The following is a 54,382-nucleotide window of genomic DNA, read 5'->3' on the forward strand; positions in this document are numbered from 1 at the left end:
GATGGCTTGAAACGGGCACGGCGCCGCGGCGCGTTGCGCGCTTCTGACGGTGCCGTCGCTGACAACGCGACAGGCGCCTTTTTCGTTGTAGTGTTCATGCGGCCGTTGCCCGTTCTTCATTGTCTGGAGTAGCGGGCTGGATGCCGCGTTTTTCATGACCTATTCGCTCAATACGCTTCAATCTTCTTCTCCTGGTGCCGACGCGCAGCCCGTGCGCCTGAAGGCGATGCGCTTCGCCCACGAAATCACGCTGATCGCGGGGTTTGTGGTGCTGCTGTTCTGGCTGCTCGCCATGTTGAGCTTCACCCCCTCCGATGCGGCCTGGTCGACGTCCGGCACGGGCGGTGACGTCAAGAACTGGGGAGGCCGACTCGGCGCGTGGATAGCCGATGGCAGCTACTTCCTGGCCGGCTATTCAGTTTGGTGGTGCCTTGCGGCGGGCCTGCGTGTCTGGCTGTCATCGTTGGCCGGCTGGCTGCGCGGAGGCGAAGTGTCGCCCGCCGAGGAGCCCGTGCGCGGTCGCTTCAACCGCAGCCGTATCGCGTTCTGGGCGGGGCTGGTGCTGCTTCTATGCGCCAGCGCCATGCTCGAATGGTCGCGTTTGTACCGCCTCGAATTCCGTTTGCCTGGTCATGGCGGCGGCATCCTCGGCTATCTCGTGGGGCCGGGGAGCGTCAAGTGGATGGGCTTTACCGGCTCGGCGCTGATCGCCATTGCCTGCGGCGTGATCGGCTCTGCGCTGGTGTTCCGATTTTCGTGGAGCCTGATCGCAGAACGTATCGGCTCGCGGGTGTATTCGCTGTTCGAATCGCGGCGCGAAAAGCGCGAGATTGCGGCCGACATTGCATTAGGCAAGAAGGCCGTCCGGGAGCGCGCGGAGGCAGAAGAGTATCTGGCCTCGCGCGATGGCGATGGCGATGGCGACGACGGCGAGATGGCTGACGACGAGATACGCATCGATCCGCCGCCAAGACGCCGCCCCCCTTCGCCGCCGGTGCAGATCGAACCGGCCATGAGCGATGTGCCCAAGAGCACCCGCGTCGTCAAAGAGCGTCAGAAGCCGCTCTTCAAGGAATTGCCCGACAGCAAGTTGCCGCAAGTCGATTTGCTCGATGCAGCGTTGGTGAGGCAGGAGACGGTTTCGCCCGACACGCTCGAAATGACCTCTCGCATGATCGAGAAGAAGTTGAAGGACTTCGGCGTCGAAGTGCGCGTGGTGCTGGCCTCGCCCGGCCCTGTGATCACGCGCTACGAGATCGAACCGGCGACCGGCGTCAAGGGTTCGCAGATCGTCGGCCTGGCCAAAGACCTGGCGCGTTCGTTGTCGCTGGTGTCGATCCGGGTGGTCGAAACCATTCCCGGCAAGAACTTCATGGCGCTCGAGTTGCCGAACGCCAAGCGGCAGTCGATCAAGCTCAGCGAAATCCTGGGCTCGCAGATCTATCACGAGGGCAAGTCGATGCTCACGATGGGGCTCGGCAAGGACATCATCGGCAACCCGGTCGTCGCCGACCTTGCCAAGATGCCGCACGTGCTGGTGGCTGGCACGACCGGCTCGGGCAAGTCGGTCGGCATCAACGCGATGATCTTGTCGTTGCTCTACAAGGCCGAGGCGCGCGACGTTCGGCTCTTGATGATCGATCCCAAGATGCTCGAAATGTCGGTCTACGAGGGTATCCCGCACCTGCTGGCGCCGGTGGTCACCGACATGCGGCAGGCCGCGCACGGCCTCACCTGGTGCGTGGCCGAAATGGAGCGCCGCTACAAGCTGATGAGCAAGCTTGGCGTGCGCAACCTGGCCGGGTACAACGTCAAGATCGACGAGGCCAAGGCCCGCGAAGAGTTCATCTACAACCCGTTCAGCCTGACGCCGGACGATCCGGAGCCATTGCGCCGCGAGCCGCACATCGTGGTCGTCATCGACGAGCTGGCCGACCTGATGATGGTGGTCGGCAAGAAGATCGAGGAACTGATCGCGCGACTCGCGCAAAAGGCGCGCGCAGCAGGCATCCATTTGATTCTGGCGACGCAGCGTCCCAGCGTCGACGTCATTACCGGACTGATCAAGGCCAACATTCCGACCCGGATTTCGTTTCAGGTGTCGAGCAAGATCGACTCGCGCACCATCCTCGACCAGATGGGCGCCGAAGCGCTGCTCGGAATGGGCGACATGCTCTATATGGCCAGCGGCACCGGACTGCCGGTTCGCGTGCATGGCGCCTACGTCAGCGATGAGGAAGTCCATCGCGTGGTCGCGTACCTCAAGTCGCAAGGCGAGCCCGACTACATCGAAGGCGTACTCGAAGGCGGTTCGGTCGACGGCGAAGACCTGTCTATGAGCGGCGATGCCAGCGCCGAAAAGGACCCGATGTACGACCAGGCGGTCGAGGTCGTGCTCAAAAACCGCAAGGCCAGCATTTCGCTGGTGCAGCGCCACCTGAAGATCGGCTACAACCGCGCGGCGCGGCTGGTCGAAGACATGGAAAAGGCCGGTCTGGTCAGCTCGATGAGCACCAATGGCCAGCGCGAAATTCTGGTGCCGGCGCGCGCCGAGTGAACCTAACGGACGATTGATGAAAAAGCTCTTTGCGACACTGTTGATAGCAACTGCCACATTCGGTGCATGTGGCAGCGCATGGGCCGGCGGCATGGAAAGCCTTGAGTCATTTGTGAAGACCGTGAAAAGCGGCCGCGCCGATTTCACGCAGACCGTGACTGCGCCGCCGCGCGACGGCCAGCTAGGGCGCGTCAAGACGTCGACCGGCACCTTCGAGTTCCAGCGGCCTGGCAAATTCAAGTTCGACTACAAGAAGCCGTTTGCGCAGACCATCGTCGCCGACGGCAAGACGCTGTCGCTGTTCGATGTCGATCTCAACCAGGTCACGCAGCGCCCACAGGCGCAGGCCCTTGGGTCGACGCCCGCCGCACTGATTGCGGCCGCTCCCGACTTGCGCGCACTGCAGACCGACTTCGCGCTCGAAGGCGCGCCGGAGCGCGATGGCCTGCAGTGGGTCAAGGCAACCCCGAAGAGCAAGGACGGCCAGCTCCAGAGCGTGCAGATCGGGTTTCAGGGTGACGCGTTGGCGTCGCTCGAAATCCTCGACAGCTTCGGCCAGCGATCGGTATTGAAGTTCAGCAAGGTCGAGGTCAATCCGACGCTGCCGGCAGGCACCTTCGAATTCAAGACGCCTGCGGGCGCCGATGTTTTGAAGCAATAGCCTCCGCGGTCGCGGTCGGCCTCATCGCTGTCCGCTTTCGACCTTCTCGGCATAGCGCTCCCGTTCTTGTAGCGCGGCATCGCAAAATGTTCCCATGGCCGTCAAATCCCAAGCCACTGCAGCGACATCACACCAACCACTGGCCGAGCGCCTGAGACCGAAGACGCTGGGCGAGGTCATCGGCCAGCAGCACCTGCTCGGACCGGGCATGGCACTGCGCATCGCGTTCGAGTCGGGCCAGCCGCACTCCTGCATCCTCTGGGGACCGCCCGGCACCGGCAAGACGACCATCGCCCGTTTGATGGCGGATTCGTTCGATGCGCAGTTCTTGAGCATCAGCGCGGTGCTCGGCGGTGTAAAGGACATTCGCGATGCGGTCGATCGCGCCACGGTCGCGCGGGATGGCCTGGAACAACGGCGCACCATCGTGTTCGTGGACGAAGTGCATCGCTTCAACAAGAGCCAGCAGGACGCCTTCTTGCCGCACGTCGAGTCAGGCCTGTTCACCTTCATCGGCGCGACGACCGAGAACCCTTCCTTCGAGGTGAACTCGGCGCTGCTTTCGCGGGCTGCGGTGTACGTGCTGCAACCGCTGGGTGAGGACGACCTGAAACAGATCGTCACGCGCGCCCAGCAGATCAACGCGGTGCCGGCCATCGAAGGCGCTGCGATCGACCGGCTCGTTGCCTATGCAGACGGTGATGCGCGCCGCCTGCTCAACACGCTCGAGACGCTGGCCGTTGCCGCTGGTGCCGAAAAGATCGAGCAAATTACCGACGACTGGTTGCTGCGCGTGCTGGGCGAGCGCATGCGGCGCTACGACAAGGGCGGCGAACAGTTCTACGACACCATCAGCGCGCTGCACAAATCGGTCCGAGGTAGCGACCCCGATGCCTCGCTCTACTGGTTCATGCGAATGCTCGATGGCGGCGCCGACCCGCGCTACATGGCGCGCCGCCTGGTGCGCATGGCCAGCGAAGACATCGGCCTGGCCGACCCGCGGGCACTGCGGCTCGCGCTGGACGCAGCCGAAGTCTACGAGCGCCTTGGCACGCCGGAAGGCGAGCTCGCGCTGGCCGAATGCGTGATCTACCTGGCGATGGCGCCCAAGTCGAACGCGGTCTACAAGGCGTACAACGAGATCAAGGCCTTCATCAAGAACGACGGGACGAGGCCGGTGCCGATGCATCTGCGCAATGCACCGACCAAGCTCATGAAGGAGCTCGACTACGGCAAAGGCTATCGCTATGCGCATGACGAGGCCGACGGCTTTGCTGCCGGTGAGAGCTATCTGCCCGACGGTATGGCACCGCCGCCGTTTTATCGCCCTGTCGAACGCGGGCTGGAGATCCGTATTGCCGAGAAGCTGCGCGAGCTCCGCAAGAAAAACGGCGACGCAAAAGACTGACTGGCAGCCGACCAAATGAATGGTCTTTGCAACAGCGATCGACTGCAGACATCAGGCCCGACATCACCGCATGCGCAATCTGCAAAAGGCTGTGGTGAGCGCACGCCACAGCGGGAAAACCCGTGCCCCGAATGCACCAAAGTAGCGTGCATGCGTGCCTACAATCCCGCCCACCTTGCCGCCAACCGATCGGGTCTGGCGGGAATTTTGCTAGGTAGCTGAACGGCGCCAATCCGGTGCGTAGGGACTCGTTATGGAAATATTGCTGCAGCAGATCATCAACGGTCTGGTTCTCGGCAGCATGTATGCCTTGATAGCCTTGGGCTACACCATGGTGTACGGCATCATCAACCTCATCAACTTTGCGCACGGCGAAGTGCTGATGGTCGGCGCGCTCACCAGTTGGAGCGTGATCCGCTTCATGCAGGAGTCGATGCCCGGCATGCCAGGCTGGCTCATGCTCATCATCGCGCTGATCTGCGCCTGCGTCGTCGCGGCCACGCTTAATTTCGTGATCGAGAAGCTGGCTTACCGGCGACTGCGAAACAGCCCCAAGCTGGCTCCGCTCATCACGGCTATCGGCATGTCGATCCTGCTGCAGACGCTGGCGATGATCATCTGGAAGCCGACCAACAAGCCTTATGCGACCTTGTTGCCCTCGGATTCCATCAATGTGGCCGGCGCGTCGATCTCGCCCACGCAAATCATGATCCTGGTCGTTACCGCTATTTCATTGGCCGTGCTGACCTGGTTGGTCAACTACACCAAACTCGGCCGCGCGATGCGTGCCACCGCCGAGAACCCGCGCGTCGCGTCGCTCATGGGCATCCGCCCTGACGTGGTGATTTCAGCGACATTCGTCATCGGTGCGGTGCTCGCAGCCATCGCTGGCGTGATGCAAGCTTCCAACTACGGCATCGCCAACCACTCGATGGGTTTCTTGCCCGGCCTCAAGGCCTTCACTGCGGCGGTGTTCGGCGGCATCGGCAACCTGCCGGGCGCCGTGGTCGGCGGGTTGGTGCTGGGACTGGTCGAAGTGATCGGGGCCGGTTACCTGGGCACGCTCACAGGCGATGTGCTGGGCAGCCAGCATGCCGACATCTTCGCGTTCGTGATCCTCATCATCACACTGACCGTGCGACCATCCGGCTTGCTGGGCGAGCGCGTGGCAGACCGAGCTTAAGGAGTGAACACCATGCAAAAGAAAAAAAGCATTGTTCTCTTCATCCTCGCGGCCATTGCCCTCATCGTGCTGCCGCATATCCTGCAGCAGTTCGGCAATGCCTGGGTGCGCATCGCCGACACCGCTTTGCTCTATTGCCTGTTGGCGCTGGGCTTGAACATCGTGGTCGGTTACGCCGGTCTGCTCGACCTGGGCTATGTGGCCTTCTATGCGATCGGCGCGTACATGTACGCGTTGCTCAATTCCTCGCAGTTGACCGATAACTTCCCGGCCATCGCCGCGATGTTTCCGGGTGGGCTGCACACGCCGCTGCTGGTGGTGATTCCGCTGGCGCTGGGTCTCGCGGGGGTTTTTGGTGTGCTGCTCGGCGCACCCACGCTCAAACTGCGCGGCGACTATCTGGCCATCGTGACGCTGGGCTTCGGTGAAATCATTCGTGTGTTCATGAACACGCTGGACCACCCGGCCAACATCACCAACGGCGCAAAAGGCATCGACGGGATCGATTCGGTGCATTTTTTCGGGCTCAATCTGGGCAAGCCTTTGACCATCGGCGGCTATACGATGTCTTCGGTCACGCTGTATTACTACCTGTTTCTGGTCTTCGTGCTGGTCACGCTCGTCATCTCGCACCGCCTGCAGAACTCGCGAGTCGGGCGTGGCTGGATGGCGATTCGGGAGGACGAAATCGCCGCCAAGGCGATGGGCATCAACACACGCAACATGAAGCTGCTGGCCTTCGGCATGGGCGCCAGCTTTGGCGGCGTGTCGGGTGCCATGTTCGCGTCGTTCCAAAGCGCCATCACGCCGGAGTCTTTCAATTTGAACGAGTCGGTGATGATCGTCGCGATGGTCGTGCTGGGTGGCATCGGCCATTTGCCGGGCGTGATCCTCGGCGCGGTATTGCTGGCGACGCTGCCCGAGGTGCTGCGCTACGTGGCGGGTCCGCTCCAGGCGCTGACCGACGGCCGACTCGATGCATCCATCCTGCGCCAGCTCTTTATCGCGCTTGCCATGATCATCATCATGCTGGTACGGCCGCGTGGCTTGTGGCCATCGCCAGACCACGGCAAGTCGCTCGCGTCGGCCAAGGGCAGCCCGGTGCCGATCGATGGATCGATCCAGCAGCACGGCTCGGGCCTCGAGGCACCATCCGATGAAGTGCCCGGCGGTGCCGCGCGTCCGATGTCGATCAATCCTTGAACGAGCCAGCACATGACTGAAACCATTCTCGAGGTGCGCGGCATCTCCAAACGTTTCGGCGGCTTGCAGGCGCTGTCGGACGTGGGCATCACCATCAAGCAGGGCCAGGTTTACGGCCTGATCGGCCCCAACGGCGCCGGCAAGACGACCTTCTTCAACGTGATCACCGGGCTCTACACGCCGGACAGCGGCAGCTTCGAATTGGGCGGCAAGCCGTACCAACCCACGGCGGTGCATGAGGTGGCGCAAGCCGGCATCGCCCGCACTTTTCAGAACATCCGCCTTTTTGCTGAAATGACGGCCCTCGAGAACGTGATGGTCGGGCGCCATGTGCGCACCCACTCGGGCGTGTTCGGCGCGATCTTTCGCACGAGCAGTTTCAAGACGGAGGAAGCGGCGATTGCCAAACGCGCGATGGAACTGCTCGAGTACGTCGGTGTTGGCAAGTACGCGGACTTTAAGGCGCGCACCCTGAGCTATGGCGACCAGCGCCGGCTCGAAATCGCGCGTGCTCTAGCGACAGACCCGAAACTCATCGCGCTCGACGAACCGGCTGCCGGCATGAACGCGACCGAGAAGCTGCAGTTGCGCGAACTCATCGACCGCATTCGCAAGGACAACCGCACGGTGCTCATCATCGAACACGACGTGAAGCTCATCATGGGTTTGTGCGACCGCGTGACGGTGCTCGACTACGGCAAACAAATCGCCGAAGGCGTGCCCGCCGACGTACAGAAAAACGAAAAGGTGATCGAGGCTTACCTCGGCACCGGAGGACATTGACATGGCCCAGACACTACTCAAGGTCAGCGGCCTGAAAGTCGCGTACGGCGGCATTCAGGCCGTCAAGGGCATCGACTTCGAAGTGCTAGAGGGCGAGCTCGTTTCGTTGATCGGCTCCAACGGCGCCGGCAAGACGACAACGATGAAGGCCATCACCGGCACCTTGCCGCACCTCGGCGGCACCATCGAATTCCTGGGCAAGAACATCAAGGGCCGCGGCGCCTGGGATCTCGTCAAGGAGGGCCTGGTCATGGTGCCCGAGGGCCGTGGCGTGTTCACGCGCATGACGATCACCGAGAACCTGCAGATCGGCGCTTACATTCGCACGGACAAGGTCGAGATCGGCAACGACATCGATCGCGTTTTCACGACGTTCCCCCGCCTGAAAGAGCGCGCGACGCAACTGGCCGGCACCATGTCGGGTGGCGAGCAGCAGATGCTTGCCATGGGACGTGCCTTGATGGCGCGCCCCAAAGTGTTGTTGCTCGACGAGCCGACGATGGGCCTGTCGCCGATCATGTGCGACAAGATCTTCGAGGTCGTGCAAACGGTGGCGTCGCAGGGCGTGACCATCTTGCTGGTCGAGCAGAACGCAAACCGCGCGCTGCAGCTCGCCGACCGTGGCTATGTGATGGAGTCGGGGCTGATCTCCATGTTCGGCGATGCCAAGGTGATGCTGAGCGATCCGAAAGTCCGCGCCGCCTATCTTGGGGAATAGTCGGCGAGTAACCGCTCAGTCCACCTTTGCGCCCGTGGCCTTGACGACTTTCTCGTACTTGGCCATCTCACTTTTCATGAACGCGCCGAACTGATCCGGCGTCGTCGGCACGGGTTCGGCCAGCAGCGATGCAAAACGCGTCTTTGTTTCCGGCGCATTGAGCGCATCGACAAAGGCCTTGTTCAGCTTGGCGATCACGTCGGGCGGCGTACCGGCCGGCGCCACCAAGCCCCACCACGTATCGACCGAAAAGCCCCTGAGCGTTTCGGCCACCGGCGGCACCTCGGGCAGCGACGGGCTGCGTTGCAACGTCGTCACGGCGATCGCCTTCAGCTTGCCGGACCGGATGTTCGGCGCTGCGGTCGCAAGGTTGTCGAAGTTGAAATCGACCTGGCCCGAGACCAGCGCCAGCTGGGCCGGGCTGCCGCCGTTGTAAGGGATGTGTACCGCGAAGATGCCGGCCTCCTTCTTGAACAACTCGCCCGCCAGATGGCCGGCGCTGCCGTTGCCGCCGCTCCCGTAGTTGAGTTTGGCGGGGTTGGCCTTGGCGTAGCGAATCAGGTCGGCCACCGTGTTGATTTTCAGGCGCTCCGCGGCCGCCGCGTTCATCACCAGCACATTGGGCACGCGGACCATCTGCGTGAGGGGTGCGAAGTCGGTCGCCGCGTTGAACGGCATCTTGCTGTAAAGCCACGGGTTGACAGCGTTGGTTGCCGTCGCCGCGATGCCGATCGTCAGGCCGTCCGGTGGCGCTTTGGCGACGATGTCGGCACCGATGTTGCCGCCCGCACCGGGCTTGTTGTCGATGATGACCGGCCCGAGCACGTCTTTGACGCGCTCGGCCAGGATGCGCGCGGTGACGTCAATCGGGCCGCCGGCTGCGTAAGGCACGACGAGACGAATCGGACGGCTGTTCGATTGCGCCTGCGCTGGCGCTTGGACCACGGCAGCGCTGAGCGCCAGCAAGACAAGAAAGGTGCGTTTGTTCATGGCCATGGCGTCAGGGAATTGCCTTGTCCGCCTCTGTCGTGAAGGCGTCTGCGAAGAACTCCTCTTCGGGCAGTCCACCCAGCGCCATGTAATCGCGCTTGGCCGAGTCCACCACGATGGGCGCGCCACAGGCGTACACCTGATAGCCCGAAAGGTCTGCGAAGTCCTCGAGCACGGCCTGATGCACGAAGCCGGTTCGACCGGTCCAGTTGTCATCGGGCACGGCGTTGGAGATGACAGGCACGTAGCGCAGGTTGGGCATTCCGGCGAGCTGTGCCCGCACCCATTCATCCATGTACAAATCCTCGGGCCGGCGGCCGCCCCAGTACAAGATCGCAGCGCGGTCGATGGCCTTGAACTTCATATGCTCCAGCAGTGCCTTGATCGGTGCAAAACCTGTACCCGAGGCGAGCAGCACGATCGGCTTTTCCGAGTCTTCGCGCAAAAAGAAGCTGCCGTACGGGCCTTCGATGCGAAGAATCTCTTTCTCTTTCATCGCGCCGAACACGTGGTCGGTGAACTTGCCGCCGGGCAAGTGCCGAATGTGCAGTTCGATGCCGGTACCCGGCTCACCCAACGTATGCGGCGCGTTGGCCATCGAATAGCTCCGCCGTGCGCCGTCGCGCAGGATGAACTCGACGTACTGGCCGGCATGAAACTGCAGCGGCTCGCCGGCTGGCAACTGCAGGCGCAGCATCACGACGTCGTGCGATTTCTTGACCAGCGCCGCCACGCGCGCCGGCATCTTGCGGATCGGGAAAGCGCCGGCCTCGGTCACCTGGCGCGACTCGAGAACGACGTCGCTCTGCGGGCGCGCGCAGCAGGTCAGCACGTAGCCGGCAAGTTCTTCTTCGGCGCTCAGCGCCTTGCTTTGATGCGTCCCGAGCGTGACTTCGCCGGACAGTTTCTTGCACTTGCACGAGCCGCAGGCGCCGTCCTTGCAGCCGTAGGGCAGGCCGATGCCCTGGCGGATGCCTGCCGCGAGGATGGTTTCGTCGGGTTGCACGACAAAGCTTCTGCCGCTCGGCTCGATGCTGATGGAAAAGCCCGCTTCGTGCGGCGCGGCGCTGGTCATGGGTATTCTTCGGTCAATCTCTGGAAGGGACACGGATTTTGCCTTCAATCAACAGTCCCATTGGCGCGCGGCCTGCGCGCTTTCGGCGAGCAAGGGTACTCATCGTCGGCTGCGGCGATGTCGGGATGCGCGCCGCACTCGCCTTGCGCGGCCGTGTGCAGCTGGTCGCGCTGACTTCTTCGCCCGACAGGGTGCCCGCATTGCGCGCAGCCGGGATCACGCCGCTGGTCGCCGATCTCGATGTGCCGAGCTCGCTGGGGCGTCTTGCCGGCATCGCGACGCGCGTGCTGCATCTGGCGCCACCGGCCAACGTCGAGGGCACGGGATGGTGGCGTGACGCTCGCACCGTCGCGCTCGCGCGAGCACTGCGCCTGCGCTCGTTGCCCGACGCACTCGTCTACGGCTCGACCAGCGGCGTCTACGGCGATTGCGGTGGTGCGCTGGTAAATGAGACGCGCGCGGCAAGCCCACACACGCCCCGCGCGCACCGTCGTGTCGATGCCGAGCGTTCGGTGCGATGGCTCGGCCGCGCCGGCGTGGCAGTGCGTATCCTGCGCATCCCCGGCATCTACGCGCCCGACCGCGAAGGCGGCACGCCGCGCGAGCGTCTCCGCAAAGGCACGCCTGTGTTGCGCAGTGAAGACGACGTCTATACCAATCACATCCATGCCGACGACCTGGCGCGGGCCTGCGTGGTGGCGCTGTGGCGTGGCGGCACGCAGCGCGTGTTCAATGCCAGTGACGACAGTGACATCAAGATGGGTGACTACGTCGACCTGGCGGCCGATCTCTACGGCTTGCCCCGGCCCAGACGCATCGCACGCGAGCAGGCGGGAGCCGAGTTGCCGCTGTCGTTGCTCAGCTTCATGGGCGAATCGCGCCGGCTCGACAACACGCGCATGAAGCGCGAGTTGCGTGTGCGGCTGCTGTATCCGACTGTGGCGACCGGCTTGCAGCCGCTAAAAACTCAGTCATTGCCTTAGCCGTTACCTCTGGAGTTACCGGCCATCAGGCCGGACTCGGCGTTGTCGCAGTTAGTGGCTGCCGCCCAGATACGCGGCCTTCACTGCGGGGTCGTCGCGCAACTTGGCGGCCGGACCATGCACCGAGATGCGGCCGTTCTCCAGCACGTAGCCGTAGTCGGCCACCTTGAGCGCAGCGGCCGCGAACTGTTCGACCAGCAGCATCGTCACGCCCTCGCTTTTCAGCCGCGCGATGATGCGGAACACCTCTTCGACCAGGATCGGCGCGAGACCCATCGAAGGCTCGTCGAGCAACACGACTTCAGGGTTCAGCATGATCGCGCGCGCCATCGCCAGCATCTGCTGCTCGCCGCCCGACAAGGTGCCCGAAAGTTGCATACGCCGTTCTTTCAGCCGCGGAAACAGCTCCAGCGCACGCTCCAGGTCGGCGCTGACGTCGCCCTTGGGCCGGCTGCCAGTCAGCCGTGGAAAGGCGCCGAGGATGAGGTTGTCGGTCACCGTCATCGTCGCGAAGACGCGGCGGCCTTCGGGTGAATGGGCGAGGCCCAGCTTGGCGATGTGATACGACTCGAGCCCGTCGATACGCTTGCCGTTCAGCGTGATCTCGCCGCCGGTCGGCGAGATCATTCCGGACACAGCGCGCATCGTCGTCGTCTTGCCGGCGCCATTCGAGCCGATCAGCGTGACGACCTTGCCTTTGGGCACTTCGATCGAGATGCCTTGCAGCACCTGTACCTTGCCGTAGCCGGCGAAGAGATTCTGGATAGTGAGCATGTTGTTCTCTCGCCGCCTCAGGCGGGTTGCGCTTCGTCGGAGGCTTGCCCGCCGAGGTAAGCCTCGATGACTTTTTCGTCGGCTTGCACCGCGGCGGGTTCGCCCTCGGCGATTTTCTGACCGAAGTCGAGCACCGACACGGTGTCGCACATGCTCATGACCACGTCCATGTGGTGCTCGATCAGGATCACGGTCACGCCGTGGTCGCGGATCTTTCGGATGATCGTGATGAGTTCCTTGATGTCCGGTGCCGTCAGGCCTGCGGCCGGCTCGTCGAGCAGCAGCAGTTGCGGGTCGAGCGCCAGCGCGCGTGCGATCTCCAGCAGCCGCTGCTTGCCATAGGGCAGGTTGCGCGCCTCTTCCTGCGACAGCTCTTCGAGCCCGACGAAGCGCAGCAAGCCGAGCGCCCGTTCGATCGATGCCACGCTCTCGCGCCGGTAACGCGGTGTGTGAATCGATACGTCGATCAGGTTGCTCTCGAATGTGTGGTGAAGGCCGACCTGCACGTTCTGCTGTGCCGTCATTTCGCCGAACAATTGCACGTTCTGAAAGGTCCGTGCGATGCCCGACAAGGCGATGTCCGACGAGGTGCGGCCGACCAGCGAGCGGCCGGCGAAAGAAATGGCGCCCGCGGTCGGCACGTAGATGCCCGTGAGCACGTTCATCATCGTGCTCTTGCCCGAACCGTTGGGGCCGATCAGGCCGTGGATGGTGCCGCGCTTGATGCTCAAGTCGACGTTGTTGAGTGCCTTGAGGCCACCGAACTGCATCAGCACGCCGGTCGCGTTCAGCACTTCGGCGCTGCCGGTGCCGCCAGCCGCCTGCGACACCGCGTCGACCGGTGTGAACTGCACGTCGCCGGTGATATCCGAGCGCGCTTTGGGGCGCTTCAGATTGAGGGCGGTGCGCACGAAGCCGACGATGCCGTCTTGCAGGTAATACACAACGAAGAGGGTAATGATCCCGAAGATCGACAGACGCCAGTCGGTCATGGTCTGCAACCAGAACGACAGGGCCGCCAGCGCGATGGTGCCGACCACCGGAATGGCCATCTGCGCGGGCGTCGACTTGCCGCGCCGTACCGCTACGACAGCGACCGCCAGCACCATGACCGCCAGTCCGACCGACACGTATCGGAACATCGCGATATCGTCCAGCAACTTGGGCAGCAGAACGATGATGGCGGCGCCCACCAGCGAGCCGATGCGGCTCTTGCGCCCACCCATGATCACGGCCAGCAGGAACAGCACGGTGAGTTCGAAGTTGTACGAGTTGGGCGAGATGTATTGCTCGGAGTACGCGTAGAGCGACCCGGCCAGTCCCGCGAAACCGGCGCTGATGACGAACGCATAAACCTTGTAGCGGTACACCGAAACACCCATGCAATCCGACGCGACAGGGCTGCCGCGCAACGCTTCGAAGGCGCGGCCCAGGTGCGAGCGCAGGATGCGATGCACCACGATCAGCGCCAGCACCATGAGCACCGCCACCAGCCAGTAGTACTCGCGTTCGTCGAGCCGATGGCCGAAGAGCGTTGGCTTGTTCAGCTTGATGCCCATCGGGCCTTCGGTCAGAAAGCTCATCTCGTTGATGAGAATCTGGATGATGGTGCCGAAGGCCAGCGTGACCATCGCGAGGTAAGGCCCGGACACGCGGAGCGCGGGCAATGCGAGCAAGGCGCCGAAGCCGGCAGTGAAAAGCACGGCGGCTGGGATGGTGATCCAGATCGGCGCGGTGAGCTTCATGACCAGCACGCCGGCAGTGTAGGCACCGAGGCCGAAGAGGCCTGCGTGGCCGAGAGAAACCTGGCCCGTGTAGCCGACCACGATGTCCAGCCCGAACAGCACGATCGCATAGATCATGATGGTTTCGAGCAGGTGGATGTAGTACGGATTGTCGATACCGATCGGGAATAGCAGCAGCGCGGCGATGCCCGCGATGTACAGAAGGAGGTGTTGCTTTTTCATGGGGATGTCGGTTGAGCTCGCTCAGACCTTCTTGATGGCGGTCTTGCCGAACAGACCCGCCGGGCGCACGGCCAGCACGATCAACAACAGCACCAGGCCGGGCACATCCTTGTAACCGGTGCTCAGATAAAAGCCGGTCGTGGTCTCGGCGATGCCCAGGATGATCCCGCCCACCACGATCCCCATGCCACTGGTCAGCCCACCAATGATGGCGACCGCAAAAGCCTTGAGCCCGAGCACCGCGCCCATGGTGGCGCCGGTGAGCGTCAAGGGTGCGATCAGCACGCCGGCAAAGGCTGCCGTCATCGACGACAGCGCATAAGAAAAGGTGATGACGAGCCCGGTGTTGATGCCCATCAACTTCGCCGCGTCGCGGTCGTTGAAGGTCGCGACCACCGCTTTGCCGTAGATCGTCTTGCGGTTGAAGAACTCGACCGCCAGCATCATGAGCAGCGCGCCGCCGACCACCAGAATTTCCATTGGCAGAACGTTGGCGCCGAGGAAGTGCAGAGGCGATTCGGGCAATGGTGAAGGGAACTTGAGGTCGTCGCGGCCCCAGACGTTTTCAGCCACGTTCTTGAAGATGATGCCGAGCGCGATGGTCGACATGATCCATCCGAACTCCGACTTGATCTTGATGGCTGGCCGGACGCCGATGCGTTCGACCACGGCGCCCTGAAAGGCACCGAACACGCAAACGATCGGGATCATCAGCCAGTAGTTGACGCCCAGGCCGACCAGCGTGAGGCCGACCAGTGCGCCCAGCATGAGCGCATCGCCCTGCCCGAAGTTCAACGTGTCGGATGTCGCGAAGGTGAGTTGATAACCGAACGCGATGACGGCGTAGATCATGCCCAGCGCGATGCCGCTGAAGATGAGTTGGGTCAGGATTTGCATGACGGCTCTTTGGTTAAACGAAAAACGCGCCGCCGCGGGGCTGGACCCCGGGGCGGCGCTCGGCGCGAGGCGCTTTACTTTTTCAGTCGGACGGTGCCGGCCGACTTCTGGTCTTCGGCGTTGGCGAACACCACGCGGCCGCCCTTGACTTCACCGAACACCGGAATGTTCGAGGTGATGGCGTCATGGTCGTCCTTGCTGAACGGCTTGGTGTACGTCGTCACCACGCCTTCGACCGGCGTCTTCAGGTCTTCCAGCGCGGCCTTGACCTTCGGGCCTTCGGTGCTGTCGGCCTGCTTGATGGCGGCGGCCAACAGGTAGATAGAGTCGTAGCCTTGGGCGGCCGACACCGGCGAATCCATCCGGTTGTTCTTCGGCTTGAAGGTCGTCACGAAGTTGTCGATGAAGGCCTTGCGCTTTGGAGTGGTCGGTTCCTGGATGAAGGTTTGCGGCATGCGCGCACCGTCACCGCCGGGGCCCGCGTTGTCGATGAAGTTGGCCATCGCCAGCGTCCAGCTGCCGACCATCGGCACTTTCCAGCCCAGCTTGGTCATGCCGTTGGCAATCTGCGCCAGCTCGGGGCCGATGCCGTAGGTCAGTATGGCCTCGGCGCCGGCTTCCTTGGCCTTGAGCAACTGGGCCGTCATGTCGACGTCCTTGATGTTGAATTTCTCGACGGCGACCGGGGTGATGCCCTTGGCCTTCAGCGCCTTCTCCAGATCTTCCCGGCCGAGCTGGCCGTAGTTGGTGGAGTCGGCCAGGATGGCGACCTTCTTGAAGCCGCGGCGGGTGATGGCTTCTTCCACGATCATCGGCGCCTGAATGCTGTCGTGCGCAGCGTTGCGGAACACGTAATTTTCAGGGTCTTTGTCGAACTGGTGCGTGATGACCGAGCCGGTCGCGACGTTGTTCAGCACCGGGATCTTGGCGTCCTGGAAGAAGCGTTGCGAGGCCAGTGCCACGCCGGTGTTGATGTAGCCGACGACCGCGGTCACCTTTTCCTTGTTGATGAACTCCTGGGCGATTTGTACGCCACGTTCGTTCTTGGCTTCGTCGTCGCGTTCGACCAGTTCGATCTGGCGACCGAGCACGCCGCCGGCCTTGTTGATTTCAGCTGCGGCGAGCCGGACACCGTCGCGCATGCTCACGCCCATCGACGACGAGCCGCCGGTGAACGGACCGTCGACGCCGATCTTGATCGGATCGGCTGCCATGGCGAAAGTGGTGAGGGCTGCCAGCGCGATGGCAGTGGCAATTTTTTTCGGGAAGCGGGTCAAGTCATGTCTCCTGCAGTGGTGATGAAGGGTTCGCGGTTGCGGTTGCGGTAGCGATAACGGTTTTGAGCGGCCCAATTATTGGGCGGCCCTGATTCTTTTTGTATTCGCATGAGTGCGGGGATGCTCTCGGTAGTACTGCCTAAGGGAAAACGCCAAGTCGCCTTGGTGAGTGCCTGAAGCGGCGGCTGCATCGCACAATCACAGCCATGAAACCGAAGGCCAAGATCCTGTTGCTCGCAGTGGCGCCACTTCTCTTTGCCATCGCTGCGATCGGCGGGTTGCTGGTGATCGAGACCCAGCGACTTGAGCAACGTCAGGCTCAGGTGCTCGAAGATGTATTGCTCAGCGCCAAGCGCGAAGAGCTCCGCAGCTACATCGCGCTGGCGCTCACTTCCATCGACAACCTCTACGGAGCAGGGCGCGACGACGAGCCCGCCAAGGAGCAGGTCAAGGCCATCCTCGCGAACATGAACTTCGGCGATGACGGCTACTTCTATGTGTACGACCGCGAGGGCCTGACGCTGGTTCATCCGCGCCAGCCGGACCTCGTTGGCCAGAACCTTTGGAACCGTCGCGATACCGAGGGCACCTACATGATCCGCGAGCTGATCGCACGGGCTCACGAGGGCGGGGGCTACCAGCGCTATCTGTGGCCGAAGCCTTCGACCGGCCGTATCGAACGCAAGCTCGGATATTCGGTCGAGCTCCCGCGATGGGGCTGGATGCTTGGCACCGGTATCTACCTTGATGACGTGGATGCCGCCGCCGCCAAGCTGCGAGGGAGTCTGCTGGCCAGCGTCCGGCAAACGCTGCTCGGCCTGGCGACGGTGGCGATGATCGCGGCCATCGGCGTGTTCGCCGGAGGGCTGGCGCTCAACATCAGCGAGCAGCGCCAGGCCGATCGCAAGCTGAAGGCGCTGGCGCACCGCGTTGTTAGCTCCCAAGAGGACGAGCGCGCCCGGGTGTCGCGTGAGTTGCACGACCATATCTGTCAGCTGCTGGTCTCGATCAAATACCAGTTCGAGCTGGTCGGGCACCGGCTGGCGCATCCGGGCAACGCACCGGTGACGGCGATCGACAAGGAGATCGGCGCGCTGTCGCAAGCCATCGGCGAGGTCCGGCGGATCTCGCACGACTTGCGGCCCGCCTTGCTCGACGACCTGGGATTGCCTGCGGCGCTGGAGCACATCGGCAACGAGCTCGCGCAGCGAAGTGGCCTGACGGTGACCGTGTCGCCGCACGTGCATGAAGAACGGCTACCAGAGCTGCAGGCCGTGAGCCTGTTTCGTGTTGCGCAGGAGGCGTTGCGCAACGCCGAGCGGCACGCCGGGGCCAGTCACATCGACATTCGGCTGGACGATGCACACGACCGGCTCGAGCTTCGAATCACCGACGACGGACGCGGCTTCGATGTGCAGAACGTCGAGCACAGCAAGGACCGCGGCATCGGACTCACGAATATGCGCGAGAGGGTGGAGCGCAACGGCGGGAGCTTTCAGCTCATCTCGCAGCCGGGCCGCACATCGTTGATTGCGAGCTTTCCATTGGCGGTGCCCGCATGACCGGCCCGAACGACATCGGCGGCACGAGCCCTTTGCCCCATGTGAGCCGTATGAGCGACGAGCCTGCGCCGATCCGCCTCGTGATTGTCGACGACCATTCCCTCGTGCGCGACGGACTGCGTGCGCGGCTGGCCGTGGTGCCGCATCTTCGGGTGATCGGTGAAGCGGCGAGTGGCGCCGAAGCATTGGCGCTGGCCGCCGCCGATCCGCCCGACCTGATGCTGATCGATGTCGGCATGCGCGGCATGAACGGCATCGAGCTGGCGACGTTGCTGCGCACGCGTCACCCCGAGGTGCTGGTGTTGATGCTGAGCATGTACGACAACCGCGAGTACGTGCTGAGCGCCATCCGCGCAGGCGCGCGGGGCTACGTGCTCAAGGAGTCGCCGACAGAAGAAATCCTGAGCGCCATCAGCGCGGTGTGTGCCGGAGGCAGTTACTTCAGCGCGCAGGTGTCCGACCTGATGCTGCAGTTCGGCAACACGACGCCGCAGCTCACCGCTCGTGAACACGAGGTGCTGCTGCTGCTGGCGCATGGGCGCAGCAACAAACTGGTGGCGAAGGAGCTGGACATCAGCGTGCGCACGGTGGAGACGCATCGTTTCAGCTTGCGGCGCAAGCTGGGTGTGGATTCGGCGAGCGAGTTGCTGAAGATCGCGGTGACCAATGGCTGGACGACGATCTAACAGCTCTGGAAATCCGTGGTGCCCGGGGCCGGAATCGAACCGGCACGCCTTTCGGCGGGGGATTTTGAGTCCCCTGCGTCTACCAATTTCACCACCCGGGCACGGAAGAGAGCAACCCAAAATTATGGCACAGTGTCTTGTATGAATTACCCGACGATCGAAGAAGCCATCGGTAAAACGCCGTTGGTCGCATTGCAACGCATCGACGCAGCCGAAAACGCCAAGCGCAACAACGTGATTCTCGGCAAGCTGGAAGGCAACAATCCGGCCGGCTCGGTGAAAGACCGGCCAGCGCTTTCGATGATCAAGCGCGCCGAGGAGCGCGGTGAAATCAAGCCCGGCGACACGCTGATCGAAGCGACCTCCGGCAACACCGGCATCGCGCTGGCAATGGCTGCGGCTATCAAGGGTTACCGCATGGTTTTGATCATGCCGGAAGACCTCTCCATCGAACGCGCCCAGACCATGAAAGCCTTCGGCGCTGAACTCATGCTGACGCCCAAGAGCGGCGGCATGGAATACGCCCGCGACCTGGCCGACCAGATGGTCGCGCAAGGCAAGGGGCGGGTGCTCAACCAGTTCTCCAACCCGGACAACCCGCGCATCCACTACGAAACAACCGGGCCCGAGATCTGGGCCGATACGGACGGCGAAGTGACGCACTTCGTGAGTGCCATGGGCACGACCGGCACGATCACCGGCGTCTCGCGGTTCCTGAAGGAAAAGAACGCGGCCGTGCAGATCATCGGCGCCCAACCCGACGAGGGTTCTCGCATTCCGGGCATCCGTAAATGGCCGGAGGAGTATCTGCCCAAGATCTACGAGCCGAGCCGGGTCGACACGGTGGTCAACGTGAGCCAGGACAACGCCGAAGAGATGTGCCGGCGACTGGCGCGCGAAGAGGGTATTTTCGGTGGCATCTCCGCGGCGGGCGCGCTCTGGGTGGCGCTCGACATCGCGAAAAAAGTCGAGAACGCTGTCATCGTTTTCATTGTTTGCGACCGCGGTGACAGGTATCTGTCGACTGGCGTTTTCCCCGCGTAGCTCTCCTAAGGCGTCCGCCGACGCTTCCTTAAGGTTCCCATGCCAGATCCCAAGTTTTGCCAGGTTTGCGCCACGCCACTCGAGTGGATTGCGCTGAACGAAGACGGTGGCCCCAAGTCGCGCCTGCGTTGCCCCAACTGCGGCCACACGCACTGGAACAACCCGACGCCCGTGCTCGCGGCCATCATCGAATACCGTGGGCAGGTGCTGCTGGCACGCAACGCGGCCTGGACCAACAGCAAGATGTACGCACTCATCACCGGCTTCATGGAAGCCGGCGAGACGCCAAAAGAAGGCATCGCACGCGAGATCAAGGAGGAGACCAACCTCGACGCGACCGAACTCAATCTGGTCGGCGTGTACGACTTCCAGCGGATGAACCAGATCATCATCGCGTACCACGCGGTAGCCGATGGCGAGGTGTCGTTGTCGCCCGAACTGGTCGACTACCGGCTCTACGATCTGCCGAATTTGCGTTGCTGGCCCGCGGGCACCGGCTACGCATTGGCCGACTGGCTGCGCACGCGCGGCATCGAGCCGCAGTTCGTCGATTGGCCAAAGCCGGCGGCTGCACCTGCAGTGCCCGCAACGTCCGACATGCCTGCCGCCTAAAATCGGTGCCAACGCGCAAGACTATTTCCAGCGTACTCGAAAGACGGCGATGCACATCCACAAAGAGCTCGACACCCGCGGCCTGAACTGCCCGCTGCCCATCCTCAAGGCCAAGAAGTCGCTCAACGACATGGCCAGCGGCCAGTTGCTGAAGGTGGTGGCGACCGATGCGGGCTCGGTGCGCGACTTTCAGGCTTTTGCGCGGCAAACGGGTAACGATCTCGTCGAACAGCAGACGGTCGGCGACGAGTTCATCCACATCATTCGCCGGCGCTGAAGATCATGCGCACCGGCTTTCGTCGCGTCGGCTTCGCCGCGTTCGTCACGGCCGGCCTGATGCTGGCTTTCAATGTCTGGAGCCAGGACGTGCCCGACAACGCACTCAACCGAAAGGTGTCGCCGACCGCCATTCCATTTGCGGTCATCGGCGATTCCAACAGCCACTCGTTCCAGGACCGCGTTGCGTTTCCTGCCGGCACCGGCGAGCGCGGCGGCCCTTTTCATGCGCGAACCTTCAATTGGACCGAAGTTCTCGACAAGCTGCGTGGCAAGGAAATCGACAGTGGTCCATGGGTTGTCTGGGGCAGTTCGGGCTTGCTCGCGACCGGCCGTGAGGCACTGGGTTTAAGTGGCGGCCGTGCACCCAAGAAAGAAGACTTTCTTTACAACTTCGCCAACTCGGGTGCGAGCTGCGCTAATTTGATGGATGGGCGATTCCGCCAGGCACCGCGACTGGTTGCCTTGATGGACAAAGAGCCTGAGCGCTGGAAGCGCGGCGTTGTCCTGATCCGCATGGGACTGAACGACTGGTCGAGTTCGCTCGACCTGCAGTCGCGGGAGCCCGATTCGCCCAAGCTGGCGGAACTGACTTCGCGCTGCGTCAAGCAGATCGGCGCGACGCTCAAGCTCATCCACGAATCGCACCCGCAGACGCTCATTCTGGTGGCCGGCATCGCGAACGAAGCGGACGACGCGGCACAAAATAACAATTGGGTTTCGGAAGCCGAGCGAAACAATATCTGGAAGGCGCTCGACAGTTTCAACGCCGGAGTCCGAAAGCTCGCGGAGAGTGAGCCCAACACGGCGTTCTTCGACGATGCGGCCTGGCTGGTGCAACGGTGGGGTACGCGAGGCGGCGCCCCCAAGCCGGCGTTCAAGACCGTGACCATCGGCAAAAGCTTCGTTGTGACCAACTCCATCGGAGACGACCCGCACAACTTATTGCTTGCAGACGACCATGCAGGGTTGGTGTGCAACGCGCTGTGGGCGCAATCGCTTGTGGCGCGACTGCGCGAGGCATTCAAACTGCCGCTGACGCCGATCAGCGACGACGAGGTCGCACGCTTCGTTTTGCCGCTGGTTCAGCCGGCGAAGTAGGAACTCGTCGTTTCGAAGCTCAGAGCGCGAGACTCTTCAGGTATTCGCGGAACGACGCGCCGACTTCCGGGTGCGCCAGCGCCAGTTCCACAGTGGCTTGCAAAAAGCCTTCCTTGCTGCCGCAGTCGTATCGCACGCCCTTGTACGAGTAAGCGTAGACCGCCTCTTTCTTCATCAGCGCGGCGATGCCATCGGTTAGCTGGATCTCGCCACCCGCGCCCTTGGGCTGCAGGCGAATCTCTGCGAAGACGCCGGGCGTCAGGATGTAGCGGCCGGCCACACCGAGACGCGAAGGCGCTTCTTCGGGCTTAGGCTTCTCGACCATGCGGTTGACCTTGACCAGACCGTCTTCAACCGAATCACCTGCCACGATGCCGTAGCGCTTGACCTGGTCGAGCGGCACTTCTTGCACCGCGAGCAGCGAGCTGCCGAGGCGCTCGAACATCTTCGTCATCTGGGCCAGCACGGGCTCGCCGTCTTTGGGGCCGACCATCAAATCGTCTGCCAACAGCACGGCGAAGGGCTCGTCGCCCACCAGGTGCTCGGCGCACAGCACGGCGTGGCCCAGGCCGAGCATGCGCGATTGGCGCACATACGAGCAGGTCATGTCGTCTGGCATGACCGAGCGCGCGATGCGCAGCAGTTCGGTCTTGCCGCTGGCTTCGAGCTGGCTCTCGAGCTCGTAGGCGGTGTCGTAATGGTCTTCGATCGCGCGCTTGTTGCGGCCCGTCACAAAAATCATGTCGCGGATGCCAGCGGCGTAGGCTTCTTCGACCGCGTACTGGATCAACGGCTTGTCCACCACAGGCAACATCTCTTTCGGCTGGGCCTTGGTGGCCGGCAAAAAGCGGGTGCCGAAGCCGGCGACCGGGAACACAGCTTTACGGATGCGGGTCGAAGAATTGGACATGAGATGGGACGTCGGTTCGAAAGTGGAAAGGGAAAGACTGACCGAAAGGGACTAACCGGCGCGCACGTGCCTGCAACAGCCACGGGCCAAGCCTAAATGGCGAGCGCCGGGCGGTCTGTCAGCCGAGGCGCACAACCTGGTCACGCAGTCTTTCGATGGTGCTGCTGAAATCGGCCAGCCGCTTTCGCTCCTGGTCGATCACTGCTGGCGGCGCCTTGGCGACGAACGCTTCATTGCCGAGCTTGCCATTCACCCGGACGATCTCGCCTTCGATCCGGGCGATCTCCTTGGCGATACGTGATTTTTCTTCACCTTTGTTAATTTCCATGTGGAGGCACAGTCGCACTGCCCCCACAACGGCCACCGGGGCCGCGTCGGCCGCTGCCGACCAAGCTGCTTCGTCGTCGAAAACCTTGACCTCTTTGAGCTTGCCCAGCGCTTGCAGCACTGCCGCCGAGTCCCGCAGGAAGGCGGCGCCTTCGGCGTCGTCGGCCACCGCGTAAAGCGGCAGGCGTGTCGCAGGGGACACGTTCATTTCGCCGCGCAAGGTGCGGCAGGCATCGACCAGCGCCTTCAGCCTTGCGACGTGCGCCTCGGCTGCAGGATCGATCTTTCCGGGTTGGCTCTCCGGGTAGGCGGCGATCATGATCGACTCGCCTTCGCGACCGGCCACGCCGGCGACCTTCTGCCAGAGCGCCTCGGTAATGAAGGGGATCACCGGATGGGCGAGTCGCAGCAGCGTCTCCAGCGTGCGGATCAAGGTGCGGCGGGTAGCGCGCTTTTGTGCATCGGTGCCGGTCTGGATCTGCACCTTGGCGATCTCAAGATACCAGTCGCAGAACTCGTCCCAGGCGAACTGGTAGATGGCGCTGGCGACGTTGTCGAGCCGGTATTCGGCAAAGCCCTTGGCGACTTCGGCCTCGACGCGCTGCAGCTGTGAGGTGATCCAGAAGTCGGCACGGCTGAACTTCAGGTAGCCATGCGCCGGCCCGCCGACCTTGCAGTCTTCCTTGGTGTGCTCCATCAGGCCGCAGTCCTGGCCCTCGCAATTCATCAAGACGAAGCGGGTGGCGTTCCAGAGCTTGTTGCAGAAGTTGCGATAGCCCTCGCAGCGCTTGCTGTCGAAGTTGATGCTGCGGCCGAGCGAGGCGAGCGACGCGAAGGTGAAGCGCAACGCATCGGCGCCGAAGGCCGGAATGCCTTCGGGAAATTCCTTTTGCGTGTTCTTGCGCACCGTCGGCGCCGTCTCGGGCTTGCGCAAGCCTTGCGTGCGCTTGTCGAGCAAACCGGGCAGCGCGATGCCATCGATCAGGTCGACGGGGTCGAGCACATTGCCCTCCGACTTGCTCATCTTCTTGCCCTGCGCATCGCGCACCACGCCGTGGATGTACACGTCCTTGAAGGGAACGCGGCCGGTGAAGTGCTTGGTCATCATGATCATCCGGGCGACCCAGAAAAAGATGATGTCGTAGCCCGTGACCAGCACGCTTGAAGGCAGGTAGAGGTTGTAGTCGGCCAGCGGCGCTTCGGTGGCGTCGGGCACGTTGGGCCAGCCCATCGTCGAGAAAGGCAGTAACGCCGACGAGTACCAGGTGTCGAGCACGTCTTCGTCGCGCGTGAGCGTCTTGCCCGGCGCGACCTTGTCGGCCTTGGCTTGCGCTTCGGCCTCGTCGTGCGCCACGTACACATTGCCGTCCTGGTCGTACCAGGCCGGAATCTGATGGCCCCACCACAACTGGCGCGAGATCGTCCAGTCCTGAATGCTCTCCATCCAGTGGTCATAGGTGTTGACCCAGTTCTCGGGAATGAAGCGGACTTCGCCCGACTTCACCACGTCGATGGCCTCCTGCGCGATCGAGCGGCCGTTGGCGCCGGCCTTTGTCATCGCCACGTACCACTGGTCGGTCAGCATCGGCTCGACGATGGCGCCACTGCGGGCACAGCGCGGCACCATCAGCTTGTGCTTCTTGACCTCGACCAGCAGGCCGAGCGCATCGAGGTCGGCGACCACGGCTTTGCGCGCCACGAAGCGGTCCATGCCGCGGTACTTTTCAGGCGCGTTGTCGTTGATGGTGGCGTCGAGCGTCAGCACGCTGATGACATCCAGGTTGTGCCGCTGGCCGACCGCATAGTCGTTGTAGTCGTGTGCGGGCGTCACCTTGACCACGCCGGTACCGAAGGCCCTGTCGACATAGTCGTCGCCGATGATCGGGATCAGTTTGTCCACGAGCGGCAGCTTCACGCGCTGGCCGATCAAATGCTTGTAGCGTTCGTCTTCCGGATGGACCATCACCGCGGTGTCGCCGAGCATCGTCTCAGGCCGCGTGGTCGCGACCGTCAGTGTGCCGTTGTCGTCTTCGAGCGGGTAGGCGATATGCCAAAGAAAGCCGTCTTCTTCTTCGCTCTCCACTTCGAGATCGCTCACCGAGGTCTTCAGCACCGGGTCCCAGTTGCCCAGGCGCTTGCCGCGGTAGATCAGGCCTTGGTCATAGAGCTGCACGAAGGTTTGCGTGACGGTGGTCGAGAGGCCCTCGTCCATCGTGAAGTATTCGCGGCTCCAGTCGACCGAATCGCCCATGCGGCGCATCTGCTCGGTGATGGTGTTGCCCGACTTTTGCTTCCACTCCCACACACGCGCGACGAAGTTCTTGCGGCCCAGTTCGTGGCGGCTCTGCTTTTGTTCCTGCAATTGCCGCTCGACCACGATCTGCGTGGCGATGCCGGCATGGTCGGTGCCCGGCACCCACACGGTGTTGTCGCCCTTCATGCGGTGGTAGCGCGCCAGGCTGTCCATGATCGTGTGATTGAACGCATGCCCCATGTGCAGCGTGCCGGTCACGTTCGGTGGTGGCAACTGGATAGAGAACGCGTCGGCGCCCGCCTTGGCTTGCTGCGTGCCGCAAAAGCCGGCCTTGGCATAGCCACGGCGTTCCCACTCGGGGCCCCAGTGGGCCTCGATGGCCGTGGGTTCGAAGGATTTGGAAAGGCTGTCGAGGCCGGGCTGGACGATGGGGGAAAGTTCGCTCATGGATCATCGATTTTACCGGCGCCCCGTCGGGTCATCGCTGCCGCAGATAATTGAACGATGCTGTTTTTGCTCTCCCCCGCCAAGTCGCTCGACTACGTCACGCCGGTGCCGGCCGATGTGCCCGCGACCCTGCCGCATTTCGAAGGGCCACGCGGTCCTTCGGTCGAACTCATCAAGCTTCTGCGCACCCAATCGCCGCAGCAGATCGCCGAGCTCATGCATCTCTCCGACAACCTGTCGGCGCTCAATGTGGCGCGCTACACCGCATGGTCGAGCAAGAGCACGCCGACCAACGCCAAACAGGCGGCGCTGGCCTTCGACGGCGATGTGTACGGCGGCTTCGGTGCCAAGACCCTGAGCACGGCGCAACTGGCCTGGGCGCAAGACCATGTGTGCATCCTGAGCGGGCTCTACGGCGTGCTGCGGCCGCTCGATCTGTTGCAGCCTTACCGGCTCGAAATGGGCACGCAACTCGTCAACAAGCACGGCAAGGACCTGTACGCGTTCTGGCGCCCGCGCATTGCAGGTCATCTGAACGAGCGGCTGGCGGCAGACCACACGCCGGTGGTCGTCAACCTGGCGTCGCAGGAGTATTTCAAGTCGGTCGATCTGCGCTTGCTGAGCGCACGCGTGGTCGAGTGCGTCTTCGAAGAGTGGAAAGCCGACAAGTACAAGATCGTGAGCTTCTTCGCCAAGCGGGCGCGTGGCCTCATGGCGCGCTGGGCGGTGTTGCACACGGCAGCCACGCCCCGAGCGCTGGAGAAGTTCGATCTCGAAGGCTATGGTTTTGCCGCAGCCGTGTCGTCGCCCGAGCGGCTCGTTTTCCGCAGAAAGACCGCGTGACCCAGCCGGTCAGCCCCGAACTGCGCGCGTGGGTAGTGGCCCAACTCGCGATCGGCCATTCGCCGGCCGCGTTGCGCATCTCTATGCGGGATGCCGGCTGGCAGGACGATGCAGCCGAGGCTGCGCTGGCCGAGGTCTTTGCGCTTGCCGGCGCCGCTCCCATCGAGCGCAGCGCGAGTGAAGACCGACCCAAAGCATTGCCCGGCCCGAATCTGGAAGGCTCGCCGCTCCACGTCGATGCTGGCGACCGGCAAGTGCAGATCATGCAGACGATGCGTCATCCGCGCGTGGTCGTCTTCGGCAATCTGCTGTCGCAAGAAGAGTGCGACGCGCTCATCGCCATCGCTCGCGTGCGGCTGGTGCGCTCGCTCACGGTCGAGACGCAGACGGGCGGCGAAGTGATGAACGTCGATCGCACCAGCGACGGCATGTTCTTCGAGCGCGGCGAAAACGAGATCGTGGCGCGGCTCGAAAAGCGCATCGCCAGATTGCTGCAGTGGCCGCTCGAATTCGGCGAAGGGCTGCAGGTGTTGCGCTATTCGCCGGGCGCGCAGTACCGGCCGCACTACGATTATTTCGATCCGTCCGAGCCCGGCACGCCGACCATTCTTCGGCGCGGCGGCCAGCGCGTCGGCACCCTGCTGATGTATCTGCAGGCGCCGGAGCAGGGCGGCGCCACCACCTTTCCCGATGTCGGCCTCGAAGTGGCCCCGCTGCCCGGCACCGGCGTCTTCTTCAGCTACGACAGTCCCGATCCCGCCACCCGCACGCTACACGGCGGCGCGCCGGTGTTGATGGGCGAAAAGTGGGTCGCGACCAAATGGTTGCGCGAACGCGAATTCACCTGAAACCATCCAATGAAACTGACAGCCAACGGACTGAACATCGAAGTCGACGACACCGGCAACCAGGGCGATGTCGATCGTCCCGTCGTCTTGCTCATCATGGGCCTCGGCATGCAATTGATCGGCTGGCCGGAGCCCTTCGTGCAGGGGCTGGTGGATGCCGGCTTTCGCGTGGTGCGACACGACAACCGCGACATCGGGCTGAGCCAGGGGTTCGAGTCGGCCGGCAACGGCAACCTGATTTGGCAAACCATCCGGCAGCGCCTCGGCCTGCCGGTCCAATCCGCATACAAGCTGCAGGACATGGCCGCCGATTCGATCGGCGTACTCGACGCACTCGGTATCGCCAGGGCGCACATCGTCGGCGCGTCGATGGGCGGGATGATCGCGCAGCACGCGGCGTCGATCGCGCCCTCGCGCACGCTGAGCCTGGTCAGCATCATGAGCTCCAGCGGCGCGCGCGGGTTGCCGGGTCCGCGGCGCGATGTCGGTGCAGCCCTGCTGCGTCGGCCGCTCGGCAAGACCGAGGCGGATCTGGTCGGCTACAGCCTGCGCCTCGTCAAGCTCATTGCGAGTCCCGCCTATCCGCAGCCAGATGCCGTGTTGGCCGATCGCATCGCGACCGGCATCCGGCGCGCCTACCGGCCGCAAGGCGTGGTGCGACAGATGCTGGCGATCGGCGCCGATGCTGGCCGCGAGAAGCTGCTGCCGAGCATCAAGTCGCCGACCCTCGTGCTGCACGGCGATGCCGATGCGCTAGTACCGATGCCCTGCGGCGTCGACACCGCACGCCGCATTCCGGGCGCGAAGTTCGTGGCCGTTCCGGGTATGGGCCACGACCTGCCGCCAGAGGTGCAGCAGATCCTCCTGAACCATATGGTGCCGTTCATGAAGTCGACCGAGACCAGCAGGGCTGCAGCATGACGATCGACAACACCGCCGCTCAATCGCAACTCGGCAAATCGTCGGCCTACGTCGACCAGTACGACCCGACGCAGCTGTTCCCGATCTCACGCGCCACGCAGCGCGAAGCCATGGGCATCAAGCCCGGCGCGCTGCCGTTCTTCGGCGCCGACCTGTGGACCGCCTTCGAGCTGAGCTGGCTCAACCCGCGCGGCAAGCCGCAGCTCGCCATCGTGCATTTCACGGTGCCGTGCGAGACGCCCAACATCATCGAGAGCAAGTCGTTCAAGCTCTACCTCAACAGCTTCAACGGCAGCACGTTCGCGACGGCCGACGCGGTGCGCGAGCGTCTGCGTGCCGACGTCGCCGAGGCGTTGTGGCGCGGCAGCGATCGCATCGAGGGTATCGGCGTCAAGCTCATCGCGCCCGACCAGTTCGACACCGAGCCGGTGCATGAACTCGACGGCCTCAACCTCGACCGGCTCGACATCGAGTGCACGCACTACCAGCCTGCGCCGGAGCTTCTCACCAGCGACGTCACGCAGATGGCAGTGACCGAAACCCTCACCAGCCGCTTGCTCAAAAGCAACTGCCTGGTCACCGGCCAGCCCGACTGGGGCAGCGTGCAGATCCGGTACAGCGGGCCGCCGATCGAACAGGCGGGCTTGCTCGCGTACATCGTGAGCTTTCGCAATCACAACGAATTCCACGAGCCATGCGTCGAGCGCATGTTCACCGACATCTTGCGGCAGTGCCGCCCGACCAAGCTCGCCGTGTATGCACGCTACACGCGGCGCGGCGGGCTCGACATCAATCCGTTTCGCACCAGCTGGCCGCAGGCTTTGCCGGCCAATGCGCGCACTGCGCGGCAGTAGCCACGCTCCTACATCACCGGTCTGCCGGGGCGCCGATACTCTTTAGCTTTGTGTGTCAGGAATTGCCCCAGTGAACGTGCTGATCGTCGACGACAACGAACCCGCTGCCGACCTCTTGCAGGAGTTGCTCTCGCTGCAGGACCATACGGCGCGATGTACCTACACCGCGCAGCAGGCCTTCGATGCTTCGGCCACCGAAGTGTTCGATGCGGCGCTGATCGATCTCACCTTGCCGGACCAGCCTGGCACCGAGGTAGCACGGCGTCTGCGCGTCGAGGCCGGCAACCGTCCTCTGATGCTGGTCGCCATCTCGGGCTTCGCGGCCACTGATGCGACAGGTGCGGCCGGCCTGTTCGACCATTACTTGCAAAAGCCTATCGACTTCGACGCGCTCGACCGCATCCTCGCGGCGGCGGTTGCGCGCCCCGCGTCCGCTCGATGAAAGCTTCGCCGGGCGCCCGCAGCTGGATCGCCGCCGGGGTGCGGCACGAACTGTTGACGCGCGCGTTGCCCGCCCTGCGGCACGACATGGCCGCGCCGGTGTCGGTCATACGCATGGCGCTGCTGATGCTCAAGCGCCAAGTGGCCGCGCCGCAGATCGACGCTGCGGCCGTGGAGCAGCGTGTGTCTCTCATCGACAACCAGATCGGCGAATTGGTCATCGGCGTGCGCTCCTTGCGCGACTGGGAGCTCGCCATCGACGACGACGGCATCACGCGCAGCGTGCTGGTCGCCGAGTGCATCGGCCTGATGCGCGCCGCGTTCGATTTGAACGGCGTGCGCATCGAGATCGATCCGTCGCTCGAGGCTGCGACAGCACCGGCCGACGAGCCACGTTGGCCGAACGGTGCAGCGTTGCGCTACCTTTTTCTGGGCGCGATGGCGCACCTGCACGACAGCGTGGACGAGGTCGGCAGCATTGCCGTGAGCGCCGACGGTGCGAACGCCTTGCAGCTCACAGCCTCCGTGCGCTCCGCCGAGATCGCCGATCGGGTGGCCGATGCGCATCGCGCACCGCGGGCGCTGGCCATCGATGCAATAGCAATGCAATCGCTCGCCGATGATCTTGGCTATGCGGTCTCCGTCGCGCCGGACTCGGTGCGGCTGGTGCTCGCGCCCGGCTGAGCCGGCGCCGAAGCAAACGACTTCCTGTTCTGATCGCAGGCCAGTCCCCGAGTTTGGCGTGCCGTTCCAGGCTGAAGCCGGTTAGCCTTACAAGATGTATCAATCCATCCAGGCCTGCCGTGCGGTTGCAGCGATCCTTGTCGTTTGTTTTCACCTGGCGGCCAACCTTGCCAAGGACAAGTACTTCGGCGCTGACGCAGCATCCATCGAGCGGTTCTGCTCCTTCGGCGGCACCGCTGGCGTGGCCTTCTTTTTCGTGCTGAGCGGCTTCATCATCGTGTTGATGCACCGCAAGGATTTCGGCGTGCCCGAGCGCCTGGTCTCCTACTTGCGCAAGCGCGCTGTTCGCATCTACCCCACCTATCTTTTCGTCTTTGCCGGGGTGTATTTGCTGGCGTTGACGGTTCCTGCCTTGCGCGATGCGATGCCGACTGCCGCTGGGGTTCTCGTGAAAGCACTTCTCCTATTGCCGCAAGACCCGGCGGTGGTGGGCGGCACCGGTGCGCCGGTGATCATCGTGGCTTGGTCGTTGCAATACGAGTTGATTTTCTATGCCGTTGTCGGGCTTGCCATCGTTCATCGCTTGTTCTTCGCTGGTGCCGTCGTGTTGTTCGCAGCAAACTTCATCTGGCACGTTTTGTCGGGCAGCCAAGCCTTTCCGGGCGCGTTTTTCGCCAACGATTTGATGCTGCTGTTCGGCATCGGTGGCGCAACGGCGTGGGTGGTCCAGAGCGGCTGGCGCATGCCGCACCCGATGCTCGCGGCGGTGCTGGCAGCTGGCGCGTTTTTCACGGTGGGTGCCATGGAAGTGGTGTTCCGTGACGCCTGGCCAAAGCCCGCACTCGACCTCGGCTATGGGCTGTGCGGCGCAACCCTGATCGTGGCCCTGGTCCAGGCCGAGCAGCGCTGGCCCGAGCGATTTCGCAATCGTTTCGTGTCGCTGCTCGGCGATGCCTCTTATGCGCTCTACCTGATCCACTTCCCGCTGATCGCGGTGCTCTGCAAGCTCGCCGTGGCCGGCGGGTTGCGCGGTGGCTCCGGCATGGTGCTGTCATTCGTCGGCATCTTTGCCGCCTGCATTGCGACTTCGGTGCTGTTTCATCTGTGGATCGAGCGGCCGACGCTCAGGGCGCTGTCGCCCGCAAAGCCGGCCCGGATGGCCGCAGATCCCGCATTGCGCTGAGTCGGAGGCTTGCTGTGTCGCCTGCGCGCGCGCTGCACACGTCAAAAGAGTGAGGGCGTACGGGCGGCGAGGTCGTCGTCGGTGCGCGGCCGGTTCGCTGTCGCTGAGGCGGCGAGAGCCAGAGTTCCTACGCGCACGCCCAGCAGCCGGAGCGGGCGTTCCAGCGACACCCGTTTCAAGCATTGGCCGGCGATCTGACGAATGGTCTTTCCGTCGGCGGTGAAGGCGACCATCGTCTGGTCGCGCGTGGCGATTTTGAAGTCGTCGTAGCGCAACTTGATGCCGATCGTTTTGCCGACATAGCCCTTGCGTTGCAGGTCGTCGGCCAGCTTCTCGCAGAGCTGCGTGAAGATGGTGCCGAGCTGCGCCCGATCGCGCACCGCGTGCAGGTCGCGCTCGAAGGTGGTCTCGCGGCTCATCGACACCGGCTCGCTCTCGGTCACGACGGGCCGGTCGTCGCGACCCCACGACACCTCGTGCATCCAGGCGCCGCTCGCCTTGCCGAAATTGGCGATGAGCCAGTCGCGGTCTTTGGCGGCGATCTCGCCCACGGTGCGAATGCCGAGGCTCTCCAGCTTGGCATCCGCCTTGGGCCCGATGCCGTTGACCTTGCGTGCGGCCAGCGGCCAGATTCTGGCCTGGACGTCTTCTTCGTAGACGATCGAGATGCCGTTGGGCTTGTCGAACTCGCTCGCCATCTTGGCGATCAGTTTGTTTGGCGCGACGCCGATCGAGCAGGTCAGGCCGGTCGCCTGGAAAATCGTCTTCTGGAGGAGCCGTGCCAGCACCCGCCCGCCTTCGCGCTGGCCACCGGGCACTTCGGTGAAGTCGACATACACCTCGTCGACGCCGCGGTCTTCGACCAGCGGGGCGATCTCGCGGATCGTGGCCTTGAACAGCCGCGACAAGCGCCGCACTTCGTCGAAATCGACCGGCAGCACGATGGCCTGCGGGCACAGTTTGGCGGCCTTCATCATGCCCATGGCAGAGCCGACGCCGAACTGCCGCGCCGCGTAGGTGGCGGTGGTGATGACGCCGCGGCCAACATAGTCCTTTAGCAATGGAAACGCGGCGACCGGGATCTCGTCCAGCGCCAGTTCTCGCCTGTGTTCGCCTTCACCCTGCGCCTGTCGCAGCGCTTCGTCGACACGCCGCCGGCCGCCACCGATCACCATCGGCAAGCCCTTCAACTGCGGGTAGCGCAGCAGTTCGACGGACGCGAAGAAGGCGTCCATGTCGAGATGCGCGATACGGCGAATCGGCGGTGGCGACGGTGTAGGTGTAAGGGTCGGTGTCGGTGAATTGGATGAAGTCGCGGGAGTCACAGTGCATCGATTTTCGCTGCAGTGACAACATGCTGCCGACGCGCTGCTCGGCGTGACCGCCGACGGCTTCGTGCGCAACTATCCGGCGCTGTGGCGGGCGGCGAGTTGAGCCTTGGCTTGACTCCGAATGGGCAGCGCGCGGCCCGACTGTATGCGCCGCCAGGCGGCCGGTGGCGCGCCGTACTCGCGACGGAACGCCCGGCTGAAGGCGGTGTCGGTCTGGTAGCCGACGTCTTGCGCGATGCTCGCTAACGGCGCATTGCTGCGCGACAGCAGATTGGCCGCGAGCAGCATGCGCCATTGCGTCAGGTATTGCATCGGCGAGGCGCCCACGAGTTGCTGAAAGCGCTCGGCCAGCACCGACCGTGAGGTGGTCGCGGCGCGGGCCAGTTCGTCGAGCGTCCAGGCTTGCACCGGGTTCGCGTGCAGCGCATTGAGTGCAGCGCCGACGATGCGGTCGCCGACGCCGGCGAGCCAGCCGGTGCGGCCTTCGGCCTGCTGGTTCACGTAGAGCCGCAGCACTTCGATGAACAGCACTTCGGCCAGCTTGGCGAGCACGCCGGCGCCGCCGGGCCGCGGCGACCGAGCCTCCGCCAGCGCGTAACGCACCGAGGCCTCCAGCCAGGTGCCGGCACTGGAGCCGCGCACGTTCACTTTGACCAGCGACGGCAGGCCTTGCAACAGCATCGCGGCGAGACGCGCATCGCACGCCAGATAGCCGCAAACCAACCGCGTGCGCGCACCGCCGCCGCCATAGGCGAGTTGCCCCGGACGTCGCGAAAGAACTTCGGCCAGCCGCCCGCCGCCAGTGGCCGGTGGCAGCCCGGGCTGCGACGTCATGAGGTGGGCGTCGCCATGCGGGAACAGCACCGCGTCGCCGGCGACCAGGCGCACCGGCGGCTGGCCGTTCATTTCGACGAAGCACTCGCCCTCGGTGATGAGATGAAAGATGACCACTCGCTCGGCGCCTGGTTCGAGCAGCGGCGCCACCGTGTCGGCACGCGGTGATTGATAGCACCACGGCGCGGTAAAGCGCGCGTTGATGAAGATGGCGCCTACCAGCCGCACCACGCGCAGGGTTTCCGATAGCGCATCCATCATTCGTCGGCCATCACGCGTCGTCCACCTGGACGTGCAGCGACATCGGCGATGCGATCTGCACGGCGCAAGGGATCGGCGATTGCCCGCAGCCGGTCTCGACCAGTGCACGCAAACGCGCCTTCGACACACCGCGCGCGGCGATGCGGATGTGCAATCGCATGTCGCACGGCGCCGCGCTCACGGGCCTGCCGTCGAGCTCGACCATGCCGAACATGCCGCGGGCATCGGACGTGCTCTCGACCCGGGCTTCGAGCTGGTCGAGTGCGACGCCTTCGCGCGCCGCGAGCAGGGCGACGGATGTGACCGCGCACGATGCTATGGCCGCACGGAACAGCCATCCCGGGCTGACCTGATCGCCGGTACCGCCCAGCTCTTTCGGCATGTCGGTCGCCATCTCCTTGCCGTTGGCATGGCGTGCGACGACGCGGGTGCGGCCTTGCCACTCGGCGGTCGCGGGAGCGTCGTCGGCAAGGCCTTTGTCGGGCCGGCGCCGCAGCACGGTTTCGACGCGTTCAAGCGCGGCCGCGATCGAGTCGGCAATGTTGTCGGAGACGGTGTCTGCGCCCATGGTCATTCCTTCCGCTTCGAGCGGGACCTTTGATTTTGTCGATAGCAGTCGGCTCTGACCATCGGCCCCTCGGCCTATGCCGTCGCGCGGACGATCGGACAGTCGCGAGCGACGCCGGGGCAGGACTCGACGGTGCTTGCGGCGCGACAGTGGGCCTCCTTAAAGGAGAACCGATATGAACACCCCCATCGACTTCGATGCCCTGAAGAGCCGCCAGAAAACCGCGTGGGCCAGCGGCGATTACGCCGTCATCGGCACCACCCTGCAGATCGTCGGCGAGGAACTGGCCGAAGCCTGCGACCTGTGCACTGACGAGCGGGTGCTCGACGTGGCCGCCGGCAACGGCAACGCCACGCTGGCCGCGGCGCGCCGCGGCTGCAAGGTGACGTCGACCGACTACGTCGCCTCGTTGCTCGAACGCGGTGCCGAGCGGGCGAAGGCCGAGCGGCTCGACGTTGCGTTTCAGACCGCCGACGCCGAGGCATTGCCTTTCGAAGACGCGAGCTTCGACGCAGTGGTCTCGACCTTCGGCGTGATGTTCGCGCCCAACCATGCGCAGAGTGCTTCGGAAATGGCGCGTGTGTGTCGGCCCGGAGGTCGCATCGGGCTGGCCAACTGGACGCCGGAAGGTTTTATCGGCCAACTCTTCAAGGTGCTGGGCCGCCACGTGCCGCCGCCATCCGGGCTGCAGCCGCCATCGCTGTGGGGTGTCGAGTCGCATCTGAACTCGCTGTTCGGCGAACGTGCCGCGGGCATCGTGGCGACGAAGCGGATGTTCAACTTTCGCTACCGTTCGGCTGCGCATTTCATCGAGGTGTTTCGTACCTGGTATGGGCCGGTGCACAAGGCTTTCGGCGCGCTGCCCGCGGAGAGTGCGGCGGCGCTGGAGACAGACCTGACGGAGTTGCTGATGCGGCTCAACGTCGCCGGGCCGCGCTCGCTCGTGGTGCCGAGCGAATACCTCGAAGTGGTGCTAACGCGGCGCTGAGACGGCGCTGACGCTGCATCGAACCGGCCGGGCGCGGTCGACGTTACAGTGGCTCGCGGTAGCGACCGCGATCCTCTGGAGTGAGACTTTGAATTTGTCCTTTCGACTGCTGATGCGCACGATCGTTGCGCGTTGCGTTCCCGCCCTGATCGCGACCACTGCGCTCTTTGCCGCGGTCGGCGTCGCGCACGCCGCCGAGCCGGTGCCGCCCCGATCCGCCGGCTGCCCCGCCAGCGTGCCAACCGATGCGCAGTGCTACACCGGGCGCGACACCGAAGGCGCGCTCTACTGGATCGCCATCCCCGCGCAATGGAATCGCGTGCTTGTCATGCATTCGCACGGCGGCCCGGAGACCGGCGCCCCCACGCTGGAGCGCGGTGCCGAAGACCTGAAACGCTGGTCGGTCATGGTCAAGGCCGGCTATGCATGGGCCGGCTCGACCTACCGGCGCGGGGGCTACGGCGTGACGATGGCGGCAGAAGACACGGAGCGGCTGCGCAAGATTTTCATCGCGCGTTTCGGCCAGCCGCGACGCACCATCCTGCATGGACAGAGCTACGGCGGCGGCGTTGCGGCAAAAGGTGCCGAACTTTATGGACCGGTAGCTGGCGCAACACCCGGCGCGCCATCTGAACTGCAGCCGGCCTACGACGGTGTGCTGCTCACCAGCGGCGTGCTGGGCGGTGGCGGCAACGCCTATGAGTTCCGGCTCGATCTGCGTGTGGTTTACCAGTACGTATGCCGCAACCATCCACGGCCCGACGAGGTGCAATACCCGCTCTGGATGGGACTGCCGCTCGACTCGAAAATGCATCGCGCCGACCTGGCTGCGCGGGTCAAGGAATGCACCGGCGTCGGCTTGCCAGCCGCGCAACGCAGCCCCGAGCAAGCCGCGCATCTGAAGACGATTCTGTCGGTGGTGAAAGTGCCGGAGCGCACGCTGCTGTCGCACCTGCAATGGGGTACTTCGCTCTTCCAGGACCTGACGCAAAAGCGTCTCGGCGGACGCAATCCTTTCGGCAACGCGAAGGTGGTCTACAGCGGTTCCGACGACGATGCGGCGCTCAACGCCGGCGTGCTTCGCTAAGAGGCCGATCCGCAAGCCGTCGGCGCACTGGCTGAAGACAGCCGGCCTACCGGGCGTCTCCGCCTGCCGGTTCTGACGCTCCACGCCATTCACGACCCGACCGCCTTCGTCGAGCTTGAAAGCACGTACCGCGACATCGTGGAAAGCGCCGGTGCCTCGCAGTGGCTGGTGCAGACTTTCGCCGACGAGGCCGAGCACAGCTACCTGAGCGATGCCGAATACCCGGCGCTGATGACGGCGTTGCTCGACTGGATCGACAAGGGCGACAAGCCGTCGCCGCAAAAGGTGGCGGCGCTGTGCGCTCAGTACGAAGCAGGCTTCGGCAAAGGCTGCCATCTGCAGCCGGACTACCGACCGCCGCCGCTGTCTTCGCGGGTGCCGGCGCTGGGTCGCTGAATTCGCAGATCGAAAATCGAACCGAACAAAAAGGCATATTTCATGGGCAATCGAAAAGTCTGCGTCGTCACCGGCTCGTCGTCGGGCATCGGGGCTGCCACCGTGCGGCTCTACGCCGGGCACGGCTGGGACGTGGTCGTCAACTACTCGCGCGACGCGGCGCCAGCCGAGGCGGTCGCAGACGAATGCCGGGGACTCGGCGTCGATGCGCTGGTCGTCAAGGCCGATGTCTCGTCCGACGCCGATTGCCGGCGGCTGGCCAGCGAGGTCGATGCCCGCTTCGGTCGCGCCGACGTGCTGGTCAACAACGCCGGCACCACCAAGTTCGTCGCGCTGAAAGACCTCGACGGACTCGATGCAGAAGACTTCCAGCGGATCTACGCGGTCAACGTGATCGGCCCATACCAGATGAGCCGCGCACTGGTTTCGCTGTTGAAGCGCAACCCGGTGACCGGCATCGTCAACGTCTCGTCGATCGCGGGCCTGATGGGCACGGGATCATCGATCGCCTACATGGCGAGCAAGGGCGCACTTAATGCGATGACCGTGGGACTGGCGCGTGCGCTCGGCCCCGATATCCGCGTCAACGCGATCGCGCCGGGACTGGTCGAAACGCCGTGGCTGCAGAACGGGCTTGGCGCCGAACGCTATGCGCAGACGGTGCAGGGCTACAAGGCGCGCTCGGCACTCGATGCGGTGATGTCGCCGGAGGATGTCGCCGACGCGGCATGGTGGCTGGGCGCCGGCGCGGCCAAGACGACAGGCGAAGTGCTCTTGCTCGACGCCGGGCTGCGGCTTACCCGTGGTTGAGGTATGGGCGCTAGTGATCGTGGTGCAGGTAGCTCGCGGTGCGCGGCAGGCGCAGGCTCACGAAGAACGCGATGACCATCATCGTCGTCACGTACCAATAGAAGGCCGACTCGTGACCCAGTGACTTGAGACCTAGCGCAACATATTCGGCCGAACCGCCGAAGATCGCATTGGCCACGGCGTAAGCCAGGCCGACACCCAGCGCACGCACCTCAGGCGGGAACATCTCGGCCTTCACGATGCCGCTGATGGACGTGTAGAAGCTGACGATCGCCAGTGCCAGGATGATGAGCACGAAGGCCATCACCGGGCTTGTCACATGCTGCAGGCCGGTGAGGATGGGCACGGTGGCGAGCGCGCCGAGCGCGCCGAAAAGCAGCATGTTGTTGCGTCGTCCGATGCGGTCGCTCAGCATGCCGAACAGGGGCTGCATGCACATGTAGACGAACAGCGCGCACGTCATGATGTAGCTGGTCGTCTTGATCGGCAGGTGCACTGTGTTCACCAGGTACTTCTGCATGTAGGTGGTGAATGTGTAGAAGATCAGCGAGCCGCCGGCCGTGTAGCCGAGCACGGTAAAAAACGCAGCCTTGTGGTTGCGGAAAAGGCCGGCCAGCGAGCCCGCGTCTTTATTGCCACGTGCCTCGGCGCTTTGCGTTTCTTTCAGCGTACGACGCAGCAGCAGTGCGATGACCGCGGTGATGGCGCCGATCGCAAAGGGAATGCGCCAGCCCCACGCCTTGAGTTCGGCCTCGCTAAGCAACTGCTCCAGGATCACCACCACCAACACCGCCAGCAACTGCCCGCCGATGAGCGTCACGTACTGAAACGAAGAGAAGAAGCCGCGCTGGCCCTTGAGCGCAATCTCGCTCATGTAGGTCGCTGTGGTGCCGTACTCGCCACCGACCGACAGTCCCTGGAACAGTCGTGCCACGAGCAAAAGAAAGGGAGCCCATGCGCCGATCTGCGCGTATGTCGGCAAGCATGCGATGGCGAGCGAGCCGGCGCACATCATGGTGACCGAGATCACCATCGAGTTCTTGCGACCGTAGCGATCTGCCACGCGGCCAAAGAGCCACCCGCCAATGGGCCGCATCAAGAAGCCCGCCGCGAACACGCCCGCGGTGTTCAGCAACTGTGCGGTCGGGTCCGCCTTGGGAAAGAACGATGGCGCGAAATAGAGCGCGCTGAAAGCGTAGACATAGAAGTCGAACCATTCGACCAGGTTGCCGGACGAGGCCGCCATGATCGCGAAGATGCGGTGGCGCTTTTCGGCGGCGGTGTAGTCGGGTTCGGTGTATGCGACGGGCTCGGTGGACCCCTTGAAAGCCGGCGGAATGGCGGTGCTCATGCTGCTTATTCTGTGCCGATCATGCGTGCGGCGCTGTCGGCGCGAAGCGCATTCCTCTCGCCGTCAGCATAGGTGGAACGTTCGGCGGACGCTGGCAGGGCGGTGGCGGTGGTCGGCGGGGCCGTTGAGCGTCGCCAACCTTGAAACCGTGTCGGCCATCGCCCCGGCACACTTCTTTTTGTCGGCGCTGGCGGGCCTTGTATTCGCTTGGCGCGACCCCAGTTTCGAATCATGAAAACCAGCCAGACCTTCACCACCAATGCCGTGCTCGTTGCCCAGCTGCTGGAGCGACTGGAGCACGGTGGACATCCCGATGCCGGGCAATACCGCCTCGTCGCCGAGCGGCTCGGCCAGGAGCTTTCGCGCATTGCCGATATCGACGCGCTCAACGCCGTGCTCGAAGCCCATCCGTCGGCTGCGGAGGTTTACGAGAACATGAACTACCAGCATGCCGGCCTGTCGCGCTCGCGGCTGGATGCATCGGTGGCTGCGGAATTGAAAGCGCGTGAGGCGATTGCCCGCGCGATGAAGCCGACGACAGCCGGCTCGGCACACGGCCCGGCCGAAGGCGGGACTTCAAGCGAGGGCTGATTTCCATGAGCGAGTCGCTTCACATCGTTTGCCCGCACTGCCACACCACCAACCGGGTTCGCAGCGATCAGCTCGCGAGCGCGCCCGATTGCGGGAGCTGCCACAAGGCGCTGTTCACGGCGCACTCGACAGCGCTGAACGAGTCCGCCTTCGACCGGCATGTCGCGCGCAACGACCTGCCGGTGCTCGTTGATTTTTGGGCGCCGTGGTGTGGGCCGTGCCGTCAGATGGCGCCTGCTTACGAGCAGGCCGCAGCGCAGCTGGAGCCGCGGGTGCGGCTGGCCAAGGTCGATACCGAAGCGGTGCCCGCTCTGGGGTCGCGCTTCAACATTCGCAGTATCCCGACGCTGGCACTGTTCGTCGGTGGACGCGAGGTGGCGCGGCAGGCCGGCGCGATGGGCGCGGCCGATATCGTGCGATGGGTGCAGGCGAATACACCTGCAGCACCTGCAGCACCTGCTTCGGCTACTTAAGCTACAGCGTGACGGCGTGCGGCCCAGTAGGTCGCGCCTTCTACGCCATAGCGCTCCGAGTGCGGCGTGCCGTATTCCAGCGCAAAGGTGTCGCCGGCCAACAGATGGCGCGTGTCGTCGCCGACCTTCAGCCACATCTCGCCTTGCACCACCAGCGCTTCGACGCTGAACGGATGTGTGTGCAGGTCGACCGTCTGGGCGGCGTCCCAGACCCGCGGCGCGACCTCGTCGAAGCCCTTGGCGAGGGCATCGACTTCGAATTGCTGAAACGTAGGAAGGCTCATGGTGTTCTCCATCAGAAAGTGCCGGGTAGCAGGATGCTCGAATCGACCTGGTCGATCTGCGTTCGCCCGCAAAACGCCATCGTGATGTCGAGCTCGCGGTGCAGGATTTCGAGCGCGCGGGTCACGCCGGCTTCACCGTAGGCACCGAGCGCGTACAGAAAACTCCGGCCGATCATGGTGCCGCGAGCGCCCAGCGCACGCGCCTTGAGCACGTCCTGGCCGCTGCGAATGCCGCCGTCCATCCACACCTCGATCTCGGTCCCGACCGCTTCCGCGATGGCCGGCAGCGCCTCGATGGACGACTGCGCGCCGTCGAGTTGACGGCCGCCATGGTTGCTGACGATCAGCGCATCGGCACCGCTCGACGCCGCCAGCCGCGCGTCTTCGACATCCATGATCCCCTTCAGGATCAGCTTGCCGCCCCAGAGCTTCTTGATCCACTCGACATCGGCCCAGCTGAGCGTCGGGTCGAACTGCTCGGCCGTCCACGACGACAGCGACGACAGATCGCCGACATTCTTCGCGTGGCCGACGATGTTGCCGAAGCTGCGGCGCTTGGTGCCCAGCATGCCCATGCACCAGCCCGGCTTGGTCGCGAGGTTGATGAGGTTGGCGAGGGTCGGCTTGGGCGGCGCGGTCAGGCCGTTTTTGATGTCCTTGTGGCGCTGGCCCAGCACCTGCAGGTCGAGCGTCAGTTGCAGCGCGGAGCAGTTGGCCGCCTTGGCGCGTTCGATCAGCCGCTCGATGAAGTCGCGGTCTTTCATGACGTAGAGCTGGAACCAGAACGGGTGCCGGTCGGTGCTCTCGGCGATGTCTTCGAGCGAGCAGATGCTCATGGTCGACAGCGTGAACGGAATACCGAAAGCCTTGGCCGCCTTGGCGCCGAGGATCTCGCCGTCGGCGTGCTGCATGCCGGTCATGCCCGTGGGGGCGATGGCGACAGGCATCGACACCGGCTGGCCGATCATGGTGGTGGCGGTCGAGCGGCCTTCCATGTTGACGGCTACGCGCTGGCGCAGCTTGATCTTCTGGAAGTCGCTTTCATTGGCGCGGTAGGTGCCTTCGGTCCATGAGCCCGAGTCGGCGTAGTCGTAGAACATGCGCGGCACGCGCCGCTTGGCGATCACTCGCAGGTCTTCGATGGTGGTGATCTTGGAAAGGTCGAGCACGTGTGGGTTTCTTTCGGCGTTTGTCTCTTTTTCGCAGTCATTCATTATCATGGTTCGGCCGCTGTCCTGCCTTGCAACACCCCGACTGAAAGCCGTTCATGGAAGCCATCTCCCGCCCGCCGCTGCCGCCGTTCACCCTTGAATCGGCCCGCCAGAAAGTGCAAGCCGCCGAAGACGGATGGAACACGCGCGACCCGGTCCGCGTGAGCCTCGCCTACACGCCCGACACCGAATGGCGCAACCGCGCCGACTTCCTCACCGGGCGCGAGAAGGTCGTCGAGTTTCTGACGCGCAAGTGGTCACGCGAACTCGACTACCGCCTGAAGAAAGAGCTCTGGGCCTTTACCGACAACCGCATCGCGGTCCGCTTCGAATACGAGTGGCACGACGACAGCGGCGCCTGGTTTCGCAGTCACGGCAACGAAAACTGGGAGTTCGCGGAGAACGGATTGATGCACCGGCGCTTCGCCAGCATCAACGACCAGCCGATCAAGGCCGAAGACCGCAAGTTTCTCTGGGCTCGCTAGCAAGCGTCGATCGGCACGGCAGTTGCTTGCGCGAACCTCTGTCTGCATCTGTATCTCAACCCATCCCAAAAGTAACCTTTATGAACCGCAACGACATCACTGAGAAGATCATCACCGTCAAAGTGTCCAAGGGCATTCAGTGGGCCGATGTGGCCCAGAAGGTCGGCCTGTCGAAAGAATGGACCACTGCCGCCTGCCTCGGCCAGATGACGCTCGACGCACAACAGGCCGCGACGGTCGGCGAAATCTTCGGGCTTACGGAGGAAGAGCAGAAGTGGCTGCAGGTCGTGCCCTACAAGGGGTCGCTGCCAACCGCCGTGCCGACCGATCCGCTCATCTACCGCTGGTACGAAATGGTCAACGTGTACGGCACCACCATCAAGGAACTCATCCACGAAGAGTTCGGCGACGGCATCATGAGCGCGATCGACTTCAGCATGAACATCCAGCGCCAGGGCGACCCGAAGGGCGACCGGGTGAACGTGGTGTTGTCGGGCAAGTTCTTGCCTTACAAGACGTATTAGAAGCCTCGAGAGATCAGTGCCTGAGGCCGGATGGCCGCGCTCGGCAGACTTGGATTCATGCTTGAGTCGATAGGATCGCCGCACCCCCTCAAAGCCAACATGACCAAGCGAAACACCGAAAAGATCCTGCGTACCTACGGCTTCTGGATCCTGTCGTCGCTGCGCGATGAGTGCCGCGAGTTCCTCGAAGCAACGACGCTGAAAGAATTGATCGGGAGTCCGGGCAATCTAAGGTCGGTGGCACTGTTTCGCGATCAGGAGGACGGGACGGTCGAAGTGGTCATCATGGCGTTGTGGGACTCGATGGAGAGCATCAAGGCATTCCTTGGCAAGCAGGATTTGCGCAAGCCCAGGATCGACCCGACGATCGACGCCAAGCTTTTCGACCGCGAGCCCTATGTGCGGCAGTACTCGCTCTCCGACCCGGACGCGCTCGCGCTGATCCCGCCGAGTTGGCGGTAGGGCGCAGTTCGCTCTCAGCGGCCAAACGGCGCCCAAGAACGAAGGTCGCTGGAACTTCTGCAAATAGCTCGCAGATGTGCGAGAAGTGGCTCTGACCCGTTGCATGGCCACTGTCTGCTGCAGACATCTCACTCGCGACGCAGCAGGTAGATGTCCATGATCCAGCCATGCGCTTCGCGCGCCTCGGCACGGATCGACAGAATGTGCGGCCCGGTACTGGCCAGCGGACCGGCCAGCAGCAACTCGTGCGGCATGCCGAGATAGGCGGCCCAGTAGATGTGCAGACGCTCCGGCGCCAAGGTCTGGAAGGCGCAGGCGCCGTCGAGCATCACCACGACAGTCTCCAGGCCGACGGGCCAGCCGCCTTCGCGCAGCTGACGCCCGGTCGTGATCAGCACCGGGCCGCCCAGCGTGTTGAGCGGGATGGCGTGCGCAGCGGTCAGCAATTGCAGGCTGCTCAGGCCAGGGATCACTTCGACGCGAAGTGCCATGCCGGCGGCCTTCAGTTGCCCGGCGATGCGAAGACTGGAGTCGTAAAGCGAGGGGTCGCCCCAAACGAGCAGGGCGACACGGCCGCCCTGTGGCCGGTGGGCGGCAATCTCGCGCGCCCACGTCGCGGCAATGGCCGCGTGCCAGTCGTGCACGCCGTCGAGGTAGCGTGGCGTGGCGCTGTCGCGCACCGGCAGATCGAATTCCACCAGCCGGGCCGGGCCATCGAGATGCGTTGCACAGATCGTGCGGCGGAGTTCAGCCAGATCGGCCTTGTCGGCGCCCTTGCGCGGAATCAGGATCAGGTCGGCCCGGTTGAGGGCACCGATGGCCTGGAGCGTCAGGTGCTCGGGATTGCCGGTCCCGATGCCGATCAACATCAGCTCGATCAGCGGCGCGGCAGGCATCGGCACCTTGCGTGGCTCAAGCGGCGTGATGCAAACGATGCGTCAGCAGCACCGAGCCACGCGCGTCGGAGCGAGCGCGCAGCCATTTGGCGGCGGCCAGCACGCCGAGATCGATCAGCGGCTCCAGCAGCACGACGCTCATGTACGCGGCGCCGAAGCTGCCGACGCTTTGCAAGGTTTCAGCGCCGATGCCACGACCATAGAGGGTCCAGAAGGCCACCCACGCGACGATGCCGCCCTGGAACACCACCGACATCTTGAGCACGTGCGCGTAGCCAAGATCGACATAGGCCAGCTTGGCCGGCAACACCCGCTTGGCCACTGCCTGCATGGCGAAGAGCGCGGCCAGCAGCGTGGTCACGTTCATGCCGTATTGCGCCAGATCTTGCGGCTCGAAGAACAGGCTTTGCAGTGCCAGCCCGGCGGCCAGACCGATGGCCGTGGGCGCAGCGCCCAGAATCAGGAACAGCGACGAGCCAAGGATCAGATGGACCTCGGACACGCCGACAGGCACGTGCGGGAACACTTCGAAGAAGACGAACACAAGCACTGCGGCGATCACACTGCGCAGCAGCAGAGAGAGCGCTCCTTCCTGGCGAACGTGGTCGAAGGACAGCTTGGCGGCATAGAACGCGCAGGCGCTCGCTGTGACGTAAGACAGCACGATCTTGCTGCTGTCGACAATTCCGGGTTCCATGTGCATGGCTAGGATTCCTTGGGTTTGAGTGCGGCATTTGGCGCCGCGAGGTGAGGAAAAAAATGAAATCAGAGCGGGCCGACACAAGACCTTGCGGTCAGTCCGCTCCGGCCACTGATGGGCGGAATCTTCGGTCGTAGTCGGTCGCATACAGCCGGCTGTCACTGAAGCCTTCTGCCGCCAGCGCAGGCCCGACCAGGATCAGTGCGGTGCGCTCCACACCCTCGCCCATGGCGGCCTCGATGGTGGCCAGCGTTGCGCGAAAGATTTTTTCATCGGGCCAACTGGCACGGTAGACCACGGCGACCGGGCAGGCAGCGCCGTAGAACGGCGTCAGTTCGGCGACCACTTCGGCCAGCTTGTGGATCGACAGGTGCAAGGCCAGCGTGGCACCGGTAGCGGCAAAGTTGGCCAGGCTTTCGCCGGCTGGCATCGGCGAGGCCCGGCCCGATGTGCGCGTCAGCACCACCGATTGCGCCAGCCCTGGCAGCGTGAGTTCGGCACCCAGTGCGGCCGCGGCGGCCGCAAACGATGGCACGCCGGGTGTCACGGTGTACGGGATGCCAGCCGCGCGCAACCGGCGCAGTTGCTCGCCCATGGCCGACCACACCGACAGGTCGCCTGAATGCAGCCGCGCTACATCGTGCCCGGCGGCGTCGGCGGCCACGAACTCGGCGACGATTGCATCGAGGTCGAGCGGCGCGGTATTGACGATGCGCGCTCCGGGCGGACAGTGCGCCAGGATTTCTTCGGGCACCAGCGAGCCGGCATAAAGACAAACCGGACAACGGTTGATCAGGTCGCGTCCGCGCAGGGTCAGCAGGTCGGGTGCACCGGGGCCGGCGCCGATGAAGTGGATGGTCATGAGTCAGGTTTTTCGTTGTGGGGCCAGCGCAGCGATGGCGCAGGTGGCGAGGCGATCGGTCGACACGACGCGCGGGTGCAACAGCATGGCGCCCGGACCGCCGTGCACCAGGGCAGCGGCCAGTGCCGCAGCCTCGGCAGTGCTGCCGCTGCCGCGCAGCGCGCGGACTGTGGCGCTGTCGGTCAAGGTCGGTGTGCTGTTGAGTTGCGTCGCACCGACGGCATGCACGGGCAGGCCCAGTTCGTCGGCCAATGCGCGCAGGCTCAGTGCTTCAGCCTTGTCATGCGCTACGGCGATCAGCGCGATAGAGCGCAACGGCATCACACGAGGCATGGCTGAAATCGCTTGGGCCAGCGCATCTCGCAGCGATTCCAGCGTTGCGCCGTGTCGAAATCCAAATCCGGCCACCGTCATCGCGTGGCACTCCACTGCACCACCGGGTACGCGGCACGCCATCCGCGCCGTGTGCCCAGTGGCGCCGCCTCGGCCAGTTCGATGCGCAGCAGGCTGCCGCCGGCGCGGGCGTGCCAATGGCCCAACAGTGCTTCGGATTCCAGTGTCACGGCATGGGCCACCACACGGCAGCCTGCAGGCAACAGGTTCCACAGCGCCGTCAGCAACTCGTCGCTCAGACCACCGCCGATGAACACCGCATCGGGCGACGCCAGGTCCGTCATGACGTCGGGTGCGCGTCCCGTTACCAGCACCAATCGGTCGACGCCCAAGCGGTCGGCGTTGCCGCGCAGTCGGGCGGCGCGCTCTGGGTCGGCCTCGACAGCCACAGCCTCGCACCGGGGGTGCGCCAGCAGCCATTCGATGGCGATGGAACCCGACCCGGCACCGATGTCCCACAGTCGCTCACCCGGGCGCGGTGCCAGCGCGCACAGTGCCAAGGCACGCATCCTTTGCTTCGTGATCTGGCCATCGTGCGCAAACACACTGTCGGGCAGGCCGGCGCTGTGCGGCAGGGCCAGGCCGGTGCCAGCCACCTCCAGCGCCACGGCCACCGGATGACTCACATCGGTCAGATTGAAGTCGCAGGCGATCACGTCGCGCCGCTGCTCACGCGGGCCACCAAAGGCTTCGAGCACGCTCATGAGACTGTCACCGAAATCGTTATCGACCAGGTAGCGCGCCAGCTCTGCGACAGCGGTCCCATCGCGCAACAGCAGCACCAACCGGGCGCCCGGGCACAGATGGGGGCGCAGGCGGGTCAGCGGCGCCGCGTGCAGGCCAAGGCAGGTCACGAGTTCCAGCGCCCAGCCCAGACGCGAGGCAGCCAGACCGAAGGTCGATACGGCGGGCAAGGCATGCCATTCGTGCGCGCCAAGATGGCGCGTCACCGAGCTGCCCGCGCCAAACCAGAACGGATCACCGGAGGCCAGCATCACCACGCGGCGCCCCCGCTGCGCCAGCAGCATCGGGATGCCCTCGGCAAAGGGCACCGGCCATTCGAGCCGCTCCGCGCGCAGAGTGGGCAACAACGCCAGATGGCGCGCGCTGCCGGCCACCAGTTCGGCCTCGTCGAGGGCCGCACGGCTGGCCGGCGGCAGGCCCTGCCAGCCGTCTTCGCCCAACCCGATAATTGTCAGCCACGGTGCTTTTTTGATGACTTCAACCACGCGCAATATCCTCATCCTCGGCGGTACGCTGGAAGCGAGCGCAATGGCGTCGGCGCTGGCCGAACGTGGCGAGCGCGCCGTGTTGTCGTATGCCGGCCGGGTGGCCCAGCCCAGGGCACAGCCGGTTGCGGTGCGCGTCGGCGGCTTCGGCGGCGTCCCCGGCCTGGTGCGCTATCTGCAGGCCATGCAAGTGACTCACTTGGTGGATGCCACCCACCCCTTCGCTGCGCGCATGAGTGCCAACGCTGTCGCCGCCTGCGCGCAGGCCGGCGTTCCGTTGCTGGCGCTGACACGCGACGCCTGGCAGCCCGGCCCCGGCGACCGCTGGCAGCCGGTCGCCGATCTGCCGGCGGCTGTTGCGGCGCTCGGTGGCCCGCCGCAGCGCGTGCTGCTGGCCTTGGGCCGCATGCATCTGAACGTTTTCGCAGCGCAACCACAGCATCACTACATCCTGCGGCTGGTCGATCCCCCCGAGCAGCCGCCACCGTTGCCGCACCACACCGTCGTGATCTCGCGTGGCCCGTTCGACGTGGCGGGCGACATCGCACTGCTGCGCGATCACCAGGTCGAACTCATCGTCTGCAAGAACGCTGGAGGCAGCGGCGCGCAGGCCAAGCTGCATGCGGCACGCGCGCTGGAGCTGCGCGTTTTGATGGTGGCGCGGCCATGGCTGCCGGCCCGGCACGAGGTCACCCAGGTGGCCGAGGTGTTGCAATGGCTCGGGCATGGAGCGCGCGGTGTGCAGCTTCATGCAGCCACCTCGCGCGGCGCCGAACGCGGCGTGTAGACCCAGGGCTGGCCGTCACGGGCGATGACGCGCGTGAGGCTGGAACCGACGATGACCACGGTGCGCATGTCGGCCATCTCCGGCAAGGCGTCTTGCAGTGCGATAACGCGCAGGGTCTCGTCGGGGGTGGACACGGCACGGGCAAAGATCACCGGGCGGTCCGGGCTTCCGGCCGCAGCACAAGCCTCGCGCAGCACTGCCAGCGTGCGGACAAAGCCCTCGGGTCGTGAGACCGAGCGCGGGTTGTAGAAGGCCATCGCGAAGTCGGCCTGCACGGCAAGTCGCAACCGGTGTTCGATCAGCGCCCAAGGCTTCAGGTTGTCGGACAGGTTGATGGCGCAGAAGTCGTGACCCAGCGGGGCGCCGGCACGTGCCGCGGCCGCCAGCATCGCCGTGATGCCGGGCAGCACCCGCACGTCCAGTCGGCGCCACTCGGCCGGACCCGCTTCGACAGCCTCGAACACAGCCGATGCCATGGCGAACACGCCCGGGTCGCCTGAGGACACCACGACCACGCGCCGGCCTGACGCGGCCATCTGCAAGGCATGTGTGGCACGGTCCAGCTCGACCCGGTTGTCGCTGGCATGCAGCGTCAGGCCTACGCGCGGTGCGACGCGGGCCACGTAGGGGATATAGCCCACCACGTCGGTGGCGTCGGCCAGGGCAGCTGTCACCTCCGGTGTCACCCAATCTTCAGCACCCGGGCCGAGCCCGGCGACGACCAGCCGGCCCGCCGCATTCGCCGTCGCGGCATTGACACTCGTGGTCTTGTCACTCATGGCCGGCGTCCCTGCCCATGCACCAGCACGATCGAAAAGTAAGGCGTGATGCGCCCTTCGACTTCGACCAGCCGCACCACCTTCTGGCCCGGCATGGTGGCGTATTCAACCAGCCATGCATCATTCAGACGGCCAGCGGTGGCCAGTGCGCGACGCACCTTGTCGATGTGGCGCCCGATTTTCATCACCACCAACGCGTCGCTGTCAGCCATGTGGCGTGCCAGCTTGGCCTCGGGCAGCGTGCCCATCAGCACCGTCAGCACGTCGTCGCCCCAGGTGATGGGCTGGCCGGTGGCCGTCCACGCGCCCGACATGCCGGTGATGGCCGGCACCACCTGCACCGGATGCGTCCCGTTCAACCGGGTGTACAGGTGCATGAACGAGCCGTAGAAGAACGGGTCGCCTTCGCACAGCACCACCACGTCGTGACCGGCATCGGACAGCGCGCGCAGGTGCGCTGCGCAGTCGGCATAGAAGGCGGACAGGGCCTGGTTGTAGGCCGGGTCTTCCACCGCAATTTCGGTGGTGACCGGGTACTCCATCGCGTGCTCCACCACGCCTTCGGGCAGCAGGCCATCGACGATGCGCCGCGCCTGTCCGGGCCGGCCGGCCTTGCGAAAAAACGCCACGTGGGTCGCGCTGCACAGCAGACGGTGGGCACGCACGGTCATCAGGTCCGGCTCGCCAGGGCCAAGACCCAGCCCGTAGAGGGTGCCGCGTGCGCTCATTCCAAACGGCTCCCGAGGGCGTTGATCGCCGCCACTGTGATGGCGCTGCCGCCCAGGCGGCCGACCACGATGCAGCAGGGGACAGGTTGTTCGGCCCACAACGCATCCTTCGATTCCGCCGCGCCGATGAAACCGACCGGACAGCCGATGATGGCCGCAGGTCGTGGGCAGGTCGGGTCCTGCAACATGTTGAGCAGATGGAACAAGGCCGTCGGGGCATTGCCAATCGCCACCACGGCGCCCTGCAGGTGAGGCCGCCAGAGCTCCAGCGCCGCGGCGGAGCGGGTGGTCGACATGGCTTGCGCCATCCCGGGCACGGCCGGATCGTGCAAGGTGCACAGCACGTCGTTGCCGCCGGGCAGGCGCGAGCGGGTCACGCCCTCGCTGACCATGCGCGCATCGCACAGGATCGGCGCGCCCGCCGCCAGCGCCGACCGCGCCGCGTGCACGAAGCCAGACGAGAAGCGCAGCATCGCTTCAAGCCCGATCAGGCCCGCTGCGTGAATCATGCGCACCGCTATCGGCTCGTCGTCGGCATCGAAGCGTGCGAGGTCGGCCTCGGCGCGGATCATGGCAAAGGAACGGCGATAGATCTCGGCGCCGTTGGTTTCAAAGCTGTGGTTCAAGGGGCTCCAATGCACAGGCGCAAGTTTTCAGGAGACAGCCCAGTTTGCGCAGGCGCGTCCCCGGCGCGGCCATTGCGCACCAGGTCGAAGGTCCCGCTGCGGCCGACCAGCGTCAAGTCGGCGGCACCGGAACGAGCGCACCCTTTGGCGCAGCCGGACACGTGCAGGCTGCGTGGTGCCTCAGGGCTGTCAGTGAGCAGTTGCCGAGCGAGTGAAAGGGCGAGGGCGCGCGTCGCCACCGTGGCCGACGCACACGCCGGAGCACCGGGACAGGCGTCCACGCGCAGCAGGGGATCGTCAGCCACCGTGATGAATGCGGTCGATTCCCGCCACTCGCCTCCTTCCAGAATCAGGCCGCGTTGCGACGTCAAGCGCAGGGCGACGGCACCGCTGTCTTGCAGCAAGTGGCCCAGCGCAGTCGCCGCAATTTGACCAAAGGCCACGCCGTAGACCGGTCCGAGCTGCGACATGCCAGGCCTCGGCAGCGCGGCCGAAGGGGCCGCGGTGTCGAGCGGCGCGTCTCCACGGGGCACTGCGCACACCTGCTGAAGCCCGCGCATGCGTCTCGATGGTGGCGCCACGGACCCCGCAGTTGCCGCAAACCAAACGGCCATCGCGAGTGCCATTGCAACAGCTTCCGCTACGTCGTCTCGCGGTACCAGATGGCCGGCCGCAGCACCATCGGCGCGGACGATGAGTCCGCCCGAGCGGGCACGCTCGATGCGGATGTCAGCCGAGGCCTCCGTCAACACTGGTGCCGGCCCCGCATCCACGGCAAAACCGAATTTGGAGGGCAAGGCTGGCAACTCACCCAGACGCGCCAGCAGTGCACTGGCGATGCGTTGCGTGTCATCGCCGGCCTGCCAGCAGGGCGCGACCAGAACGGCGGGCCAGGCTTCGTGTGTGGCGTCGACATCGACCAGCCCCAACCTGCAAAGCGCCTCCACCACGGCGTCGTGGTCTTCTGGCCGGACACCGCGAAGTTGCAGATTGGCACGGTGAGTCAGGTCGATCATTCCCGAGCCCAGGCTTTGCGCAAGCTCGCACAGCCCCAGCGCCTGATCGCGCGTCATTCTTGCCAGTGGCGGCCGCACCCGCAGCAACAGCCCATCGCCCGAGGCCATGGCGCGATGCGCACCAGGGCACCAGCCTTTGGCTTGAGGACGCACACCAGAAGACCCCGGAACGCTGGCCGGTTCCGAAGGCGTTGCCATCGGGAGCATGACGCGGATCGAAGCCATCAGCGTCAGGCCACCGCAGCCATTGCTGCAACGACTTCCACTGCGGTTGGCAACGACGTCATCAGCGGAGGCAACTTGCCCAGGATGCCACCGCGTAGCCGCTCCGGGCGCTGGCTGCGCAGCAAGGCGCCGTCGGCGTTGTCTGCGTGCAGCTGTCCGCAAGCCAAGACTTGCGCGGCAGTTTCGATATCGGCGACGAGGTCTCCGAAATAGTAGGTGGGTTTGCCTGCTGCCTGGAATGCGACGGTGCAGGCCCTTTCGCAACCGCTCATGCAGGCAATGCCGCGCACATGGATGCCGGCCCGTCGTGCCTCGTGTTGCAGCGCCAGCACGGCGTCGAACAGGATCGTTCCGGCAGCGGGCAACTCGCGTGAAGCGCCGGCAGGTCGGCAGGTCGTGCAGATAACGATTTCAGTAGCCTGCGCAGGGGGAACTTCAAGGGGCATGGTCATCGGTATTCAGGGTTCAGGTAGGCCGGCTGGCAAGACGATGTTCGACGCCCCAGCGCAACGCCCAAGCGGTACAGCGGCCGATGGAGCTCGCAGGTTCGTCGAAGTCAACGATCACGACACGCCCGGCGAGTTGCGGTGCGACCGGCTGTTCCAGCGTGCGGCCATCGGTCAGCAGCCACAGCCAGGTTTCGGACGGGCCATTGCGACGCTGCGCGAGACGCAGCAGCTGGTCGGACTCGGCCAGAGCATGCGTCAGCGGAGTGCCCCCGCCACCGCCCAGCGGTCGAAGCTTCGCGCGGCCGGAGGCGCGGGCCGGCCCGGGTGGCAGCTGCAACGCCACGCCCTGACCGCCGAAGCACAGCAGTGCCACGTGGTCGCCAACGCGGGCGGCCTGCTCGATCAGCCACTGCGCATGTCCTTTGGCCAGCGCAAGGCGCCCACGCTGGCGCATCGAGCCAGAGGTGTCGAGCACGATGAGGTGCAACCTGGCGTGCTTCACCAGCCGCTCGGCATAGCGCAGGTGGAGACTCTGGAGCGGCTGTGGGCCTTTGGCCAGCAACGTAGGCAACCACGCAACAGGGCCACGCGCCAAGCCCTCGACGGGCTGCCTTGGCGCATGGAGCGTCGATGAGGGATGGGGTTTCGGCCCCCGCAGACCGGCGCGCCCGGGGCGCACGAGGCGGCTACGGGGGCTCAGGCTTTTTTTGATGGCCATCCTCCAACGCCGGTCACGCGTGTGGTGGTTTCAGGTCGTGGCGGCAGGGCACCCCAGTCGCCGATCGGCGCCCCCGTGGCCAGGGCGTCGGGTGATGCACGTTCGGGGTCGGGACCGGGTGCCGTGGACGCAGCGTGGCGATCATCTGCTTTGTGCTCGGACGGGGCGCGAGACGCTGGGGGTGGGGGGAGGGCATGTGCCTTGTCACCACGACGGTGCGCCAGTGCCAGTTCAGCCACCGCGTCGACATCGAGCGTCGTCACCTCGTCACGGCTTTCAAAGGCCGCCAGTGCACGCGCCGCCCGCAGCATCACCAGGTCGGCTCGCATGCCATCGACCCCGGCCGCCAGCGCGCAGGCCGCAGCATGGTGCAGCACCGCATCCGACCACGCCAAGCGCGGCAACGCAGCACGTGCCGTGGCGACAGCATCGACCAGACGGGCCTGCTCACCAGCATGTTGTTCGACCAGACCGTGCGGATTCTCGTCAAAGCCCAGGCGCGCCCGCACGATCGCCGTGCGCAGCGCAGCATCGGTTGGATTGGCCAGCGAAACGGACAAACCAAACCGGTCCAGCAGTTGAGGGCGCAACTCGCCCTCTTCCGGGTTCATGGTGCCGATCAGCACGAAGCGCGCGGCATGCTGACGTGAGATGCCGTCACGCTCGACGGTGTTGACACCACTGGCCGCGACATCGAGCAAAGCATCGACCAACGCATCGGGTAGCAAGTTCACTTCGTCGACATACAGCACGCCGTGGTGGGCCCGCGCGAGAAGGCCCGGGGCCAGACGAAGTCGGGCATCGCGCAGCACGTCTTCGACGTTGAGCGTGCCGACCAGCTGCTCGACCGTGGCCGACAGCGGCAGCGTGACGAAGGGTGCTGGCAACTTCGCCGGCGTCGGAGGCGCCAGTGCCGCCAACGCACGCGCTGCCGTGGACTTGGCGGTGCCACGCGGACCGCTGATCAGCACCCCGCCGATACCGGGGTCGATCGCGGCGAGCAGCAAAGCGCGCTGCAACAGCGGCTGGCCGACCAACGCGCTGAAGGGGAAGGTCGCGCGGGTGGCGGGTTCGACGAGGCAGGCATTCGAGTCGGCAGTCGGCCCGGCAATCGGTTCGTCAGAGTTCAGTGTCATCAGAGCGGCCCTTCGCCGTGTTCTTCAAGCCGGCGCTCCAGCGCCAGCAGGTGGTGTTCGATCCGCTCGCGCTGGTCGCCAGGCTCGGCCCACAGGCCACGCCGCATTGCGTCGAGCAGCCGCTCGCCGATGCCGCGCAGCGCTAGCGGGTTGTGTTGCTGCAGAAATTCGCGCGTGATGTCGTCGTGCAGGTAGGCATCGGCCACCAACGCGAATTGGTGGTCAGCGACCACACCGGTGGTCGCGCTGTAGGCGAACAGGTTGTCCACCGTGATGGCGATCTCCGAAGCACCCTTGTAGCCGTGGCGACGCACGCCTTCCAGCCACTTCGGGTTGACGGCGCGCGAACGGACCACGCGTGCCACCTCTTCGCGCAGCGTGCGAATGCGCGGCGAACCCGGAACGCTGAAGTCGCCGTGGTACAGCGCTGCCGGGGCGCCTGAAAGGTGCTGCACGGCTGCCGCCATGCCGCCCTGGAACTGGGCGTGGTCGGCAGCGTCGAGCACATCGTGCTCGCGGTTGTCCTGGTTGTGCAGCACCGCATCGAGTTGCGCCAGTCGCCGCTCGAACGGCGCGCGGGCCGCGACGCCATGGTCGCCCTGGCCATAGGCAAAGGAACCAGCCTGAACGTAGGCCTGGGCAATATCGGCGCCATCTTTCCAGTCGCCACTGTCCAACACCTCCTGCACACCGACGCCGTAGCCGCCGGGGCG

General features: G+C 64.7%; 58 protein-coding genes and 1 tRNA gene. 31 read left to right on the plus strand and 28 right to left on the minus strand.

Annotation, left to right across the window (positions count from 1 at the left end):
* The first annotated feature begins 154 nt into the window (after positions 1–154).
* The 7 genes from QN397_RS10885 to QN397_RS10915 all read left to right on the plus strand — a co-directional run bounded on the left by QN397_RS10885 (position 155) and on the right by QN397_RS10915 (position 8,513).
* Positions 155–2,557, plus strand: a complete 2,403-nt coding sequence (locus tag QN397_RS10885; RefSeq protein ID WP_323497643.1) for a DNA translocase FtsK — start codon at positions 155–157, stop codon at positions 2,555–2,557.
* A gap of 16 nt (positions 2,558–2,573) precedes the next feature.
* Entirely contained in the window at positions 2,574–3,218 is a 645-nt protein-coding gene (gene lolA, locus QN397_RS10890) for an outer membrane lipoprotein chaperone LolA (RefSeq protein ID WP_323497642.1), read from the plus strand.
* A 94-nt stretch (positions 3,219–3,312) separates the two neighbouring features.
* Complete coding sequence (locus QN397_RS10895) at positions 3,313–4,626, plus strand: replication-associated recombination protein A (RefSeq protein ID WP_323497641.1); 1,314 nt, start codon at positions 3,313–3,315, stop codon at positions 4,624–4,626.
* Positions 4,627–4,879: 253 nt separating this feature from the next.
* On the plus strand, positions 4,880–5,809 hold the full coding sequence (locus QN397_RS10900) for a branched-chain amino acid ABC transporter permease (RefSeq protein WP_187052826.1): 930 nt from the start codon (positions 4,880–4,882) through the stop codon (positions 5,807–5,809).
* Between the two features lie 12 nt (positions 5,810–5,821).
* Positions 5,822–7,012, plus strand: a complete 1,191-nt coding sequence (locus QN397_RS10905; protein ID WP_187052825.1) for a branched-chain amino acid ABC transporter permease — start codon at positions 5,822–5,824, stop codon at positions 7,010–7,012.
* A gap of 12 nt (positions 7,013–7,024) precedes the next feature.
* Positions 7,025–7,795: an ABC transporter ATP-binding protein gene (locus QN397_RS10910; RefSeq protein ID WP_323497639.1), complete on the plus strand. Its 771-nt coding sequence runs from the start codon at positions 7,025–7,027 to the stop codon at positions 7,793–7,795.
* A 1-nt stretch (position 7,796) separates the two neighbouring features.
* Positions 7,797–8,513 carry an ABC transporter ATP-binding protein gene (locus tag QN397_RS10915; protein ID WP_187052823.1) on the plus strand — a complete coding sequence of 239 codons (717 nt, stop codon included), beginning with the start codon at positions 7,797–7,799 and terminating at the stop codon, positions 8,511–8,513.
* A gap of 15 nt (positions 8,514–8,528) precedes the next feature.
* Here the strand turns inward: QN397_RS10915 and QN397_RS10920 are convergent, their stop codons facing one another.
* Positions 8,529–9,503 carry a tripartite tricarboxylate transporter substrate binding protein gene (locus QN397_RS10920; protein ID WP_323497638.1) on the minus strand — a complete coding sequence of 325 codons (975 nt, stop codon included), beginning with the start codon at positions 9,501–9,503 and terminating at the stop codon, positions 8,529–8,531.
* A 10-nt stretch (positions 9,504–9,513) separates the two neighbouring features.
* On the minus strand, positions 9,514–10,578 hold the full coding sequence (locus QN397_RS10925; protein ID WP_323497637.1) for a CDP-6-deoxy-delta-3,4-glucoseen reductase: 1,065 nt from the start codon (positions 10,576–10,578) through the stop codon (positions 9,514–9,516).
* 38 nt (positions 10,579–10,616) lie between these two features.
* On the opposite strand from QN397_RS10925, the gene QN397_RS10930 reads away from it, so the two are divergent.
* The gene (locus QN397_RS10930) at positions 10,617–11,561 is read left to right on the plus strand and encodes an SDR family oxidoreductase (protein WP_323497636.1); all 945 of its coding nucleotides are present in this window, start codon (positions 10,617–10,619) and stop codon (positions 11,559–11,561) included.
* Between the two features lie 51 nt (positions 11,562–11,612).
* Here the strand turns inward: QN397_RS10930 and QN397_RS10935 are convergent, their stop codons facing one another.
* The 4 genes from QN397_RS10935 to QN397_RS10950 all read right to left on the minus strand — a co-directional run bounded on the left by QN397_RS10935 (position 11,613) and on the right by QN397_RS10950 (position 16,413).
* Positions 11,613–12,335, minus strand: coding sequence for an ABC transporter ATP-binding protein (locus QN397_RS10935; protein ID WP_323497635.1), 723 nt, complete (start codon positions 12,333–12,335; stop codon positions 11,613–11,615).
* Between the two features lie 17 nt (positions 12,336–12,352).
* Positions 12,353–14,302: a branched-chain amino acid ABC transporter ATP-binding protein/permease gene (locus tag QN397_RS10940; RefSeq protein ID WP_323497634.1), complete on the minus strand. Its 1,950-nt coding sequence runs from the start codon at positions 14,300–14,302 to the stop codon at positions 12,353–12,355.
* A gap of 21 nt (positions 14,303–14,323) precedes the next feature.
* Positions 14,324–15,199 carry a branched-chain amino acid ABC transporter permease gene (locus QN397_RS10945; protein WP_323497633.1) on the minus strand — a complete coding sequence of 292 codons (876 nt, stop codon included), beginning with the start codon at positions 15,197–15,199 and terminating at the stop codon, positions 14,324–14,326.
* Positions 15,200–15,273: 74 nt separating this feature from the next.
* Positions 15,274–16,413, minus strand: coding sequence for an ABC transporter substrate-binding protein (locus tag QN397_RS10950; protein WP_323497693.1), 1,140 nt, complete (start codon positions 16,411–16,413; stop codon positions 15,274–15,276).
* 269 nt (positions 16,414–16,682) lie between these two features.
* On the opposite strand from QN397_RS10950, the gene QN397_RS10955 reads away from it, so the two are divergent.
* Together QN397_RS10955 and QN397_RS10960 are read left to right on the plus strand one after the other, a co-directional pair.
* Positions 16,683–18,038, plus strand: coding sequence for a cache domain-containing protein (locus tag QN397_RS10955; protein WP_323497631.1), 1,356 nt, complete (start codon positions 16,683–16,685; stop codon positions 18,036–18,038).
* Positions 18,039–18,088: 50 nt separating this feature from the next.
* Positions 18,089–18,724 carry a response regulator transcription factor gene (locus QN397_RS10960; RefSeq protein WP_323497692.1) on the plus strand — a complete coding sequence of 212 codons (636 nt, stop codon included), beginning with the start codon at positions 18,089–18,091 and terminating at the stop codon, positions 18,722–18,724.
* Between the two features lie 16 nt (positions 18,725–18,740).
* Here QN397_RS10960 and QN397_RS10965 read toward each other — a convergent pair.
* Positions 18,741–18,825 (minus strand) — tRNA-Leu (locus QN397_RS10965).
* A gap of 40 nt (positions 18,826–18,865) precedes the next feature.
* Between QN397_RS10965 and cysM the strand changes: the two genes are divergently transcribed.
* The 4 genes from cysM to QN397_RS10985 are packed head-to-tail and all read left to right on the plus strand — an operon-like array spanning position 18,866 to position 21,757.
* Positions 18,866–19,768: a cysteine synthase CysM gene (cysM, locus tag QN397_RS10970; protein ID WP_323497630.1), complete on the plus strand. Its 903-nt coding sequence runs from the start codon at positions 18,866–18,868 to the stop codon at positions 19,766–19,768.
* Positions 19,769–19,807: 39 nt separating this feature from the next.
* Positions 19,808–20,380, plus strand: a complete 573-nt coding sequence (locus tag QN397_RS10975; RefSeq protein WP_323497629.1) for an NUDIX hydrolase — start codon at positions 19,808–19,810, stop codon at positions 20,378–20,380.
* Positions 20,381–20,429: 49 nt separating this feature from the next.
* Positions 20,430–20,657 carry a sulfurtransferase TusA family protein gene (locus QN397_RS10980; RefSeq protein ID WP_323497628.1) on the plus strand — a complete coding sequence of 76 codons (228 nt, stop codon included), beginning with the start codon at positions 20,430–20,432 and terminating at the stop codon, positions 20,655–20,657.
* A 5-nt stretch (positions 20,658–20,662) separates the two neighbouring features.
* Positions 20,663–21,757: an SGNH/GDSL hydrolase family protein gene (locus QN397_RS10985; RefSeq protein WP_323497627.1), complete on the plus strand. Its 1,095-nt coding sequence runs from the start codon at positions 20,663–20,665 to the stop codon at positions 21,755–21,757.
* 19 nt (positions 21,758–21,776) lie between these two features.
* On the opposite strand, the gene galU is transcribed toward QN397_RS10985, so the two are convergent.
* Together galU and QN397_RS10995 are read right to left on the minus strand one after the other, a co-directional pair.
* Positions 21,777–22,667 carry a UTP--glucose-1-phosphate uridylyltransferase GalU gene (galU, locus tag QN397_RS10990; protein WP_323497626.1) on the minus strand — a complete coding sequence of 297 codons (891 nt, stop codon included), beginning with the start codon at positions 22,665–22,667 and terminating at the stop codon, positions 21,777–21,779.
* A 118-nt stretch (positions 22,668–22,785) separates the two neighbouring features.
* On the minus strand, positions 22,786–25,695 hold the full coding sequence (locus tag QN397_RS10995) for a valine--tRNA ligase (RefSeq protein WP_323497625.1): 2,910 nt from the start codon (positions 25,693–25,695) through the stop codon (positions 22,786–22,788).
* Positions 25,696–25,752: 57 nt separating this feature from the next.
* On the opposite strand from QN397_RS10995, the gene yaaA reads away from it, so the two are divergent.
* The 7 genes from yaaA to QN397_RS11030 all read left to right on the plus strand — a co-directional run bounded on the left by yaaA (position 25,753) and on the right by QN397_RS11030 (position 31,469).
* On the plus strand, positions 25,753–26,538 hold the full coding sequence (yaaA, locus tag QN397_RS11000; protein ID WP_323497624.1) for a peroxide stress protein YaaA: 786 nt from the start codon (positions 25,753–25,755) through the stop codon (positions 26,536–26,538).
* Entirely contained in the window at positions 26,535–27,386 is an 852-nt protein-coding gene (locus tag QN397_RS11005) for a 2OG-Fe(II) oxygenase (protein ID WP_323497623.1), read from the plus strand. Before yaaA ends, QN397_RS11005 begins: the two co-directional genes overlap by 4 nt.
* 9 nt (positions 27,387–27,395) lie before the next feature.
* Entirely contained in the window at positions 27,396–28,307 is a 912-nt protein-coding gene (locus QN397_RS11010; RefSeq protein ID WP_323497622.1) for an alpha/beta hydrolase, read from the plus strand.
* A complete protein-coding gene (queF, locus tag QN397_RS11015) occupies positions 28,304–29,161 on the plus strand; it encodes an NADPH-dependent 7-cyano-7-deazaguanine reductase QueF (protein ID WP_323497621.1) in 858 nt (285 codons plus the stop codon). Before QN397_RS11010 ends, queF begins: the two co-directional genes overlap by 4 nt.
* A gap of 70 nt (positions 29,162–29,231) precedes the next feature.
* Complete coding sequence (locus QN397_RS11020; RefSeq protein WP_323497620.1) at positions 29,232–29,603, plus strand: response regulator; 372 nt, start codon at positions 29,232–29,234, stop codon at positions 29,601–29,603.
* Positions 29,600–30,286, plus strand: coding sequence for a hypothetical protein (locus QN397_RS11025; RefSeq protein ID WP_323497619.1), 687 nt, complete (start codon positions 29,600–29,602; stop codon positions 30,284–30,286). Before QN397_RS11020 ends, QN397_RS11025 begins: the two co-directional genes overlap by 4 nt.
* A gap of 94 nt (positions 30,287–30,380) precedes the next feature.
* Positions 30,381–31,469, plus strand: a complete 1,089-nt coding sequence (locus QN397_RS11030) for an acyltransferase (protein ID WP_323497618.1) — start codon at positions 30,381–30,383, stop codon at positions 31,467–31,469.
* 41 nt (positions 31,470–31,510) lie between these two features.
* On the opposite strand, the gene QN397_RS11035 is transcribed toward QN397_RS11030, so the two are convergent.
* The 3 genes from QN397_RS11035 to QN397_RS11045 form a co-directional block, all read right to left on the minus strand.
* The gene (locus tag QN397_RS11035; protein ID WP_323497617.1) at positions 31,511–32,704 is read right to left on the minus strand and encodes a DNA polymerase IV; all 1,194 of its coding nucleotides are present in this window, start codon (positions 32,702–32,704) and stop codon (positions 31,511–31,513) included.
* A gap of 168 nt (positions 32,705–32,872) precedes the next feature.
* A complete protein-coding gene (locus QN397_RS11040; RefSeq protein ID WP_323497616.1) occupies positions 32,873–33,892 on the minus strand; it encodes an AraC family transcriptional regulator in 1,020 nt (339 codons plus the stop codon).
* Positions 33,893–33,905: 13 nt separating this feature from the next.
* The gene (locus QN397_RS11045; protein ID WP_323497615.1) at positions 33,906–34,463 is read right to left on the minus strand and encodes an OsmC family protein; all 558 of its coding nucleotides are present in this window, start codon (positions 34,461–34,463) and stop codon (positions 33,906–33,908) included.
* Between the two features lie 175 nt (positions 34,464–34,638).
* On the opposite strand from QN397_RS11045, the gene QN397_RS11050 reads away from it, so the two are divergent.
* The 4 genes from QN397_RS11050 to QN397_RS11065 all read left to right on the plus strand — a co-directional run bounded on the left by QN397_RS11050 (position 34,639) and on the right by QN397_RS11065 (position 37,744).
* Positions 34,639–35,451 carry a class I SAM-dependent methyltransferase gene (locus tag QN397_RS11050; RefSeq protein WP_323497614.1) on the plus strand — a complete coding sequence of 271 codons (813 nt, stop codon included), beginning with the start codon at positions 34,639–34,641 and terminating at the stop codon, positions 35,449–35,451.
* A gap of 88 nt (positions 35,452–35,539) precedes the next feature.
* Positions 35,540–36,538 (plus strand): hypothetical protein, encoded by a 999-nt coding sequence (locus tag QN397_RS11055; RefSeq protein ID WP_323500858.1) that lies wholly within the window; start codon positions 35,540–35,542, stop codon positions 36,536–36,538.
* A gap of 138 nt (positions 36,539–36,676) precedes the next feature.
* The gene (locus QN397_RS11060) at positions 36,677–36,934 is read left to right on the plus strand and encodes a hypothetical protein (protein WP_323500859.1); all 258 of its coding nucleotides are present in this window, start codon (positions 36,677–36,679) and stop codon (positions 36,932–36,934) included.
* 42 nt (positions 36,935–36,976) lie between these two features.
* Positions 36,977–37,744 (plus strand): SDR family oxidoreductase, encoded by a 768-nt coding sequence (locus QN397_RS11065; protein ID WP_323500860.1) that lies wholly within the window; start codon positions 36,977–36,979, stop codon positions 37,742–37,744.
* Positions 37,745–37,754: 10 nt separating this feature from the next.
* Here the strand turns inward: QN397_RS11065 and QN397_RS11070 are convergent, their stop codons facing one another.
* On the minus strand, positions 37,755–39,095 hold the full coding sequence (locus QN397_RS11070; RefSeq protein WP_323500861.1) for an MFS family transporter: 1,341 nt from the start codon (positions 39,093–39,095) through the stop codon (positions 37,755–37,757).
* A 231-nt stretch (positions 39,096–39,326) separates the two neighbouring features.
* Between QN397_RS11070 and QN397_RS11075 the strand changes: the two genes are divergently transcribed.
* Together QN397_RS11075 and trxC are read left to right on the plus strand one after the other, a co-directional pair.
* On the plus strand, positions 39,327–39,686 hold the full coding sequence (locus QN397_RS11075) for a hypothetical protein (RefSeq protein WP_323497610.1): 360 nt from the start codon (positions 39,327–39,329) through the stop codon (positions 39,684–39,686).
* Between the two features lie 5 nt (positions 39,687–39,691).
* Entirely contained in the window at positions 39,692–40,159 is a 468-nt protein-coding gene (trxC, locus tag QN397_RS11080) for a thioredoxin TrxC (RefSeq protein WP_323500862.1), read from the plus strand.
* On the opposite strand, the gene QN397_RS11085 is transcribed toward trxC, so the two are convergent.
* Both QN397_RS11085 and QN397_RS11090 read right to left on the minus strand, forming a co-directional pair.
* Positions 40,156–40,443, minus strand: a complete 288-nt coding sequence (locus tag QN397_RS11085) for a cupin domain-containing protein (protein ID WP_323497608.1) — start codon at positions 40,441–40,443, stop codon at positions 40,156–40,158. The two genes, trxC and QN397_RS11085, sit on opposite strands and share 4 nt — an antisense overlap.
* 11 nt (positions 40,444–40,454) lie before the next feature.
* Positions 40,455–41,612: an alpha-hydroxy acid oxidase gene (locus QN397_RS11090; RefSeq protein ID WP_323500863.1), complete on the minus strand. Its 1,158-nt coding sequence runs from the start codon at positions 41,610–41,612 to the stop codon at positions 40,455–40,457.
* A 98-nt stretch (positions 41,613–41,710) separates the two neighbouring features.
* Between QN397_RS11090 and QN397_RS11095 the strand changes: the two genes are divergently transcribed.
* From QN397_RS11095 to QN397_RS11105, 3 genes are all read left to right on the plus strand, one after another.
* On the plus strand, positions 41,711–42,139 hold the full coding sequence (locus QN397_RS11095; RefSeq protein ID WP_323500864.1) for a nuclear transport factor 2 family protein: 429 nt from the start codon (positions 41,711–41,713) through the stop codon (positions 42,137–42,139).
* Positions 42,140–42,219: 80 nt separating this feature from the next.
* Complete coding sequence (gene cynS / locus QN397_RS11100) at positions 42,220–42,663, plus strand: cyanase (protein ID WP_187052794.1); 444 nt, start codon at positions 42,220–42,222, stop codon at positions 42,661–42,663.
* 99 nt (positions 42,664–42,762) lie between these two features.
* Complete coding sequence (locus tag QN397_RS11105) at positions 42,763–43,125, plus strand: hypothetical protein (RefSeq protein ID WP_323500865.1); 363 nt, start codon at positions 42,763–42,765, stop codon at positions 43,123–43,125.
* Between the two features lie 128 nt (positions 43,126–43,253).
* On the opposite strand, the gene cobF is transcribed toward QN397_RS11105, so the two are convergent.
* The 5 genes from cobF to cbiE all read right to left on the minus strand — a co-directional run bounded on the left by cobF (position 43,254) and on the right by cbiE (position 47,205).
* Positions 43,254–44,021, minus strand: coding sequence for a precorrin-6A synthase (deacetylating) (cobF, locus tag QN397_RS11110; protein ID WP_323500866.1), 768 nt, complete (start codon positions 44,019–44,021; stop codon positions 43,254–43,256).
* Positions 44,022–44,037: 16 nt separating this feature from the next.
* The gene (locus tag QN397_RS11115) at positions 44,038–44,724 is read right to left on the minus strand and encodes an energy-coupling factor ABC transporter permease (protein ID WP_323500867.1); all 687 of its coding nucleotides are present in this window, start codon (positions 44,722–44,724) and stop codon (positions 44,038–44,040) included.
* 91 nt (positions 44,725–44,815) lie between these two features.
* Entirely contained in the window at positions 44,816–45,583 is a 768-nt protein-coding gene (gene cobM / locus QN397_RS11120; protein WP_323500868.1) for a precorrin-4 C(11)-methyltransferase, read from the minus strand.
* 3 nt (positions 45,584–45,586) lie between these two features.
* Positions 45,587–46,039, minus strand: a complete 453-nt coding sequence (locus QN397_RS11125) for a cobalamin biosynthesis protein (RefSeq protein WP_323500869.1) — start codon at positions 46,037–46,039, stop codon at positions 45,587–45,589.
* Positions 45,994–47,205 (minus strand): precorrin-6y C5,15-methyltransferase (decarboxylating) subunit CbiE, encoded by a 1,212-nt coding sequence (gene cbiE, locus QN397_RS11130; RefSeq protein ID WP_323500870.1) that lies wholly within the window; start codon positions 47,203–47,205, stop codon positions 45,994–45,996. The genes QN397_RS11125 and cbiE overlap by 46 nt, the downstream gene beginning before the upstream one ends.
* Here cbiE and QN397_RS11135 point away from each other — a divergent pair.
* Positions 47,192–47,992 (plus strand): cobalt-precorrin-6A reductase, encoded by an 801-nt coding sequence (locus tag QN397_RS11135; RefSeq protein WP_323500871.1) that lies wholly within the window; start codon positions 47,192–47,194, stop codon positions 47,990–47,992. The genes cbiE and QN397_RS11135 overlap by 14 nt on opposite strands.
* On the opposite strand, the gene cobJ is transcribed toward QN397_RS11135, so the two are convergent.
* From cobJ to QN397_RS11175, 8 genes are all read right to left on the minus strand, one after another.
* A complete protein-coding gene (gene cobJ, locus QN397_RS11140; protein ID WP_323500872.1) occupies positions 47,953–48,771 on the minus strand; it encodes a precorrin-3B C(17)-methyltransferase in 819 nt (272 codons plus the stop codon). The two genes, QN397_RS11135 and cobJ, sit on opposite strands and share 40 nt — an antisense overlap.
* Positions 48,768–49,499, minus strand: coding sequence for a precorrin-2 C(20)-methyltransferase (locus tag QN397_RS11145; RefSeq protein WP_323500873.1), 732 nt, complete (start codon positions 49,497–49,499; stop codon positions 48,768–48,770). The genes cobJ and QN397_RS11145 overlap by 4 nt, the downstream gene beginning before the upstream one ends.
* Complete coding sequence (locus QN397_RS11150; protein ID WP_323497597.1) at positions 49,496–50,125, minus strand: precorrin-8X methylmutase; 630 nt, start codon at positions 50,123–50,125, stop codon at positions 49,496–49,498. The genes QN397_RS11145 and QN397_RS11150 overlap by 4 nt, the downstream gene beginning before the upstream one ends.
* Entirely contained in the window at positions 50,122–51,339 is a 1,218-nt protein-coding gene (locus QN397_RS11155; RefSeq protein WP_323500874.1) for a hypothetical protein, read from the minus strand. Before QN397_RS11155 ends, QN397_RS11150 begins: the two co-directional genes overlap by 4 nt.
* Positions 51,340–51,371: 32 nt before the next feature.
* Positions 51,372–51,818: a DUF1636 domain-containing protein gene (locus QN397_RS11160; RefSeq protein ID WP_323497595.1), complete on the minus strand. Its 447-nt coding sequence runs from the start codon at positions 51,816–51,818 to the stop codon at positions 51,372–51,374.
* Between the two features lie 13 nt (positions 51,819–51,831).
* The gene (locus QN397_RS11165; protein WP_323500875.1) at positions 51,832–52,533 is read right to left on the minus strand and encodes a vWA domain-containing protein; all 702 of its coding nucleotides are present in this window, start codon (positions 52,531–52,533) and stop codon (positions 51,832–51,834) included.
* The gene (locus tag QN397_RS11170; protein ID WP_323497593.1) at positions 52,512–53,669 is read right to left on the minus strand and encodes an ATP-binding protein; all 1,158 of its coding nucleotides are present in this window, start codon (positions 53,667–53,669) and stop codon (positions 52,512–52,514) included. The genes QN397_RS11165 and QN397_RS11170 overlap by 22 nt, the downstream gene beginning before the upstream one ends.
* Positions 53,669–54,382, minus strand: a 714-nt coding sequence (locus QN397_RS11175; protein WP_323500876.1) for a cobaltochelatase subunit CobN, incomplete at its 5' end; no start/stop codon positions are given. The genes QN397_RS11170 and QN397_RS11175, both read right to left, overlap by 1 nt.

The sequence above is a fragment of the Variovorax sp. RTB1 genome, assembly GCF_035018765.1.
Taxonomy (GTDB): Bacteria; Pseudomonadota; Gammaproteobacteria; order Burkholderiales; family Burkholderiaceae_C; genus Variovorax.

Coding starts and splice junctions, on each gene's coding strand:
- QN397_RS10885 (WP_323497643.1), top strand. CDS start 155: ATGACCTATTCGCTCAATACGCTTCAATCTTCTTCTCCTGGTGCCGAC.
- lolA (WP_323497642.1), top strand. CDS start 2,574: ATGAAAAAGCTCTTTGCGACACTGTTGATAGCAACTGCCACATTCGGT.
- QN397_RS10895 (WP_323497641.1), top strand. CDS start 3,313: ATGGCCGTCAAATCCCAAGCCACTGCAGCGACATCACACCAACCACTG.
- QN397_RS10900 (WP_187052826.1), top strand. CDS start 4,880: ATGGAAATATTGCTGCAGCAGATCATCAACGGTCTGGTTCTCGGCAGC.
- QN397_RS10905 (WP_187052825.1), top strand. CDS start 5,822: ATGCAAAAGAAAAAAAGCATTGTTCTCTTCATCCTCGCGGCCATTGCC.
- QN397_RS10910 (WP_323497639.1), top strand. CDS start 7,025: ATGACTGAAACCATTCTCGAGGTGCGCGGCATCTCCAAACGTTTCGGC.
- QN397_RS10915 (WP_187052823.1), top strand. CDS start 7,797: ATGGCCCAGACACTACTCAAGGTCAGCGGCCTGAAAGTCGCGTACGGC.
- QN397_RS10920 (WP_323497638.1), bottom strand. CDS start 9,503: ATGAACAAACGCACCTTTCTTGTCTTGCTGGCGCTCAGCGCTGCCGTG.
- QN397_RS10925 (WP_323497637.1), bottom strand. CDS start 10,578: ATGACCAGCGCCGCGCCGCACGAAGCGGGCTTTTCCATCAGCATCGAG.
- QN397_RS10935 (WP_323497635.1), bottom strand. CDS start 12,335: ATGCTCACTATCCAGAATCTCTTCGCCGGCTACGGCAAGGTACAGGTG.
- QN397_RS10940 (WP_323497634.1), bottom strand. CDS start 14,302: ATGAAAAAGCAACACCTCCTTCTGTACATCGCGGGCATCGCCGCGCTG.
- QN397_RS10945 (WP_323497633.1), bottom strand. CDS start 15,199: ATGCAAATCCTGACCCAACTCATCTTCAGCGGCATCGCGCTGGGCATG.
- QN397_RS10950 (WP_323497693.1), bottom strand. CDS start 16,413: ATGGCAGCCGATCCGATCAAGATCGGCGTCGACGGTCCGTTCACCGGC.
- QN397_RS10955 (WP_323497631.1), top strand. CDS start 16,683: ATGAAACCGAAGGCCAAGATCCTGTTGCTCGCAGTGGCGCCACTTCTC.
- QN397_RS10960 (WP_323497692.1), top strand. CDS start 18,089: ATGAGCGACGAGCCTGCGCCGATCCGCCTCGTGATTGTCGACGACCAT.
- cysM (WP_323497630.1), top strand. CDS start 18,866: ATGAATTACCCGACGATCGAAGAAGCCATCGGTAAAACGCCGTTGGTC.
- QN397_RS10975 (WP_323497629.1), top strand. CDS start 19,808: ATGCCAGATCCCAAGTTTTGCCAGGTTTGCGCCACGCCACTCGAGTGG.
- QN397_RS10980 (WP_323497628.1), top strand. CDS start 20,430: ATGCACATCCACAAAGAGCTCGACACCCGCGGCCTGAACTGCCCGCTG.
- QN397_RS10985 (WP_323497627.1), top strand. CDS start 20,663: ATGCGCACCGGCTTTCGTCGCGTCGGCTTCGCCGCGTTCGTCACGGCC.
- galU (WP_323497626.1), bottom strand. CDS start 22,667: ATGTCCAATTCTTCGACCCGCATCCGTAAAGCTGTGTTCCCGGTCGCC.
- QN397_RS10995 (WP_323497625.1), bottom strand. CDS start 25,695: ATGAGCGAACTTTCCCCCATCGTCCAGCCCGGCCTCGACAGCCTTTCC.
- yaaA (WP_323497624.1), top strand. CDS start 25,753: ATGCTGTTTTTGCTCTCCCCCGCCAAGTCGCTCGACTACGTCACGCCG.
- QN397_RS11010 (WP_323497622.1), top strand. CDS start 27,396: ATGAAACTGACAGCCAACGGACTGAACATCGAAGTCGACGACACCGGC.
- queF (WP_323497621.1), top strand. CDS start 28,304: ATGACGATCGACAACACCGCCGCTCAATCGCAACTCGGCAAATCGTCG.
- QN397_RS11025 (WP_323497619.1), top strand. CDS start 29,600: ATGAAAGCTTCGCCGGGCGCCCGCAGCTGGATCGCCGCCGGGGTGCGG.
- QN397_RS11030 (WP_323497618.1), top strand. CDS start 30,381: ATGTATCAATCCATCCAGGCCTGCCGTGCGGTTGCAGCGATCCTTGTC.
- QN397_RS11035 (WP_323497617.1), bottom strand. CDS start 32,704: ATGGACGCCTTCTTCGCGTCCGTCGAACTGCTGCGCTACCCGCAGTTG.
- QN397_RS11040 (WP_323497616.1), bottom strand. CDS start 33,892: ATGGATGCGCTATCGGAAACCCTGCGCGTGGTGCGGCTGGTAGGCGCC.
- QN397_RS11045 (WP_323497615.1), bottom strand. CDS start 34,463: ATGGGCGCAGACACCGTCTCCGACAACATTGCCGACTCGATCGCGGCC.
- QN397_RS11050 (WP_323497614.1), top strand. CDS start 34,639: ATGAACACCCCCATCGACTTCGATGCCCTGAAGAGCCGCCAGAAAACC.
- QN397_RS11065 (WP_323500860.1), top strand. CDS start 36,977: ATGGGCAATCGAAAAGTCTGCGTCGTCACCGGCTCGTCGTCGGGCATC.
- QN397_RS11070 (WP_323500861.1), bottom strand. CDS start 39,095: ATGAGCACCGCCATTCCGCCGGCTTTCAAGGGGTCCACCGAGCCCGTC.
- QN397_RS11075 (WP_323497610.1), top strand. CDS start 39,327: ATGAAAACCAGCCAGACCTTCACCACCAATGCCGTGCTCGTTGCCCAG.
- trxC (WP_323500862.1), top strand. CDS start 39,692: ATGAGCGAGTCGCTTCACATCGTTTGCCCGCACTGCCACACCACCAAC.
- QN397_RS11085 (WP_323497608.1), bottom strand. CDS start 40,443: ATGAGCCTTCCTACGTTTCAGCAATTCGAAGTCGATGCCCTCGCCAAG.
- QN397_RS11095 (WP_323500864.1), top strand. CDS start 41,711: ATGGAAGCCATCTCCCGCCCGCCGCTGCCGCCGTTCACCCTTGAATCG.
- cynS (WP_187052794.1), top strand. CDS start 42,220: ATGAACCGCAACGACATCACTGAGAAGATCATCACCGTCAAAGTGTCC.
- QN397_RS11105 (WP_323500865.1), top strand. CDS start 42,763: ATGACCAAGCGAAACACCGAAAAGATCCTGCGTACCTACGGCTTCTGG.
- cobF (WP_323500866.1), bottom strand. CDS start 44,021: ATGCCTGCCGCGCCGCTGATCGAGCTGATGTTGATCGGCATCGGGACC.
- QN397_RS11115 (WP_323500867.1), bottom strand. CDS start 44,724: ATGCACATGGAACCCGGAATTGTCGACAGCAGCAAGATCGTGCTGTCT.
- cobM (WP_323500868.1), bottom strand. CDS start 45,583: ATGACCATCCACTTCATCGGCGCCGGCCCCGGTGCACCCGACCTGCTG.
- QN397_RS11125 (WP_323500869.1), bottom strand. CDS start 46,039: ATGGCGTGCCGCGTACCCGGTGGTGCAGTGGAGTGCCACGCGATGACG.
- QN397_RS11135 (WP_323500871.1), top strand. CDS start 47,192: ATGACTTCAACCACGCGCAATATCCTCATCCTCGGCGGTACGCTGGAA.
- cobJ (WP_323500872.1), bottom strand. CDS start 48,771: ATGAGTGACAAGACCACGAGTGTCAATGCCGCGACGGCGAATGCGGCG.
- QN397_RS11145 (WP_323500873.1), bottom strand. CDS start 49,499: ATGAGCGCACGCGGCACCCTCTACGGGCTGGGTCTTGGCCCTGGCGAG.
- QN397_RS11155 (WP_323500874.1), bottom strand. CDS start 51,339: ATGGCAACGCCTTCGGAACCGGCCAGCGTTCCGGGGTCTTCTGGTGTG.
- QN397_RS11160 (WP_323497595.1), bottom strand. CDS start 51,818: ATGACCATGCCCCTTGAAGTTCCCCCTGCGCAGGCTACTGAAATCGTT.
- QN397_RS11165 (WP_323500875.1), bottom strand. CDS start 52,533: ATGGCCATCAAAAAAAGCCTGAGCCCCCGTAGCCGCCTCGTGCGCCCC.
- QN397_RS11170 (WP_323497593.1), bottom strand. CDS start 53,669: ATGACACTGAACTCTGACGAACCGATTGCCGGGCCGACTGCCGACTCG.